Here is a 57504-nt window from a genome sequence, read left to right on the forward strand (position 1 = left end):
GGTGCCGGTGCAGAATTCTGCACCGGCACCTCGTGTGTTTCTTCAGCCCGAAACCGGGTCACAGTCCCAGCAGGAACTTGCCTCCCGGGATGGCGTCGAGAAGATCCTTCGTGTACTGCTCGCGGGGGCTGTCGAACACCTCGTCCGTTGTGGCCTGCTCAACCAGGCGGCCATCGCGCATAACAGCCACGTGGTCAGCAACCATCCGCACAACCGCGAGATCGTGGGTGATGAACATGTAGGTCAGACCAAGTTCACGCTGCAGCTGCGCCAGCAGGTCAAGCACCTGCCCCTGCACCAGAACGTCGAGGGCCGAAACGGCCTCGTCCAACACAAGAACCTCGGGCTTAAGAGCCAACGCGCGGGCAATCGCAATGCGCTGACGCTGACCACCGGACAGTTCGCCCGGATAGCGGTTGGCCGTGGCCTTCGGCAGCGACACCTGGTTCAGCAGCTCCTCGACCATGGCGTGCCGGGTGCGCGGATTGCCGATCTTGTGGGTGACAAGCGGCTCGGCAATCGACGTGCCGATCGAGCGCATGGGGTCCAGGGTTCCGTAGGGGTCCTGGAACACCGGCTGCACGCGACGGCGGAACTCCAGCAGACGACGTTTGGGCCAGGTGGCAACGTCCTCGCCGTCGAACATCATCGAACCGGACGTGATGTCCTCAAGTTTGAGGAACATCTTCGCGATCGTCGACTTGCCCGAACCGGACTCGCCCACAATCCCTAAGGTGCTGCCCTTGGGGATGGAGAAGCTGACGTCGTCAACGGCCTTGAAGTCCGTGGTCTTCAAGCCTTTCTGGCGGATCTTGTAGACCTTGGTGACGTTCTTGACCTCAATGAGCGGAGCGTCATCGCCGTCAGAAGCGGAGGCCTTTTCGCGTTCCAGCAGAGCCTGGTCGGCAGCCGAGGCCGCCTGCGAATCGCCTTCCATGACCGCCTGGATGCGGCGCGATGCCAGGGAGGGTGCCGCGCCCACGAGCCGCTTGGTGTACGGGTGCTGGGGGTCCTGCAGGATCTCCTGCGAATCGCCGTACTCGACCACCTGGCCCTTGTACATCACCACGAGCTTCTTAGCGCGCTCAGCAGCCAGGCCGAGGTCGTGGGTGATGAAGATGACCGAGGTGCCGTGCTCCTTGGTCAGGGTGTCAATGTGGTCGAGGATCTTCCGCTGGACCGTGACATCGAGCGCCGAGGTGGGTTCGTCTGCCACCAGCAGGTCCGGACGGGCCGCCATGCCGATGCCGATGAGCACACGCTGGCGCATACCGCCGGAGAACTGGTGCGGGAACTGCTTGAGTCGGCTGCCCGGGTCCGGCAGACCGGCCTCCTTGAGCGCCTCGATTGCCCGCGCCTCCGCTTCTTTGCCGCGCAGCTGAGTATTCGCCTCGATGGTTTCGCGCACCTGGAAGCCGATGCTCCACACCGGGTTGAGGTTCGACATCGGGTCCTGCGGGACGTAGCCGATCTCCTTACCGCGAACGTCTTCGATTTCCCGGCGCGACAGCTTCGTGAGGTCCTTGCCCTTGAACAGGGCGTGCCCGCCGGTGACCTTGCCGTTCTCGGCCAGCAGGCCGAGGATTGCGGTCACGGCGGTCGATTTTCCGGACCCGGATTCGCCGACGATCGCCAGGTTCTCGCCGCGGCCCAGTTCGAAGCTCACACCGCGGACGGCGTTGACCGGACCGGCAAGGGTCGAGAACGTGACTTCGAGGTCTTTCACGTCCAGCAGCGGGGCAGCATCCGCCGAGGTGCCGGCGGGTGTCGTTGTTTTCGCAGCTGCTGCTGCGGTCTTGTCTGTGTGCTGGTTGGCTTCCGTCATCGGCGGGTCCTCGCTTTCGGGTCGAGTGCGTCGCGGACGATGTCGCCCAGCAGCAGGAACGCAAGAACGGTCAGGGCAAGAGCCGTGGCCGGGTAGAACAGCAGGCCGGGCGCGGTGCGGATGACGTTCTGTGCGGTCGAAATGTCATAGCCCCACGAAATGACCGACGGCGGCAATCCGACACCGAGGAACGACAGGGTTGCTTCGGCCACGATGTACGTGCCGAGCGACACTGTCGCGATGACGATGACCGGCGCCAGCGAGTTCGGAATGACGTGGCGGATGAGGTTCGTGGTGCGTGAAACGCCGAGCGCGATTCCCGCTGTCACGAAGTCGGACTGCTTGACCGTGAGCACGGCACCGCGCATGATGCGGGCAACCTGCGGCCAGCCGAACACCGCGAGCGTCAGCGACAGCGTCCAGATGCCGCGGCCGAACGGGGCAACCTGCATCATGACGATAGCGCCGAGCACCGACGGGATGGCGAAGAAGATATCGCCGATGCGGGACACGACGGAGTCGAGCCAGCCGCCGAAGTAGCCGGCTGCCGCACCGATGATGCCGCCCAGCAGCGTTGCCAGTCCGGTCGACAGCAGGCCGACCGCCAGCGACGCGCGGGTGCCGTAGACCACGCGGGTGTAGACGTCACAGCCCTGACGGTCGAAGCCGAAGGGGTGGCCGGGCTCAGCCTTGTTGAGCGATTTGCCGAGGTCGCACGCCGCACCGGAGGGGTCGCCCGATGTGAGCAGCTGCGGGAAGAGCGCGGCGAACACCACGAGTCCGACGAGTGCCAGGCACACCCAGGTGAGCCAGCGTTTGCGCATATCGCGCCACGCGTCACCCCAGATGCTCGTGGGCTTCGTCGAAACGTCGACCTCGTCGACAGCTGCGAGAGGTGTTTCTTCAATGGGAGCTACATAGCGTTTCATGAGTCACTTCCCGTAGCGAATACGCGGGTCGAGGACAGCGTAGAGAATGTCGACCAGGAGGTTGGCCAACATGAAGATGATGACCATCACCGCGACGAACGACACGACGGTCGGACCTTCACCGCGGATCACGGCCTGGTAGACGGTGCCGCCGACGCCGGGGATGTTGAAGATGCCTTCTGTGACGATCGCACCGACCATCAGCGCGCCGAGGTCAATGCCCAGATAGGTCACAACCGGGATGAGCGAGTTGCGCAGAATGTGCACCCGGATGACGCGTCCGCGCGACAGGCCCTTGGCAGAAGCCGTGCGGACGAAGTCAGCGCCCATGTTTTCGGCAACGGATGAGCGGGTCAGGCGCAGAATGTTCGCGATCGACACTGATGCGAGAACAAACGCGGGTGCGATGTACGCCGAAATGCCCGCGTTGGCCGACACCGAAGTCGGAATCAGTCGCAGCTCAACACCGAAGATGTACTGGATGAGGAAGCCGACGACGAACGTCGGCACTGAGATGAGAAGCAGCGACACAATGAGCGATACCGTGTCGAACACACCGCCCTTGCGCAGACCGGCCACAAGGCCGACCGTGATGCCGATGATGGCTTCGAAGACAAGCGCCAGAATCGCCAGCTTCGCGGTCAGTGGGAAGGCGCGGGCCATGATTTCGCTGACTGCCTGGCCGTTGTAGGCGATGCCGAAGTCGCCGGTGAACACGCCGCCGACCCAGATGAGGTACTGGACGATGAACGGTTTGTCGAGGTTGTACTGCGCGCGGAGGGCATCGATAACAGCCGGCGGCGGTGTTTTGCCGCCGAAGAGCGCAGCGATTGGGTCGCCGGGGAGTGCGAACACCATGAGGTAGATCAGAAAGGTCGCTCCGAAGAAGACGGGAATCAGCTGGAGCAGCCTTCGGCCGATGTACCAGAGCATAGGAGCCTCTGTTCGTTTCGGTTTTCTAAAGCACCGCGGGCTTTCCGCGGCCGGGGATCAAGACCGAAGAATACCGCGGAGTGCATAAACTTGCACTCCGCGGTATTCAGTCAGTCATCTGTGATGGCGGTCAGCCCTTGGTGACCTGGTCGTACAGCGGGACGGAGTTCCAGCCGAACTTTACGTTCTGCACCTGGTCGTTCCACACGCCGTTGACGTTCTGGTACCACAGCGGCACAACCGGCAGGTCCTTCATGAGGATGCCCTGTGCTTCGGCGAACTTCTCAGCTGCCTTGTCAGCATCAGCTTCGGACGAACCGGCCTTGAGCGCCTCATCGAATTCCTTCGACGAGTAGCGACCGTAGTTCGATCCTGCGCCGGTCTGGTACAGCGGAGCGAGGAAGTTGGCCTGGGCCGGGAAGTCGGCCTGCCAGCCGGAGCGGAATGCACCGGTCATCTTGTCCTGCTCCTGATCGTCAAGCAGTTCAGCAAACGAGGGGTACGCCTGGCCTTCGGCCTTGATGCCGAGGGTCTTGGCGATCGAGTTCGCTGCAGCGGTGACCCACTCTTCGTGACCGCCGTCGTTGTTGTAGGCGATCGTGAAGGTGCCGTCGTACTTGCTGATTTCGTCAGCCTTCTTCCACAGTTCCTTGGCCTTTTCGGCGTTGAACTCGGTCACTTCGTTGCCTTCGACGTTCTGGCCCCAGTCGTCCCAGCCTTCGAGGGTGGGCGAGGTGAAGTCCTTGGCCGGGCTGCGGGTGCCCTGGAAGATCTTGTCGGTGATCTGGTCGCGGTCAAGGGCCATCGAGATGGCCTGGCGGCGCAGCTTGCCTTCCTCGTCCATCTTGAAGTGGTCGAGGTAGGTGGGGATCGTCATGGTCTGGACGATTGCGGCAGCCTGGTTGACGTGGGTTTCCGGGAAGTCACCCTCATAGGTCTGGAAGTTCGACGGGTCAACCTGGTCGAGGATGTCGAGGTTGCCGGACTGAACGTCAGAGTAGGCGGTCTTCTGCGATTCGTAGAACTTGATCTCCACGCCGCCGTTCTTGGCTTCGCGCGGACCGGAGTAGTCCTCGTTCTTGACCAGCTTGATGCCCTGTTTGTGGACCCAGGAGTCTTCGGCTTCCAGCTTGTAGGGGCCGTTGCCGACGGGTGATTCGCCGAACTTCTTGGTGTCTTCCAGAGCATCGTCGGTCATCGGCACGAATGCCGAGTAGCCGACGCGCTTGGCGAAGTCAGCTTCCGGGCTGTTGAGGGTGACGGTGAACTCGGTGTCCGACTTCTTTTCCAGACCGGTGAGCTCAGCACCGTCCTTGTCTGCCGAGTAGCCCTTGATGTTTTCGAAGAAGTACTGGCCGCCCTGCGCGTTTGCGGGGTCGGCGCCGTAGTTCCAGGCGTTGATGTAGGAGTCTGCGGTGACCGGGGTGCCATCGGTGAACTTCGCGTCTTCCTTAAGCTTGACGGTCCACACGGTGGCGTCGTCGTTCGGTTCGACCGATTCGGCCTGGTCCATGCGGACTTCGCCGTTTTCGTCGAACGAGGTCAGCCCGGAGAACACCAGGTCGATGATCTTGCCGCCGCCGACTTCGGTGGTGTTGGTGGGGATCAGCGGGTTCTGCGGTTCAGTTCCGTTGGTGGTGATGACTGCCGATGAGTCACCGCCGCCGGCGGCACCATTGTCGCCGCCACCGCCGCAGGCGGTGAGGCCCAGCGCGGCCGTGGTCACCAGCGACAGAGCCGCCAGCAGTTTCCGATTGCTCTTCAATTCAACCTCCGTGAGGGTCAGGTACAGGCTCAACCGCCGCATCCCGCGAGCGGAGTTCACAGGCGCGGATGAGCCTCCGGCGGCGCTGCCGAAATGTGATCAGCACCGCAATTCGGCCACAAGTATAGAGGAAGATGAACAGATGCTGAATATCAGCCGATTATTTGACCGAGATGATCCCCGGGAACCAGGTGGCGATCTCCGGAACAAAGATCATGACAACCATGAGGGCAAGCTCGATGAGCAGATACGGCACCGCACCTCGGATGATGTCCTGGATCGCCAACTGCGGCATCACTGATTTCATGGCGTACAGGTTCAGTCCCACCGGCGGGGGGATGACCGCGGTTTCGAGCACGACAACCAGAATGACGCCCAACCACAGCGGGTCGTAGCCCAGTGCCGTGAAGATCGGCAGCAGAATCGGGGTGGTCACCAGCAGCAGTGAAGCCGCATCGACCAGACAGCCCAGCCCCATCACGACCAGGAGCAGCAGAACGGCAACGACCCACGACGGGACAGTGAGCGCACCCGCCCACTCGGTAACGTGCTCGGCAAAGCGAACCAGCACCAGCATCTGCGAAAACACAAACGCCGCACCGACGATGATGAGCAGGCCGGCCGAAATCTGCGTGGTCTCGGCGAGGATCTTCTTGATGTTCGCCCACGACAGCTGGCGCTCAAAAACACCGACGACCACAATCGCGCCGATGACGCCGACCGCGGCGGCCTCCGTCGCCGTGGCGATGCCGGTGTAGATGGAGCCCAGAACCAGCACAATGAGCACGAGCGAGGGCAGGACCTTCTTCGTCGCCGCCAGCTTCTCCCCCAGCGCCACTTTGGCTTCCGTGCGCGGAGCAATATCCGGGCGGACCAGCGCGGTGATCATGACGTACAGAGCCATGAGAGTCGCCAAGAGAAAACCGGGCACAAGACCGCCCGCAAACAGCTCGCCGATGCCCACACCGGAAATCGACGAGTACAGAATGAACATCAGGCTGGGCGGTATGAGCATCGCCAGAGCACCCGAAGCGACAACCGACCCCGTCGCAAAGGACGGCCGGTAACCGCGCTCAAGCATTTCCGGCACGGCCATACGACCGACCACGGCAACCGAAGACAGGGACACGCCCGACATCGCACCGAAAACCGTCGACGAACCGACCGAAGCCACACCCAGACCGCCGGGCAGCCTGCCCAGCCACGCGTTGGCGAAGCGGAAGAACGCCCGCCCCAAACCGCCGACGGCCAGGATTTCCCCCATGAGGATGTACATGGGGGCAGCAACCAGCGAATAGCTTTCGAGCTGGGAGACAAAGGCGATCGGCACCTGCTCCAGACCGCGCGGGCCCTCCAACAGAAGCAGACCGATGATCCCCGACGCCGACAGCGCCACAAAGATCGGGGCGCGCAGCGCAATGAGAACTGCCAAGACGAGCAGCGCAAAACAGACGATGACAGCGTTCACCGGGCATCCACCTCGCGAGTCCGCAGGACGTACTGCAGAGGAATCGTGACGGCTGACGTGAGGAAGCCGAACGCAACGAGGAAGTAGTGAATCCACACCGGAATATTGAAATTGCCGGCCGTTTGGATCTGTGCACCGAAGAACGACGCGAACGTGTTCAGCGACACCACACCCGCTGTCAGACACACGGCGAAGGCGGCTGCAGCGACAACCGCATCGGCAATCTTCTGCACACGCGGGCTGAACTGGCGGTAGAAGAGATCCATCGCAATGTGCTCACCGCGAAGCGCGACGTCAGGGATTGCCAACATGATGATCGCAATGAGCCCCACCGAACTGATGGTGATCGACCAGTCCAAAGGCAGAGCGAAAACATAGCGCATAATGACGTCATAGCCGGTGATGAGCACCAACACCACAACAATGACACCGGCTAGCATGCGCAGGGCATGGGCGATCTTCGACAGCACTGTCACGGGTTCCTCACCTGCTTCAGCGCACGATCGGCAAGATCGTCATCGCCCACCTTGCTCCTCCACCAGTCCTCAACCCATTTCGTCGCATTGCGGAACTGACGAGTCTGACTCTTATCAAGCTCAATGAGCTCAATGCCCGAGCTTTCGAAAACCGGCATGTACTCGTCATCCTGCACGTCTTTGGCCAGCTTCGTGCCGTCAACCGAGAACACGCGACCAGAGTCGTGCACGGCCTCGCGCACCTCCTGCGGCACGCGGTTGAACCAGTCGAGGTTGGCGTAGGCATCATAGGTGTACGCACCGAAATGGCCGATCGTGGCATAGCGAAGAACATCCTGCAGTGACCGGGACACAACAGTTCCCGGATAGGACACCATCCCATCGACCGTGCCGCGCTCCAGCGCTTCGTAGACCTCGGCTGACGACAGGGCGACGGGAGCGGCGCCAAGGGCCTTGAGCATCGCACCCTCCACGTGGCCGGACACGCGAATGCGCAGACCCCGAATATCCTCCGGCTTCGTCACCGGACGGTTGACGGTGTAGATCCATTCGGTGGGACACATGATGGTGCCCACACTCATGACGCCCTTCTTGGCAAACTCCGCATTGAAGGTCTTGCGCAGGTCCGAATGCGGGCTCACAGCCTCTTTCAGCGTCGGATAGTCCGCACCGCTGAAGGGAAGTTCAATAGCCCCCAGAATCGGGAAGCTCGTCGACACAAAACTTGACGTCTGCATGGCAACATCCGCAACGGCACGCAGCAGACCATTGAGGGTCTGATCGGAGTTCAGCAGCGTGCCGGCGCCGTAGACATCAGCGGTTCCCTCCCCCAAGCGCGCGTCGACGTTCTTCGCGAACTGTGCAATGGACGGCTCAAGGTCCGTGTAGCTGGGCGTGAGGTAGTGCGACACCCGCACCGTGCCGTCGGGGCGCAGACCGCCGTCAGGAATCAGCGGAGAACAGCCGGCAAGACTGCCGCCGAGGCCCAAGGCGGCGAGCGCACCGGCGCCAAGGACAGCTCTGCGACTGACAGCAGGTCGTTCCACCGGACCCCTTCCCTTCACGTCGCCCCCGGCCATCGCAATTGCAGCGGCACGGTCAACAGACCCAATGATCCGAGCCTCAACTATACGGTTCCAACCAGTTGGATTCGGCCGCGCATGTCGCTGAATGCAATAAAACCCGCATGCAATAAAACCCGCTGCCGCGCCTGCGCCTGCAATCAAGCGCAGCAATTCGCGCAGGCAAAGCGTCACAGCAGCCAGAATTCGCTACAGTGACACCAGCCACAGACTTTCAGGAGAGATTATGAGCGAGGTTCTAACCGCCGTCGACGCCGGGGTGCTGACCATCACCATCAACCGCGAAGACAAAAAGAACGCGCTGACGAACGATATGTACACCGCGCTGGCCGACGCACTTGAAGCCGCAGTCGACAACAGCGATGTTCGCGTGGTCGTCGTCCAGGGCAGCGAACGCGTTTTCAGTGCGGGCAACGACCTCGGCGATTTCCAGAACACACCTGCCGAGGCGGGCCTTTCGCGGCCCGTGTTCCGCTTCCTCCACACTCTTGCCGTATTCCCCAAGCCGCTGGTCGCAGCCGTGTGCGGCCCGGCCGTCGGCATCGGCACCACCATGCTTCTGCACTGCGACCTGGTGTACGCCGGAACCAACGCGAAGCTCAGCCTGCCGTTCGTCAACCTGGGGCTGTGCCCGGAAGCCGCTTCGTCACTGCTGCTTCCCAAGGTCGTCGGGCATGCCCGCGCGGCTGAGCTGCTCATGCTGGGCGAACCGTTCTCTCCCCAACTGGCTTACGAGGCGGGGCTCGTCAACGCTGTCCTCGAACCTGACGAGGTGCTCCCGAAGGCGCAGGAAACCGCGGCGAAGCTTGCGGCCAAACCCGCAAAGTCGCTGCGCGTGACGAAGGAGCTGCTGCGACCGGAAGTGCTGCGCCAGCAGATCCTGGAGCGCATTGACGACGAAGCTCAGACTTTCAGCGCCATGCTCCACGAACCGGCCGCACGTGAAGCCTTTGCCGCGTTCATGGAAAAGCGCCGCCCGGACTTCAGCGGCATGTGAGCGCCGTGCCAGAGTCACGCGCAAATGCAGATTCACGCTTTAATGCGCCGCATTTGCGCGTGAATCTGCATTTAAGCGCAAATCTGGGGTATCCCGACGAACGCGCACAGCCGTCGGCACGGCGCATCCTTCAGTCAGCGACGACCTCCCTGCCTGCGCGGCCCAGCACGAAGCCGTCCCTGGCCGCCAGCACTGACACCGCGAACAGCACGGCGTACACGCACAGCAAAGCGATGATCGGCACGGTCCACCCTCCGCTGAAAGAGTGCAGGGCACCCATGCCAATCGGGCCGGCGGCTGCCAGAATGTAGCCGAAGCCCTGCGCCATCGTCGACACTTTCGCCGTCATCGGCACCGAAGGCGAGCGCCACACAATGAAGCTCAAGCTCAGTGCCAGCTGCGCACCCTGGGCAAAGCCCAGCAGCGTCATCCACACGTAGGGTGCGGCCAGCGGAGCAGTCAGCATCCCCACAAAGCTGCTCATACCCAGCCCGACCACAATCAGCATCGGCAGCCACGTGGGTCGAACCCGCTGGGCGAACACCGGCGCCAGCAGCGAAGTGACGGTTGCCGGGAACACGGTAAACGCCACCATCCACCCGGCTTTGTCCGCAGGCATTCCCGCGGCCATGAAGATCGAGGGCACCCACGTGAGCGACGCGTAGTACGTCATCGACTGAATGCCCATTGTCAGCGTCACCGCGATCGCAACCGGGTCGGTCAGCAGCTGGCGCATTCCCGCGCTCACCTTCACGGCGCGGGGGCCGCTGATGCGGCCCTCCCCCAGCCCCACCTCGTCTGCCGAGGTGCCGCCGGGTTTGGTTCCGGCACCTCGCCGGATTATCTGGGGAACCCAGGTCAGCAACGCGAATACGGCCAGACCGGCCCACGCGGCCAGCGCCCAGCGCCAGCTGCCACCGAAACTGTCCCGCAGCGGCACGGTCAGTCCCGCGCCGAGTGACGCGCCGATGCCGATGAATGTGGAGTACAGGCCCATCATGAGCCCGGACTTTGCGGCGAAATCACTTTTGATGACAGCCGGAATGACTACGTTGCCCACCGCGATGGCAGCACCTACGAGGCACGTGCCGAGGAACAGCAGGGCGAGCCCGGGCATGCTGCGCAGAAGAATGCCCGCGGCCAGGACCACCAGAACGAGGCCCAGGAGTCGGTGCATCCCCAAACGCTTCGACAGCCCGGGCACCGCAAAGGCGAAGATGCCGAAGGCGACGACGGGAATCGTGGTCAGAAGCGACGCGGCGGCAGCAGAAAAGCCAAGGTCAGCGCGGATGTCGTCAATCACCGGCCCAATTGAGGACACGGCGGCGCGCAGATTGAGTGAGATTGCCAGCAGACCCACCGCGGTCATCCACGCGGCGGCGGTGCGGGCAGGCCTTGGTCCAGTCATGGAAGCGACTGTATCCAATGCGCCGGCGGCAACCCGTCGCCGCTGGCGTCCACGTCGCCTCCTGTGCCAGCTCTTCGCCGTTGCAGCCCTTCGCTTCCAGACTCACGCTTTAATGCAGATTTGCGCTTTAATGCGGCGCATTAACGCGTGAAACTGCATTAAACCGCAAATCTGGCTTGGCCTGACGGCATGCCGAAGTGCACGCGCCGAAGTCAGCGCTCAGTCAGGAATCAGCCGCGGTGTGTGCGCGGAATCAGCCGCGGTGGGTGCGCGGGCCGTCAGCCGCGGTGTGTGCGAGGCCCGTCATCGGCAGTGCCAGACGCGACGCTCGCAGCTTCAGCCTCCGCGTCGTCACTCGCACCTTCATCAAGCTCGGCAATGTCATCGACCATGCTGAGCTCACCCGAAGCAGCAGAATCGGCCGAGTCACCGGAGCCATCGTCGGACTTCTTACGGCGCCCCACGAGCGCACCCAGCTTCTTGAGTGAACTCAGAATCTTCCGGTCTTCGCGCAGACTGGTGATCCGAGGGTCGGTTTCGGCGATGAAATCATCCGGCATGGCGCCGAAAGCGCTGGAAGCGCTTTTGATGACGACGTTCGCCATTGAGCGGTTCACCATAATGCCGACGGCAGCGCCCAGTCCGAACGGCAGGATCCGACCGATGGTCGAGCCGATCGTCTTCGTGCTGTAGCGCTTGATCATCTCGTCGCGCATCTTCTTGATGAGTGAGTTCAGGAGGTTCGACGGGATGGACTGCGTGACCATCGACGCCCATGCCCGTCCGGTGCGTTCGACGTTCGTCTGGCCGGCGACCCCGGCGTCTTCTGAGAATTGGCGCACCAGTTTCCGCCCGGCCTTGCCCAGCATGAGGCCCAGCACCAGAGCGTTGGCGCGGGGGCGGTCGACAATCGTCATTCCGTGCAGTTCGGCCATAGCCTGCGCGTACAGCGCAGACGCTTCGAGGAACCCGGCTGTTTCGGCAGCCGAAACCCCCAGGGCGGCGGTTGTGCCCAAACCGGGGAAAACGGCAACAGCGCCGACGGCAGCTCCGGAGCCCATGGCCACGTTGCGGTAGTGCTTGCCGATGATGTCGGCCAGTTCCTGCGGGGATGCGTCCGGATTGCGCCTGCGCATGGTCCGCAGATAGGCCAGCACCATGGGCCGTTGCACGCTCAGCAGTTTGCTCAGCGAGACTTCAACGGCCGGCTGGAGGGTTCCGTCGCGGCGCACGGCAAAGCCCGCGGCCTTCTGTGCGCCCTTGAGCGCTTTGTTTGTCTTAGACACGAACCCCACTGTAGCGACCGGTTCTGAACGGCTCCTTAGACTGGAATCCATGAGCTCCGAACGCCGGTTCCACAAACCCGTGCGCCGCCCCAACCTCGATGGCAGCGATTCGCGCCCCGGCCCGGCTGAGCAGTCCGAGCTTACTCACGAACTTGCGGGCATGGTGATCACCGATCCCTCCCGCACGCGGGATTCTGCCAGTACCGAGCGCTTTGTCCGCTTGGCTGACGAGCACGGCCTGGAGCAGATTGCGCAGCTGTGGGCGCGGTCCCCCGCGGTTTCTCTGCCGGGCGCGCTGTGGCGCCTGTACGTGCTGCGCACCTGGATCCGCCGCCGAGGTGCCGAGGCCTCCCGCTGGTACCGCACCGGTCTTGCCGACGGGGGTTCCACGGTGGCCGAGGTGATCGCGGGCACCCCTCCCATGCCCACCCCGGAAGAGCTGGCCGATGTTGTCGACGACATCATGCGCGGGGCGTTTCGCGGGGACTTCGCAATCGCGCTCGAACGTGCCGCGGCTTTTGTTGCGATTGTCACCCGCGGACGGGCCGCTGACGATGCCGACAACTCTGGTCTGCGTTCATTTGCGCAGATGAGCGACGACCTGCGCGCCTGTGCCGAAGAGTTCCGCCGCGGACGTTTGGTTTAGCGGCTCCGCACAGCTGGTCTTCGCTCCGCTGGGTCGCTTACAGTGGAGGTGTGCTCTTCGGAGCACCGGTGTCGGGCCGCTAGATGCCCCGGGCTCCAACATTTGCCGCTTCGAGCGGCCTTCCGCCGAGAGGCGCACTCGGCCCGACACCACCCCCTACGTGTTGAATAGACGAGGACAGGACATGCCCCGAAAGGCCGCGAGCGCAGTTTTCTTTGATCTGCTCGCCCAACTGTCTTCCGCCATGCAGGAAGCCAACCTCGTCCTGGCTGAACTTTCCGGCATTGACGCCCCACATCGTCGCGAAGCACAAGCACAGCTCGAAATCATCGCGGGCAAAGCCGACGATCACTTCGATGCGCTGACGCGCGCTCTGCGCGAGTCCTATCTCACGCCGATCGACCGCGCGCTGCTGTACCGGCTGGCCGCCGCTATGCGCGATTGCTGCTACGAACTGCGCTCGGTGGGCTTCGCCCTGACATCATCTGCTTTTGAAGAGCTCCCAGCGGGCGCACTGGAAATGCTTGCACTGCTGTCGAACTACGCGGACAACACCAAGCGCATGACGCAGCGGCTGCCGGCCAAATTCGACCAGTGGGAGTACACGGCGTCGGTGCACACCCTGTCCAAGCGCGCGCTGGCTCTGCGCCAGCAGCTGTCGGACACCGTGCCGGCTTCGCGCAAAGGATCCGTGTACCTCAGCGCCGCTATCCAGCTGAGTCTGACGTTCCGGGACACCTGCAATGCTTTCCAGGAGGTCGGCCGCATCGTGGCAGAGATTGCTCTGACGGAATCCTGACCGTGGACCCCCTGCTTCTGGCCGCCGGCCTTCTGTGCTTGGCTTTCGGTGTTTCCAACGGCTTCCACGACGCCGGTATGCAGGTGGGCAATGCGGTGGCCACGCGCACGCTGCGCCCCCGCCAGGCTCTCCTCATGTGTGCGGTATTCAACTTCATCGGCGCGCTGCTGGGGCAGGGGCTCCTTCTGGCGCTGACGGGTCACCTGCTCACCGTGGACACCCTGGGGCACGATCTTCTGCTCATCCTGATTCCGGGACTGTTCGCGGCTCTGGTTATCAACACCTCGACGTATTTTCTTGCGGTCCCGATTTCAGCCACGCACTGCCTTTTCGGCGGTCTGCTGGGAGCCGGTTTCATCTACGGTGCGCAGCCGCTCAACACGGACCTGGTCGTGGATTCGCTGTTCCGTCTGGCCATCAGTCCGATTGCCGCGCTTTTCATTGCGTGGCTTGCGCTCACCCTGCTGATGCCGTTTCTGCTCAACCGTTCACCGAAGCCCGTCTTCCGAGTGTTCCGTCAGGGTACAGCCGTGGGAACAGCCGCCCTGTCTGTCGCCCACGGTTCGCAGGACGCGCAGAAAATCGGCGCCGTCTTCATTGCCGCGTGGCTCTCTTCGCGCGGCGACACCAGCATGAACCAGCTGCCGGGCTACGTGCTGTGGATCATCATCGTGCTGAGCGCCCTGGCGATTGCCGGCGGCACGCTCCTGTCCGGGTGGCGTGTTGCAGACACCGTCTCACGGCGCCTGTCGACCCTCGACCCGGTCGGGACCGGCACCTCGACCATGGTCGCTGCCGTGCTGTCCTACCTGGCGTCTTTCGTACTCCGCGTGCCGATCTCCATGAGCTTCCTGGTGGTCGGCACCAATATCGGCGCGGGGCTGGCCTCACCGCACAGCAGGTTCGCCTGGCGCAGTCGGAATCGTCTGCGCACCCTGGTGTTCGTGATATCAGTCTGGCTTATGGGCATGCCCGCCAGCGCTCTGCTGGCGGCGGCATCAGCCGTCGTGTTCCGCGCAATCGCCGCCTGAGCGGTCAGCAGCCTGCGAGCCTGCCGCCGTCTCAGTATCCGGTGTAGCGGCCGGGCTTGTGGTTGACGGCGAGCACTATGTTGAGCACAACAACGCCGATGACGGAGACCAGCACCGTCTGCCACGGGCTGACGAAGAACGACGCCAACACGATGACGGCATCGAGCGCCATGAGGACCGAACCGGCGTTGAGACCCGCCCGCTCCTGCAGGATGAGCGCCAGAATATTGAATCCGCCCAAAGATGCTCCGTGGCGGAACAGAATGAGAATGCCGACACCCGCAATCACACTGCCGGTGGGCACCCCGTAGAGAATCGGGAGGTCGTGAAGGCCGAGCATCGCTTCGTTGAAGTCCGCCAGCACACCCACAACCGACACTGCCAGAAGGGTCCGCAGGGTGAATCCCCACCCCTTCTTCCAGATGGCCAGTGCGAAGAACGGCAGATTGACCAGCGGGAAAAGCACACCGATCGGCAGGTCGACAACATAGCTGACGAGCAGCGCCAGACCAGCCGTCCCGCCGGTGACCGCCTGCGCTGAGTGCAGAATGGCCAGACCGATCGACGTCAGGTAGCTGCCGGTGATGAATCCCAGGATGTTTTCGTACCAGCGGTGGCGCACCGGGGCGGGAAAAGCCGGCGGTGACACTGGGTTCTCAACAGAATTCGGCACTGAGCAATAATAACCAGCATGCCCCAGCAGCACTCGCGCGGAAGAATCATCGCGGCCATCACCGCTCTGGCGGTCGGCACCTTCGGCATTGGGACAACCGAATTCGCAACCATGGGCTTGCTTCCGAACATTGCGGAAGCGTTTTCGACGTCGATCACCCACGCCGGTTCCGCTGTCACCCTCTACGCGCTCGGTGTTGTCATCGGCGCCCCGGTCATCACAGCGCTCGGGGCGAAGCTCAACCGCAAAATGCTGCTGGTGGTCCTGGCCGCCATCTTCACGCTCGGCAATGTCGCAGTCGCGGCAGCTCCCACAATGCCGATCCTGCTGGCCGCCCGCTTCTTCACCGGCCTGCCGCACGGGGCGTACTTCGGCCTTGCCGCGGTCGCTGCCGCCGGAATCGTCCAGGAGGGAAGACGTGCCCGGGCCATGGCCGCTGTCGGTTTGGGGCTCACAGTTGCCGCAATCCTCGGCGTTCCCGCGGCAACTGCCGTCGGCTCTCACCTCGACTGGCGGCTCGCCTATCTGCTGATTGCCACGATTGGCGCAGTCACCGTCGTGGCGATCCTCGTCATCGTCCCCGCGGTGCAGCCGACGGTCCCGCCGTCGGTCCGGGGTGAGGTGCGCTCCCTGGCGAACCCGCAGGTCATCCTCACCCTGCTGGCCGGAGCAGTCGGATTCGGCGGCATGTTCGCCGTCTACACCTACATCGCACCCGTCGTCACAGACCTGGCCCACCTTCCCGGTTCGGCCGTGCCGTGGATCCTTGTGACATACGGGGCAGGCATGACGGTCGGCCAGATGGTTGCGGGGCCTTTGGCTGATGCCTCTATCGAACGAGGTGCCGTCACCGGGGCCTCTCTCATGGGGTCTTCCCTGGTTGTCTTCGCGTTCACGGCTCACCTTCCCGTGATGCTTTTCCTGTGCGTGTTCACACTGGGGATCTCCGGGTCTGTTTTCGTCACCGCCCTGCAGATGCGGCTGCTGCGCGACTCACACGATGCCCCGAACCTGTCGGCGGCCATGAACCACGCCGCGTTCAACACCGCCAACGCGGCGGGGGCATGGCTTGGCGGGATTGTTCTGGCCGCCGGGTACGGCCTGCGGGCCCCCGCTGTTGTCGGCATCGGCCTCAACGCGGTCGGCCTGGCGCTTCTGCTGACCGCCATTGCCCTGCATCGCAGATCACGCGCTTCACGCCAAGTCCTGTCGCTGTAATTCCGCTAGGCTGAAACTGTGAGCAGTGCCATGCCGCGCACTGCCGAATACGAGAGGAGCAGCCATGCGGATTGCCCTGTTCGCCACGTGCATTGTGGACGCGATGTACCCGGAGACGGCGAAAGCAACCGTCGCGATCCTGGAGCGTTTGGGCCACACCGTGATCTTTCCCCGCAAGCAGGCCTGCTGCGGGCAGATGCACATCAACTCCGGTGCTTTCGCCCAGGCCTACCCGGTCGTGAAGAACCACGTCGAAGCATTCGAATCAGAAGAATGGGACTGGGCGGTCGCCCCGTCGGGGTCTTGTGTCGCTTCGCTGGGCCACCAGCACGGGATGATCGCCGAATCGCAGAACGACGAATCCCTCAAGTCCCGTGCCGACGACATCGCCGGGCGCACCCTCGAGCTCGCCCAGTTCCTCACGGATGTTGCCGGGGTGAAGAATTCGGCTGAGGATCTCGGTTCGTATTTTCCGCACACCATTGGCTACCACCCGTCGTGCCACGGTATGCGCCTGCTGCGCTTGGGCGACCGTCAGGAGCGTCTGCTGTCAACCATTGAGGGTGCGACCGTCGTCGCACCGCAGAACCAGGACTCCTGCTGTGGGTTCGGCGGCACGTTCTCGGTGAAGAACCCGCAGGTGTCCACCGCGATGCTGCAGGACAAGGTCGAAGCTCTCGTCTCGACCGGCGCTTCGGTGTGCTCCGGCGGCGATGCCAGTTGCCTCATGCACATCGGGGGCGGCCTGCAGCGGCAGGAGGAGCTCATGCCGGCCATGGGCGAACCTCCCGCGACCGTGCACATGGCCCGCATTCTCGCCTCGACAAAGGACAATCCGCTCGTGCTAGACCGCAGCATGGTCACAGGAGGTTCCCTGCGATGACTCAGACATTCCTCGGCATCCCATCCGTTCCACCGCCGGGCAAGGGCTTCCTCACGGAGGCCACTCCGTTTCCGCAGGTGGCGGAACACGAACTGACGAACGCACAGCTGCGCGCGTCACTGACCAACGCCACCGGAACCATCCGCCACAAGCGGAACCTGCGGGTCAGCGAAATGCCGGACTGGGAAGCACTGCGCACCGCCGGCTCTGCCACAAAGGCCCACGTCATGAAGAACCTGCCGGAGCTGCTGCAGCAGTTCGAGGAAGCTTTCACCGCTGCCGGCGGCACGGTTCACTGGGCGCGCGATGCTGACGAAGCCAACAAGATCGTCGAAGATCTCGTTGTCGAAAACGCTCCCGTACTCGAAGACGGCCGTCGCGAGGTCATCAAGGTGAAGTCGATGGCCACGCAGGAAATCGGCCTCAACGAATATCTGGCCGAGCACGACATTGACGCTCTCGAAACTGACCTGGCCGAACTCATCGTCCAGTTGGGTGACGACCGACCCAGCCACATCCTCGTCCCGGCCATCCACCGCAACCGCAATGAAATCCGCGAGATCTTCAAGCGCGGCATGCCGGATGTTCCAGACGACCTGTCGAACAACCCGGAAGACCTCGCGGAAGCCGCGCGGAAGCACCTGCGCCGCAAGTTCCTCGAAACCAAGGTGGCCGTCTCCGGAGCAAACTTCGGCATTGCGGAAACCGGCACGCTTTCGGTTGTCGAATCCGAAGGCAACGGCCGCATGTGCCTGACCCTGCCGGAAACCCTCATCACGGTTATGGGAATTGAAAAGCTCCTGCCGACCTTCGACGATTTCAGCGTGTTCATGCAGCTGCTCCCCCGCTCTTCGACCGGCGAGCGCATGAACCCGTACTCGTCGCTGTGGACCGGCAGGGCTGACGGCGACGGCCCGCAGAATGTTCACGTGATCCTGCTGGACAACGGGCGGTCCCGCGTGCTGTCTGACGAAGCCAGCCGCGAAACCCTGCACTGCATCCGCTGTTCGGCCTGCATGAACGTCTGTCCCGTGTATGAACGCACCGGCGGTCACGCATACGGTTCGGTTTACCCCGGCCCGATCGGCTCAATCCTCACCCCACTGCTGACGGGAGTCGAGGAGGCTGCCAACGGCTCGCTGCCCTACGCATCGAGCCTGTGCGGCGCCTGCTACGACGCCTGCCCGGTGAAGATCAACATCCCCGAGCACCTGGTGCGCCTGCGCAATCAGGACGTCGAGGCAAAGGAAAAGAAGAAGCCCGTCAAGGTGCCCACCAACCAGCTCGATGCCGCTCTCAGCGCCGCCAGCTGGCTGATGAGTGACGGCGACCGCTTCGGCAAAGCGCAGAAGGCCCTGCCGCTGGCGAACCTCTTCTCGCCCAAGGCCGGAGTGAAGACGCTGCCCGGTGTTGCCGGCAAGTGGACGCACTCGCGCACCATTCCCACTCCACCCAAGCAGTCGTTCCGCGAATGGTGGAAAAAAGAGCGAGGAGACAACGCATGAACGCCAAGCACGCAATCCTTGACCGCCTGGCCTCAGCGCTGGGCAGGCCCGTCACGGAGGGCAACACCGAACTCGTCAGCAGCTCGGACATTCCGCGCGACTACCGGGTGACGGCAGAGACTGGCGAGGCTGAGCGCATTGAGCTCCTCACCGACCGGCTGATCGACTACGACGCGGGCGTCTACGAGGTGCCGGCAGAGCAGGTGCCCGATAAGGTCGCCGAACTGCTGGGGGATGCTGGCAGCATCGTCGTTCCGCACGATCTCGACTCGGGTTGGGCTGAGAAGACCGTTGCAAAGGTTTATCAGGACTCGCGGGACGAGCCGCTGTCGATTGACGAGCTCGACTCGGTCGATGCGGTAGTCACGGGTGCGACGGTCGCAATCGCCGACACCGGCACCATCTGCCTGGCTGGTGAGCACACCGGCCGCCGCGCAATCACGCTGGTGCCCGATCACCACATCATCGTGCTCAAGAAGAAAGACATCTGCACAATCGTCCCCGAGGGCGTTGCCGTGCTCGAAGAGCGAGGACTGACCACCTCCCCGCAGACGTGGGTTTCGGGTCCGTCCGCGAGTGTCGACATTGAATTCCAGCGCGTCGCGGGTGTGCACGGACCGCGCACTCTCGATGTGATCATCACCGACTGATACAGCGTTTCCGCCGATCAGGGCTGCAGAACCACTGGGTTCTGCAGCCCTGATCGCGTTGTGGTCACTCGCCGCGCACAGCCTTCCTGTGAGCGGCGGGTGAACTTGGCGTGAGCAGTCTGAGAGCTTAGGCTGAGGAGCCAATCTGTAGTCCGCGCCACACTCGGCGCTGCACACCGGGAGGCTCTGTGAGCACCACTCAGCCGTCAGGCGGCAGTATGCGAACCGCCGCAATTTCCTCAATGACACCGCAAGAACAGGAAAGGATGGCACGCAAGGCCGCCACCGCAGCCCTCGTCGGCACCGCGATGGAGTGGTACGACTTCTTCCTGTTCTCCACGGCCGCAGCCATTGTCTTCAACATCCACTTCTTCGCCTCCGACGACAAAGTCACCGCTCTGCTGGCCTCCTTCGGCACGATGGCGGTCGGCTTCATCGCCCGCCCCATCGGCGGCGTCATCTTCGGCCACCTTGCTGACAAGGCCGGCCGCAAACTCGTCCTCATCATCACCGTCACCGGCATCGGCGTGGCCACCGGGCTCATCGGCGTCCTGCCCACATTCGCCACGATCGGCGTGTGGGCACCGACCCTGCTGATCGTTCTGCGCATTGTTCAGGGACTCGCCGTCGGCGGTGAGTGGGGCTCAGCCGTCACGGCGGCAGTTGAATCCGCTCCACCGGAGAAACGCGCACGCTACGCGGTCATGCCGCAGGTCGGTTCGCCCATCGGCACAATCCTGTCCTCCGGCGCATTCTTCATCATCGGCGTGCTCCTGCCACCTGAAAGCTTTGACGCCTGGGGCTGGCGCATTCCGTTCATCGCCGCCATCCCGCTGCTGCTCGTAGCTCTCTTCATCCGCCGGCACCTGGATGAAACCCCTGAGTTCCAGAAGCTCATTGCCGAAGGCGAAAAGGAATCGGTTCCGTTCTTCAAGCTGCTGAAGGAAGCACCACTGGGCATCATCGTGGGCTTCATGACCACTCTGCTGGGTGTGGCGGGCTTCTTCGTCGTGACGACGTTCGCAGTGTCCTACGGCAAGAACTTCCTGGGGCTTCCGGCCAACCTCATGCTCGCAGCAACCATGATCGGCGCTGTCCTGCAGATCGTCGTCATGATCCTCTACGGCCGCGTGGGCGAGAAGATCGGCTCGGCACGCGCCTCGCTCATCGGCGGCCTGCTCACCATGGCCTTCGCCTTCCCCATGTTCTGGCTGATCGAAACCAAGATCTCCGTACTCGTCATCTGCGGTGTTGCCGCGGGCATCACGAGCGTGTCGCTGTCCTACGCGGTCAACGGCTCGGTCATCACGGCCCTGTTCAAACCGGAATACCGCACCTCGGGTGTTTCGCTCTGCTCGAACCTCGCCGCGATCGTGGCAGGCTTCATGCCGATGCTCGCAACACTGTTCCTCGGCATGGTCGACGGCGCATGGTGGCCGGCACCTCTTATGCTCATGACGCTGGCAGCCATCACCGCACTCGGCTCGATCTTCGCCCCGAAGGTCAGCCTGCAGATCGAGGGATACCGCCACTGAGCGGAATTTTCATACATCCGGTCAGCCACAGCTGACAGCGCGAAAAGCCGGGCCCCGCACTGCCGGGGTCCGACTTTTTGCTGTCCTGGCACCTCGACCCAGGTGTCGCAGAGAATTCGAGCCCCACACGGGGCGTGACCAGCACCTCACCCGCAATGAGTTATTATTCTTCTCAATGCATATTCATTAGTGGCGGCCCGGGCCACCCACCCGCACCACCACGGGCAGATTCCTGCCCCCGCACCCCTAGGAGCAGCCGTGAAGAAGGTCCTCACCGCACTGACCGCCGTGACCGCACTGACCTTGACCGCATGCGGAGGAGGCGACGCCGACGACAGCGGCCTGGTCCAAAGCGGCAAACTCACCGTCTGCGCAACCGTCCCCTACGAACCCTTTGAGTTCGTCAAAGACGGCAAGACCGTCGGCTTCGACATCGACCTGGCCGACAAGCTCGCCGAACGCCTCGACGTGGAAACCGAAGTTCTGAGCACCCCCTTCGAGGGAATCCAGTCGGGAACTTCGCTCGACACCGGCAAGTGCGACATCGCCATCTCCGGTATCTCCATCACCGATGAACGCAAGACGAAAATGGATTTCACCGACCCTTACCTCAACGACAACCTCGGGCTGGCCGCCGCCAAGTCGGACGGCTTTTCGAGCCTGAAGGACGTCAAGGACAAGAAGGTCGGCGTGCAGGCAGCAACCTCGGGCGAAACCTACGCGCAGGACGAGGGCATCAACCCAGTGCAGTACGAAAACGGCGGAATGCTCACGCAGGCCCTGATGGCCGGCAAAATCGACGCCGCAATCGGCAACATCTCGGTCATCTCAGCGGCAACCAAGGCTGACGACAAACTCGAACTCGTCGAAACCTACGCCAACGGAGAACAGCTGGGCGCGGCAGTCAAGAAAGACAACACGGAGCTCACCGAAGAGTTCAACGCAATGCTGAAGGAAATGACCGACAGCGGCGAATACACAGAGCTCATCAAGCAGTGGTTCGGCGAAGAAGTCGCAGACAGCCTCAGCGTGGCCAAGGATTCCTGACCGCGCGGCAGGTAACGATTTCGCACTGCGGAGAAATATCTGCCGAAGAATTCCCCAATGTGACCCGCGACACTGTATGGTCTGTTCCCATGGAGCGGCACGAATGGGCCTGCCGCGCTACTAAGGAGACATCGTGAAGAAAGCACTCTCGATCACCGCCTTCGCGGCGGCAGCATCCTTTGTCCTTGCCGGCTGCGGCGGTGGCGGTGACAGCACCGCAGAAGCCGGAGATCTCGACCTGGTGCAGAGCGGCAAGCTTACTGTCTGCTCTGACATTCCCTACGAACCTTTTGAGTTCGTCAAGGACGGCAAGACCGTCGGCTTCGACATCGACCTGGCAGACAAGCTGGCAGAGCGTCTGGAACTCGAAACCGAAGTGCTCACGACTCCGTTCGAAGGAATCCAGTCGGGAACTTCGCTCGACACCGGCAAGTGCGACATCGCCATCTCCGGTATTTCAATCACCGACGACCGCAAGACCAAGATGGAGTTCACCGACCCGTACCTCAACGACAACCTCGGTTTGGCCGCGGCGAAGTCGGACGGCTTCAAGAGCCTCGACGACGTCAAGGACAAGAAGGTCGGCGTGCAGGCTGCGACCACCGGCGAAACCTACGCCAAGGACAAGGGCATTTCGCCCGTGCAGTACGAAACCGGCGGCATGATGACCCAGGCCCTCATGGCCGGCAAGGTCGATGCCGCAGTCGGCAACATCTCGGTCATCTCGGCAGCAACCAAGGCTGACGACAAGCTCGAACTCGTCGAAACCTACGACACCGGGGAACAGCTTGGTGCAGCCGCTAAGAAGGACAACACCAAGCTGACCGAAGAGTTCAACGCCATGCTGAAGGAAATGCTGGAGAACGGCGAATACGACGAACTCGTCCAGCAGTGGTTCGGCGATGAAGTCGCCGAAAGCCTCAGCGTGGCCGAAGGCTCCGAAGGCTGACATTCCAACCGAGGGGTGCCGCTCACCACGGGTGAGCGGCACCCTTTACCGAGCAGATTCCCCTCTTCCATCCCTGACCAGGAGGCACCGTGGCTCTGAGCATGAAGCAGCGCCGGCGCACATCCCTGACGATCCAGTACGCGATTTTCTTCATCGTTGTCATCATTCTGGCCGTCACGATTGACTGGCCGAATATCGTCGACAAGTTCTTCAACTTCCGGATCATGGCCCAGCAGTTCCCGGACGTGATCACCACCGCGCTGAAGAACACAATCATCTACACGGCCCTGGGCTTTGTGTTCTCCATGGCGCTGGGCATCCTGCTGGCGCTCATGAAGCTGTCCTCGGTGGGCCCGTACCGCTGGGTCGCAACCGCGTACATCGAATTCTTCCGCGGTGTCCCCGCACTTCTTGTGTTCCTGGCCTTCGGCTTCGGCATCCCGACCGCATTCAAGGTCAACCTCGACAACTACCTCACGGTCATGCTGGCGCTGGGAATCGTCGGCTCTGCCTACATCGCCGAAACCCTGCGCGCTGGTCTGCAGGCTGTGCCGAAAGGACAGTACGAGGCGGCGCGTTCGCTGGGCATGAGCCACTCTCGGGCCATGATCTCGGTGGTCATTCCGCAGGCGTTCAAGATCATCCTGCCGCCGCTGACCAACGAAATCATCATCATGACGAAGGACTCGTCGCTGATCTACCTGCTGGGCCTGCTGCCCAGTCAGTTCGAACTGGCGCTGTTCGGCAAGAACGCCATCGCCGCACCGGAGGCCGGCCTGACGCCGCTCGTGGTAGCAGGTGCCTGCTACCTCGTCATCACACTGCCCCTGGGCTGGCTGGCCCGCAAGTTCGAATCCCGCCAGCAGAAAGCGAATGGAGCCTGACATGACTGCTGAACAGACCGCAGCCGTCACACCGGCTGTCAAAATCACCGATCTGCACAAGTCCTACGGCGACGTCGAAGTCCTCAAGGGCATCAACGTCGAGGTCCTGCCCGGCGAAGTCGTCTGCCTCATCGGCCCGTCCGGTTCCGGCAAGTCGACCCTTCTGCGCTGCATCAACGTGCTTGAACAGTCCAACAGCGGAACCATCGAGGTTGCCGGCTTCACCGCCACGGACCCCGACACCGACCTCAACGTCATGCGCCAGCACGTGGGAATGGTGTTCCAGAGCTTCAACCTGTTCTCCCACAAGACGGTTCTGGAGAACTGCACGATCGCGCAGATTCGGGTAGCCAAGCGTGCACCTGAAGAAGCGAAGAAGATCGCTCTGGAGAACCTCAAGATCGTCGGCCTGGACCACCTGGCCGACCGCTACCCGGACCAGCTGTCCGGCGGTCAGCAGCAGCGTGTGGCAATCGCGCGTGCGCTGTGCATGAATCCCGACCTCATGCTGTTCGACGAACCGACTTCGGCGCTCGACCCCGAAACCGTCGGCGATGTCCTCCAGGCCATGCGCCGCCTGGCAAGCCAGGGTATGACGATGGTCGTGGTCACCCACGAAATGAACTTCGCCCGCGAAGTCGCCGACAAGGTCGTCTTCATGGACGGCGGAGTCGTCGTCGAAATGGGTCCGCCGGAGGACGTCATCGGCAACCCGCAGCACAAACGCACGCAGAGCTTCCTCAAGCGCGTTCTCGACCCTGACCACATGGAATAGGAAACCGTCCGACGTAGTATCGAAGCATGCGCCTTGATCTGAGAATCGACAATGCCAATCTTCTGACGATGGAGCCCGCCGGCGACGCCGACCCTTACGGCACGCGCGCTCGGCTGGGCTCCATCGGCGTCATCGGGGACAGGATTGTGGCGGTGGGCGACGAAGCCCACGACGTCGCAGCCGATCGCGTTCTCGACGCCGACGGACGCTTCCTCGCTCCGGGCTTCAACGACGTCCACTGCCACACCGCCTGGTACGGCATGACCCTGTTGGACGTCAGCGTTGAAAAGCTCGGCACGATGGACGCCGTGTACGCGGCACTCGAAGCCGCCGCAAAGGAAAAGGCTCCCGGCGAATGGGTGACCGCCACCGGCTTTTCGCAGAACGACTACGACGGTCAGTACCCGGACATTCAGGTACTCGACCGGATTGCGGACGGCCGCCCCATGTTCATCCGCCAGGTGTCCGGCCACGCTGCCATCGCCAACACGGAAGCGCTCGAACGCGCAGGTGTTTTCCGCGATGATTTCGAAACTCCCGAGGGCGGCAAGGTTGTCCGCGACGAGCACGGCAAGCCCACCGGACTGATTGAAGAAACGGCACAGGCCCTCGTGCAGGACCTCATCCGCCCCTATTCGCGATCGCTTCTGGTTGACGCGATTGACGCGGCCACTGAGTCGTATGCCCAGCAGGGGCTGACCAGCTTCGGCGATGCGGGCATTGCCGCCGGCTGGATCGGGCACTCTCCCACCGAGCTCGGCGCCTACCAGGAAGCCCGGCAGAACGGCCGCCTGCACGCGCGCGGCCAGCTCATGCCGATGGCCGATGCTCTGCGCCCCCTGCACGCTCACGATGACGATCACAACGGGCTGGGGCTTGACCTGGGCGTCGTCAGCGGCTTCGGCGATCCCATGCTCCGCCTGGGCCCGATCAAGATCTTCATGGACGGCGCTATGAGCTCCGAAACCGCCGCCATGTACGAAAACTACGAAGGCTCAGACACGCCGGGCTACTTCCAGGACGCCCCCGAGGTGCTGCGCGCCCGGATCCTCGACACCTACCGGGCCGGGTGGTCGCTGGCGGTGCACGCGATCGGCGACAAGGCCGTCGCGAAGGCCATCGAGTTCATCTGCGAAGCCCAGGACACCTACGGCTTCCCCGCCCAGCGCCAGCCGGGACACACGATTCCCAACCGCATTGAACACGCTGCCATGGTCAGCGACTCCCAGCTGAAGACCCTGCGCGACTACGGCATTGTGGTCACACCGCAGGCGGCGTTTGCCGACGCAATCGGCGACGCCCAGAACGCGTCCCTGGGCGAGGCCCGCCGACCCCTGCTCTACCGGGCTAAGGCTTTCTTCGACAGCGGGGTGCTCCTTCCCGGTTCGTCCGACCGCCCGTGTGCTGACGGCACTCCCCTGCGCGGCATCCAGGCCTTTGTCGACCGCCGCACCCGCTCCGGCGATGTCATGGGCTCGGCTGATGAGCGCATCACGCCCCAGCAGGCGCTGGCCGCCTACACCTCGATCGCGGCGGAAGCCTCCGGCGACCTCGCCGACAAGGGCACAATCAGCCGCGGCAAACTGGCCGACATCGTCTTCCTCGACGAAAACCCGGTTGCGGTTGACCCCACCACGATCAAAGACATCAACATTGCGGCCACCATGCTCGGCGGCCGCTTCACGCACGGAAATCTCGACTGACCCCGTCGACAGCATGAAAGGAGCTGCAGTGTCCACAGACGCGCACGCCCAGGAATTCCTCACAGACTTCGCCACCATGAGCAGCTTCGGGCAGACCGCCCGCGGCGGTGTGGACCGGGAGGCAATGACCGAAGCCGACGTCGACCAGCGCAACTGGCTTGGCGGCTGGCTGAAAGAGCGCGGCTTCAGCGTTGAAGTCGACAGGGTCGGAAACCAGTTCGGCCTGTACCGCTTCACCCCTGATGCGCCGTTCGTCCTGTTCGGTTCGCACATGGACTCCCAGCCGACCGCCGGTCGCTTCGACGGCGCCTACGGTGTGCTTGCGGCAGCGCACGCCGCCCACCGCGTGGTTGAAGCCCACAAGGCTGCGGGAACCACCCCGAAGTACAACATCGGCGTGGTCAACTGGTTCAACGAAGAGGGCTCGCGCTTCGAACCGTCGATGATGGGCTCGGGCGTCTACACCGGCAAACTCGACGCCGACACCGTGCTCAAAACAGAAGACCTCGACGGAACGTCAGTCGAAGATGCCCTGCGCGCCGGCGGCTACCTCGGTACGGGCGACGGTCCGGAGGCCGCCGCCTACGGTGAGATCCACGTGGAGCAGGGCCGCCTCATGGAGGATGCCGGAAAGCAGATCGGGCTCGTGGAGGCCACGTGGGCCGCCCACAAGTACCACCTGATCGTCCACGGCGAGCAGGCCCACACCGGCTCAACTGTCATTGCCGACCGCCACGATGCCCTGCTGGGCGCGTCGCACCTGGTGATTGCGGCACGCGAAATCGCCGTTGAGTTCGGCATCCACTCCTCGGTCGGGCAGATGGTCGTCCTGCCGAACTCGCCGGTCGTGGTGCCCAGCGAGGTGCGCATGCACATGGACTTCCGCTCCCCCAGCCAGGAAAAGGTCGAACAGGCCGATGCCAAGCTCAAGGAGCGCATCAAACAGATCGAAGAGACCGCAGCGGTCCGCATTGAAGAGGGCACGGCGCACGCTTGGGATAAGCAGGCCTACCACGAATCCGGTGTCGAGCTCAGCCGTCAGGCAGCCGAAGACCTGGGCCTGTCGCACATGAACATCATGACCGTCGCCGGCCACGACTCAACGAACATGAAGGACATCGTGCCGACCGTCATGCTGTTCGTGCCCTCCGTTGAGGGCGTCAGCCACAACGAAGAGGAGTTCACCACCGACGAAGACATGGTCGCCGGTGTCGAACACTTCACCGAGGTTGTCCGTCGCATGGCCGACGGGGCTCTCGACTGAGCGTGAACGCTGAAGACTCTGCCGCACAGCTGCGGGAGGCTCTCGCGGAATTCCCCGTGGAAGCCTTCCGCACTGTTGCGGGTGCCGGCGAGGCGACGCTGGAGATCAAAAAGTCCGAGTTCATCGGCGTCATCGCCCCGGCAGCCACGGAAGAAGAGGCCCGGCGGATCATCGACGAACAGAAGCAGCTGCACCCGAAAGCCCGCCACTGGTGCACCGCCTACGTGCTGGGCCCGGACGCTCGCACGCAGCGCTCTAACGACGACGGCGAACCTGCGGGAACCGCGGGAGCACCGATCCTCGATGTTCTGAGCGGCAGCGGCCTGACGGATGTTGTTGCAGTTGTGACCCGCTATTTCGGCGGGGTTCTGCTGGGAGCGGGCGGGCTTGTCCGCGCATACGGTTCTGCCGCCTCTGAAGCTCTTGCGCAGGCAAAGATCATCACCCGCAGTCTCATTGTCCCGGTCAGCGCACGCTTGGACTATTCAACGGCAGACACCGTGCGAGCACGCGCAGAGCAGCGCGGGTGGAAGATCATCGATGCCGAATACGCAGCGGATGTCACGATGCACGCGGGAGTTCCTGCGGACGATGTCGATGACTACGCGCGCATGCTGGCTGACATCAGCGCCGGTTCTGCACAGCCGATCATCGGCACACCCCGCTACGTGTAGCGGACGGCGGGGCTGGGCCTAAAAGAAGCCGTCCCAGGATTTCAGTCAGTCGAGTGTTGCGATTCGGCCGATCTTGGCCTGGGTGAGCGACACGATGTCTTCGGGCTGCATTTCCACCTGCAGGCCGCGTTTGCCCGCAGAGACGAAAACCGTCGCATAATCGGAGATTGTCCTGTCGGCAATGACGGGGTGCTGACGGCGCTGCCCGAACGGGCTCACTCCCCCGGTGGTGAATCCGGTGCGGCGTTCAGTTTCCGCCACTCCCGCCAGCTGGGCTTTGCGACCGCCGGCTGCACTCGCCGCGGCTTTCAGGTCGAGCTGTCCCGATACCGGCACCAGTGCGATCACCGGTTTCCCGTCGACGAGGATCATCAGGGTTTTGAAAACCCTCCCGTATTCGACTCCCAGTTTGTCCGCCGCTTCTGTTCCGTAGCGGCGGGCCGCCGGATCGTGCTCGAATTCGTGCAGGGAGTAGGAAACTCCCTTGACGTTGAGCACTTTGAGTGCGGTTGTCGATGCGGTCTGGGTCTTCACGCGTCTTCCTCCTGCACGGCGGGCGTGCGGGCTCTTATCCGTTTGGTCTGCCGTCCACCATATGAAAACCCGCTCCCTCGTACCAATTCGCGATGATTCGCTCACTCCCGCTCTCCCCTGCCGTCAAACGCACGAGGTGGTGCGCACCCGGGTGCGCACCACCTCGTGAGCGTTGTGTATGGGAGGAGTCTGCGTTAGTTCTGCTCTTCTGCTTCGGCTTCTGCAATGGTGCGGCGGACTTCGTCCATGTCGAGGTCTTTGATCTGGCCGATGAGGTCGTCAAGGGCCGAACCGGGCAGGGCACCGGCCTGGCGGAACACGAGCACTCCGTCGCGGAAGGCCATGAGCGTGGGGATCGAGGTGATCCCAGCCTGCGCGGCCAGCTGCTGTTCTTCTTCCGTATTGACTTTTGCAAAGGTCACGTCGGTGTGCTTTTCCGAGGCTTTGTCGTAGACCGGCGCGAACTGGCGGCAGGGGCCGCACCAGGATGCCCAGAAGTCAAGAAGCACAATGCCGTCGGTCAGGACGGTCTCTTCGAACTTTTCTGCTGTCAGGTCGATGGTGGCCATGGCAGTCCTCCTTGTTATACGTCTCTGCTGTGGGTTTCTGCCTGCACAACGTACACACCGGGCCCGTTCATTCCAGGGTTGTTCCGGCCCACGCCAGTGGGCCCGAGCCGGGAAGTTCAGGCCCAGCCGAGTTCGTGCAGGCGATCGTCGTCGATTCCGAAGTGGTGGGCGATTTCGTGGATGACGGTGACGTAGATCTGGTCGCGCAGATCGTCGTCGTCCAAAGCAAAGTCGATGAGATTGTTCTTATACAGGCTGATGGTGTCCGGCGGAACGAAGCCATAAGCCGAGTCGCGCTCTGTGAGCGCTATGCCCTCGTAGAGCCCCAGCAGGTCAGGTTCGTCTTCCGGGGCGTCGTCCTCGATGAAGATGACGACGTTGTCCATGGCTTCGCGCAGCTCATCCGGAAGGTCGCTGAGCGCAAGTTCGACAACCTCGTTGAACTCGTCGTCCGAAATGCTCTTCTCCACGCTTCCCTCCACAATCCAGTCTAAGTCTGCACCGGGCGTCCGCCCAGGGCCGGGAAGACACGGATAAGCCACAGTGGCAAAGGTCACTCAGCAGATCTCCACTCGGTTTTGCATTCTCTCAGAGCGGCCTATATAGTTATCTCTGTTGCTCACCGCGAAAGCGGTCAGAAACACCAGGCCCCCATCGTCTAGCGGCCTAGGATTCCGCCCTTTCACGGCGGCGACACGGGTTCGAATCCCGTTGGGGGTACTCGAAACTTCAGTTTCGACCTAAAAGAATAAGGCCCTGTGGCGCAGTTGGTCAGCGCGCCGCCCTGTCACGGCGGAGGTCGCGGGTTCAAGTCCCGTCAGGGTCGCGGAGCACAAGGCTCTTCTGCTTCAGAAGAGCCTTTGTTCTATCAACTGCCTGACAGTTGATGGCTCTGTAGCTCAGTTGGTAGAGCGTTCGACTGAAAATCGAAAGGTCACCGGATCGACGCCGGTCGGAGCCACAACCACAAGAGGCCCTGCACCCCGTTTGGGGAGCAGGGCCTCTTCACGTTCCCCTGCCCGGTTCTCTCCCCTGCCAAGATGAGATTCCGCAGCGAACAGGGCGGCACCTCGTACCCGAACCTGGACCACCGGCTCGGTACGAGCACAGCACATCGAAACCGGACCGAAATCCGAATTGAGCGCGAGTTTCACTGTGACACGTTAAACTTCCTGAGAGAACTCTGTGTTGCCAATCACTGCTCTGACTCCTGTTGCAGTTCGCAAAGACGCGGCAAACCTGAGCCGGAAGGAACCCAATGTCTGAATTCACTCCGTGGACTCTCCTCATAGATGCGGGAATGATCGGAGCCCTCCTCGCCGTCGGCGTGCTCTTGCGCGCAATCATGAAGTCACTCCAATCACTCCTCATTCCAGCGTCATTCATTGCCGGCTTCCTCGGTTTGGCCCTGGGACCCAACGGGTTCGGCCTGCTGCCGTTCTCCGAAGAACTGGGCACCTACGCGTCCGTGCTGATCGTCGTCGTGTTTGCGTGTCTGGCCATGTCGGATGACTTCGACTTCCGCAAGATCAAGGGCCCCATCGTGAGCTTTTCGGCTTACGGAGTGCTCATCTACACCGCCCAGGTTGCGGTCGGCATTCTTGCCGTTGTTCTGCTTCTGGGCCCGCTTTTCGGCGCTGACCTGACAATCGGCACCCTGCTGTTCGCCGGCTGGGCCGGCGGCTTCGGCACCGCGGCCGCCCTCGGCGATGTGTACGCGAACGCCGGACACGAAGAGCTCCGCTCCTTGGCCTTCACCTCGGCCACCGTCGGCCTGCTCGCAGGCATCATCGGCGGCATCATCCAGGCGAAGATCGGTGCGATGCGCGGTCACGTCAAGGAATTCGCCGGCATGGAGTCCATTCCGGAAGACATGCGCACCGGTGTGCTGACCGGCGAAGATCGCCGCGCACCCATTGGCCAGCACCGCTTCTCCGGTTCGAGCATTGAGTCCCTGGGCTTCCAGGTGGGCATCATCCTCGCAATCGCAGGTGCTGCTTACGGTGTGACGACCCTGCTGGGCAACTGGTTCCCCGCTGTCAGCTTCCCCACCTTCACGGTCGCCTTCCTGGTGGGACTGCTTGTGCGAGGTCTGTTCAAGGCGACCCGCACCACCAAGTTCGTGGACCGTGACACGCTGAGCTCGATTTCCGGTTCCGCCACCGACATCCTCGTGGTCTGCGGTATTGCCTCCATTCAGCTGCAGGCTGTCGCCGACAACCTCCTGGTGATGTCGCTTCTGTTCGTCGTCGGCCTGGTGTTCTGCCTGGGTCTGGGTCTACTGGTCGCGCCCCGCACACTGCAGGACGGCTGGTTCGAAAAGCAGATCTTCACGTGGGGTTGGGCAACCGGTGCCGTCAACACGGCAATCGCTCTGCTGCGCATTGTCGACCCCAAGCTGAAATCAGGAACGCTGGAAGACTTCGCAATCGCCTACATTCCGGTGGTACCGGCCGAAATCACGGCTGTAACGTTCGTTCCCGCACTTGCCATGGCTGGTTTGGCCTGGCCGATTCTCGGCATTTGGGGCGGTATTGCCGCTGCAGCCGCCGTCGTCTTGGTGATAGTCACCGTGCGCAGCCGCTCAGCAACACCAGCCGCCGCATAGCTGAGCTCACTGCCGTATAGCCGCTGGAACGCGCCCGTCACCGATGGTGACGGGCGCGTTCTACTAGAACGGCCGCCGAGGTGCGGCTTTCGCAGTCGAGTTTCAGCAGGACTCGATTGAGGTGGGTTTTCACGGTTGATTCGCCAACATACATCGCCGCGGCGATTTCGCTGTTCGTCAACCCGGCGTGCAGGTGAAGCGCAACTTCGCGCTCCTTCTCGGTCAGCGTGTTCATCTTTTCCCACGCGTCTTTCTGTGCCGCGCGGTCTGGGTTTTCAACCGCCATGGACATCAGCCGCCGCACAGCCTGCGGGGAAAACACAGGCTGACCCAGATGCGCTCGGCGAACGGTGTCAATAAGCTCTTCCGGCCCGATGTCTTTGAGCAGAAAGCCCACGGCACCGGCTTCCAGAGACTGCAGCAGATAGTTTTCGGTGTCAAAGCCGGTGAGCGCCAACACCGTGGGCGGCCGCAGTCCGTTGCGCAGGCTACGGATCGCCTCAACACCGCCGATTCCCGGCATCGACAAGTCCATGAGGACAACATCGGGGAAATGCTTATGCGCCTTCTCGATCGCATCTTCGCCTGAACGTGCGGCTGCAACAACCTCAATATCACCGGGGGTGCTGAGAATACGGTCAAGACCCGTGAGGACCATGGCATCGTCGTCGACGATCATCACGCGGATCGGGGCAGCTGCAGACGGCATGCTCACACTCTATTCGGAGAGGTTTTCACGCTTCCGCAGCGGGCGGCAAAAAGGCATCCACGACGAACTCCCCGTCATGCACACCTGCCTCGCAGCTGCCGCCGACAGCTTCCGCCCGTGTGCGCATTCCCTCAATCCCTGCACCAGAGCCCGTCGGTGCTAGGGAGTCAGCTACTGCCGCACGAACAGCGTCTTCACCACCGTGCACGTCGAGATCGACGACACCGCGGGCATTGCGCTGCTGACGCTCCCCGCCGACAGCCTCCGGCAGCGTGTTGACGATCCGCAGTCGCACCCCCTCGTGGGCGGCAGACCGAACGCTCAGCCTGATGGGCTGCCCGGGGGCGTGCTTCATGGCGTTTGTCAGCGATTCCTGCACAATCCGATATGCAGCAAGCCCCGTCACGCGGGGAAAACTGTCGACGGCGCGCAGAACCACGTACGGAAAGACTGACACTCCGGCTTGCGCCGCTGAATCGATGAGGGCCGGAATTCCATCGAGGCCGGCTTCCGCCACCGAGGCGGCAGCCGGTTGAATGTCAACTGTTCGGACGCCTTCGATGACTCCGCGCAGATCTTCCAGAGCCGCGTGAGCCTGCGAGCGCAGCGCCTGTGCGCTCTGCTTGGCTTTGGGGTCGTCTCCGACTTCCAGCGCCCCAGCGTGCAGGGACAGAACCGACAGACGATTAGAAAGTGTGTCGTGCAGTTCGCGGGCCAGTGCCTGACGCTCTGATTGGCGGGCGACTTCGGCTGCCAGCAGGGCATTTTTGTCGCCTTCGACTTCAGCGCGGCTTTCGGCCCTTTGGGCACGCCGCATTTGGCGCACGAGCATGCCCCCACCGACGCTGAAGAAGAGACCCAGCGCAGTTGCTGCGCATGTCAGGATGATGATTTCCGCTGCGCGCTCGTCACTGACGAAGACATACTCCGATGTGTCGAGCAGGATGACTCCAAAGGGAGAAGAACGCGGATCCCCCAGACTGAGCCTCAGCGCCCCAGCGACCGTCAGACCTCCGCCGATTACGGCGGTTATGACCGCAATACGCCGCGGGCTGCGGCTGACCAGATGAAACACTGCCACAAGCAGAAGCACACAGTCAGCCCAGCCCAGAGCCAGAAGAGCTCCGGCGATGAAGGGAACGAGCGGCGCTCGGCGGCGGAAAAACACCGTCAGCCAGAAGACAGCAGCCACCATGCTCGCCACAGCTGCCGTTTCTGTGGGCTGGCCGTCCCGGGTTGCAAACGGAGCCGCGGATGATGCGATGAGCGAGAACAACACGCCGACGGCAAAAAGCACGAAAGACACGGCAACGTTGAGCACCAGGGAAACAGAGCGGGAGAGCATAAGGGAATCGTAATCGCGCATCTGGGCTCAGGGGATCCGCCGCCCAGCCGGCACCCCTCATCCTTTTGGTCAGGCAATCCACCCGGATGGGCGATGTGCACACCAGGGCGTCGTTCTTACTGTGAGCTTCACTGGCAATCACACTCGAAGGAATCACCATGTCAATGAACACACCTCCGCCACACGGGCAGGCCGGTCCCTACGGGCAGGCCGGACCGCAGGGGCCGACCGGTCCCTACGGGCAGGCCGGACCGCAGGGACCCCCGCCCAACGCGTATTCACAGCCTCCGATGCCAATGCCGATGCCTCCGGCACAGAAACCACCGCGCAAGTCGATTTTCAAACGCTGGTGGTTCTGGCTGATTATCGGTTTTGTCGTCGTGGTCGGCATCATGGCCGCCGCATCAGACGATGGGCAGGCGGGCACTGACGCACCTGCGGAGCAGAGCCAGAGCTCGGCGGACAAACCGGAGAAGTCAGAAGACAAACCGAAGAAGGAAGCAGAGGGAAGCTCCGCAAAGGACGACGACAAAGCTGACGACCCGGACGTTTCCCGTGAGTTCAAGGCAGCTCTCGCCAGTGCACAGACCTACGCCGACACACTGCACATGAGCAAAAAGGGAATCTACGATCAGCTCGTGAGTGAACACGGTGAGAGTTTCCCGAAGGACGCGGCTCAATACGCAATCGACAATGTTGAAGCAGACTGGAAAGAGAATGCGCTGAAGACAGCGGAGAACTACCAGGACACGATGAACATGTCGCGAGATGCTATTCGCGAACAGCTCGTCAGCGAATACGGTGAGCAGTTCACCGAAGAAGAAGCTGACTACGCAATGGAACACCTGCCGGAATAATCATTCGTCAGCGTGACTCAGGGCAAAGCCCGGCGGATATTCCGCCGGGCTTTCACACCCCTCTCCCCTATCCCATGAAGAGGCGGAGGACAGCTGCTCGTGCTTCTTCGGCTGTTCCTGCAACTGCGGTGCGGAACTGCGCGCCGACCTCAATCAGCGCAGCCGTTGCGGCCTCGGGGTCATCGCCCAGGTCGAGCACCGCTTTGGCCTCCGTGCACTGATCGGCCTCTTCGGCGGTTTCAACGAGAACCGCCTCGACGGCCGTCCCCTGCGGGGCACCCACGGCGAAGATGCGCGGGCGGGCAGCATCCGCCTCGGCAGCCGCAATGTGCTCCCACACCCGGCTGGCAAGGTGACCAACAGCGTCACCTGGCTGACCGGGTTCACCGAGCCGGTCGTCGATCTGCACCCACACTGCTCCATTGGCAGCCAGTTGGCGAAAAACTTCGGAGTAAGCGGAAGCCAATACATCCACCCACGCCTGCCCGGCTGCATCATCGGCAATTCCCGGGGCGAAAGCCCGGAGAACAGAGGCCGGACCGGCAAGAACCGGGCGGACGTCGAGGCCTTCTTCATCGTGCGCTTCGGCCCGCAGATCAAACAGCCGTCCCGGACGCACGGGCCCGGCAACAGGCGCCTCGGAACCGATCAGCCTCCCGGGTGCTTCAAAATCAAGCTCGGCCCGCAGGCTCACATGGGAACTCGAACCGCCCACTAGCCCCAGCACAATCGCGGTCGAGACCACCACCGAACCGTGGGCGAAGTCAGCCGGAATCGCATGCGGTTCATACAGCCCGTCATCCGCCAGCTGGCGGTAGGCCGACAGCCGGGCTGCGCGCATGTCGGATTCGTATTCTGCTTCGTCAATGCCGCCGGCACGGAGCGCTGCCACCCGCTCATCGCGAATGTCGGCAAGGAGCTCCCGCGGAACAGACAGTGTCGTCGCGGCGGGAAAAGCACGAGCGAAATCCACTTACATCCAGCCCTTTTTCTTGAACACCAGGTACAGAACCACGGCCAAGGCGACCATTGCGCCGATCGCCATGGGATAGCCCAACGGCCAGCTCAGCTCCGGCATGTTTGTGAAGTTCATGCCGTAGATCGCACCGATGAGCGTCGGTGCGAAGAGAATGGCGGCCCAGCCGGAGATCTTCTTCATGTCGTCGTTCTGACGCTGCGAAACGAGAGTCGAATTGACCTGCAGAATCTGGTTGAGCGCATCCCGCAGTTCGGAAATATCCGGAATGACGGTTGCGAGGTTGTCAGACACGTCTTCCAGATACGTCTGAAGCTCTTCGTCTTTTCCGTAGCCGTGGCGCGTGATGCCGATGAGCAGCCGGCGGATCACGCCCATCATCGATGACGACGCCTGCTGCAGTTCAATGACCTCGCGCGACAGGCGGTAGATGCGCTCGGCAACCGCCGGGTCACCGGAGAACACCTGACGCTCAATCTGTTCTTTGTCCAGTTCCAGTCCCCGCAGAACCGGAGGATAATCATCGACGAGGGAGTCCAGGAGAGCGTGAATGACCGCCTCTGGCCCATGGTCCAAGAGGCTGTCCTGTTCGGACCAGCGCTCAATGAACCGGGCCGAACGGCTGTGCCACGCTTCGGCTGCCGCCTGGTTCTGGCACAGGATCGCTACCTGATTGCCCCGCATGAGCACGTGGATTTCGCCGATGTCGATGTCTTCTTTTGAGTCCCGGTAGACAACCGAGTTGACCACGACGAACAGAACATCGCCGTAGCGTTCGACCTTGGCACGCTGTTCTTTCGCTTCGAGGTCTTCCACCAGCAGAGGGTGCAGGTCCCACACGTCCTCGAGTTCGCTCAGCTGTGCCGGGGTGGGACGGTCAACGGCGAAGGTGACCACGCGGTCTTCATGCTTGTGCGCAAGCTTGTCGATCGCCGTGATCTCGTGCTCCATGTCGATCGAGCGCAGACCGAACTTGTCGAACGACACTCCCCGGATGTTGTGCCGCACGGGTGTGGGCGCAACCGGTTTCTCACGGCCGCGCCCCGCAACGCGGGGAAACAGAAGCCGACGGCCGGGGCTGGAGTTGTGAGCAGGAGCCATGCTCTTATTCTCACACGCACGGGCCGCCGACCCGCTTCAGCTCAGATGGCTGTCGTCCGCGTGTGATCAAACATGCGCCGCAACAGCCTCACCAGCGCTCTCTCGTCTGCTCAGCAGAGCGGCACGGGCGTGCACCAGATTGCGCAGCGACGCCTCGGTCTCTCGGTAGCCGCGGGTCTTCAGACCGCAGTCCGGATTGACCCACAGGCGGTCCGGGCCAATCGACTTCAATGCCGCTCCCAGCAGGTCCTCCAGTTCGGCCATCGACGGCACGCGCGGCGAGTGGATGTCCCACACTCCCGGACCGATTTCAGCGTGGAATCCCTCGTCAAGAGCATCCAGCAGCTCCATGCGGGAACGTGCTGCCTCGATCGAGGTGACATCGGCATCGAGAGCCTGAATTGCGGTGATCACCTGTCCGAACTCGGAATAGCACAGGTGAGTGTGGATCTGCGTGTCCACGCGAGCGTCCACGGCACACAGGCGGAAGGCGCGCACAGCCCACCGGAGGTATTCGGCGCGGCGATCTTCACGCAGCGGCAGAAGTTCGCGCAGAGCGGGTTCGTCAATCTGGATGATCGGGATGCCCGCGTCTTCAAGGTCGCTGACTTCATCGGCCAGGGCGAGCGCAATCTGGTCGGCGGGGACGCTGAGCGGTTCGTCGTCGCGCACAAACGACCACGCAAGAATCGTCACCGGCCCGGTGAGCATGCCCTTGACGGGTTTGTCGGTCAGGCTTGCCGCATAGGTGGACCACGGGACGGTGATCGGCTCGGCGCGGCTGACATCGCCGAACAGGATCGGCGGGCGGGTACAGCGGCTGCCGTAGGACTGGACCCAGCCGTTGGCGGTTGTGGCGAAGCCTTCGAGGTTTTCCGCGAAGTACTGGACCATGTCGTTGCGTTCGGGTTCACCGTGGACAATGACGTCCAAGCCGATGTCTTCCTGCAGGTCGACAACACGTTTGATTTCGGCCCGCATGGTGTCGGTGTATTCAGCCTCGTCAATCCTGCCGGCACGGAAAGCCGCACGAGCTTTGCGGACGTCGTCGGTCTGCGGGAAGGAGCCGATTGTGGTTGTGGGCAGATCAGGCAGACCCAGGCGGGCTTTCTGCGCGGCACGGCGCTCATCAACATCGCCGCGGCTGACTTCAGCCGGCAAGGCTGCCGTGCGCTTGCGCACCTCAGCACTGTGGGTGCGGCCGGATTCGGCGCGGGTGCGCTGTGCTCGTGCAGCACGCGCGAAAGCAACTTCACGGCTCTGCGTGTTGCCTGTCGCGAGCGCTTCCGCGAGCGCTTCGACTTCCGTGACCTTCTCCTCTGCAAAGGACAGCCATCCGGCGACGTCGACGGGGAGGTTCACTTCGCCCTCAAGCGTGTAGGGCACGTGCAGCAGCGATGTCGAGGTGCTCACGGATACCGGCCGGTCGAAGCCGCGCAGGGTTTCCAGCTGCGACGTCAAGTCTGCCGCCCAGATGTTGCGGCCGTCGATGATGCCGGCCACCAGGTGCGTCTGCTGGGGCACGGCTGCCGTGATCCGGCTGATGTAGTCCGGGTCCGCCTCCAGGGTCGGCTTGGAGATGTCGACGGTGAGGGCCTCGGGAGCAGCTGAGGCGAGCGCGTCGAGGCCGGCCCGCAGCGAACCGTACGAGGCGGTGACTGCGATCTGCGGGCGCTTCTCGCCGACCGCTGCACTGAGCAAGGTGCGGTAGGCCGATTGGGCGAGACCCGCCAGTTCGGCATCATCAGCGGCGTCGAAGTCGGCAACAAGGGCCGGTTCATCCAGCTGCACCCACTCGACCCCGGCTTCTGCCAGGGCAGCGAGCACCGCAGCATAGTTCTTCACCAGGTCGTCCAACCGATTCAGGGGCTGGAAGTTCGGGTGGTCTTCAGCGGCCTTCGACAGGGCCAGCAGTGTCACCGGCCCCACCAGCACGGGCCGGACAGTGTGGCCTGCCGAAGCGGCTTCTTCCACGAGCGCCGTCACACGCTGCGGGCGGGGAGTGAAAACGGTGTCGGGACCGATTTCCGGAACAAGGTAGTGGTAGTTCGTGTCGAACCACTTGGTCATTTCAAGGGCCGGGCGGTCATCGGTGCCGCGGGCAAGGGCGAAGTACTCTTCCCAGTCGAGGTCTTCAGCGCTGCTGCCGAGAACTCCGACGGCCGCGGCAGTTTCAAGAACCTGATCGTAGGCGGCGAAGTCGGCTGGCAGAGCGTAGGGCTGGTTCAGGCCCAGCTCTGCCAGCCGTCGGTAGGTTTCCAACCGCAGGGAGCGCGCTGCCGTTTCAAATTCACCAGCCGAGATCTTCCCGGACCACAGGGCTTCCAGGGCTCTCTTGAGTTCGCGGTTCGGGCCGATTCGCGGGTAGCCGGTGACGGTCGCTGCGGGATATGCGGCGCGGGCGGTTTCAGTGTCAGACATGCGCGTCCTCTCGTTGCTGTAGCGGAAGCCAAGGTCCGACTTCCTTCGCTTTCGACGCTAAAGACGATCAGCCTGCCGGTTCCCGCGTAATGTCATCTGGCGGTCACGGGACATCACAGTCCGTCACACGGCTTCACACAGCTTCATGACCGACCGCACTGGCAGCCATCGCGTCGATGCCCAGACGGTCCAGCACCTCGACCGTTGTCCGCGGGTCGTTGAAGGTGTAGAAGTGCAGGCCGGGGGCTCCCGCATCGAGGACCCGCTGGGCGAGTTCCACAGTGGCGGTCAGGCCGATGTCGCGGGCATGTTCGGGACAGCGGGCGTCTTCCAGCTGCTCCCCCAGCCACTGCGGCGGTACCAGGCCGGACAGGTGGGCCATTCTCTCCAGCCGGGCGGACGAGGTGATCGGCAGGATCCCGGGAATGATCGGCATAGTGACGCCGGCAAGGCGGGCCGCGCGCACCAGCCGACTGTAGGCCGAGGTGTCGAAGAACAGCTGGGTGATCGCGAAGTCCGCGCCAGCCCGCTGTTTCGCGGCGAGAACGTCGAGATCTTCATCTGGCCCGCTCGACTCGGGGTGGCCCGACGGATAGGCGGCAACTCCGAGGGACAGTCCGCCGCCGCAGAAGCGGGCGGCGCTTCGCCTTTCCAGCTGGCGCACGCGAGCAACAAGAGCATCCGCGTGCGGCAGGTGGCCTGCGGGCGGGCTGGCCTGCCCGGGTGCTAAATCCCCGCGGACAGCGAGGAAGCCGCGCACGCCGGCGTCGATGAACCGCTCCACCCATTCCAGCAGCTCCACCGTGGGAGCGGCCGTACACGCCAGGTGTGCCAGAGGCCGAAGACGGGTGGTTGCTGACAGTTCGCGCACAAAGTCCGCTGTCCCCTGTGCCCAACCGGATTTCGCTGACGATGTGATCGCCACGTAATCGGGACCGTAGGACTCGAGGGTGTCGATCAGCTCCGGCAACACCTGACGTGCCTGCCGCGTGCGCGGGGGCATCACCTCGAAAGACAGCGCGGGCCGCACGGGACGCGGGAACCGCTGCTCGGCCGCATAGTCTTCGGCCAGTGCGGGCGCGGATGCAGATTGTCGGCTTCTGTGTGCGTGTTCCATACGGACACGGTAGAAATCTGACCGCGGCGGCGTTCATTGATCGTCACGAAAGCGCCGCGAACAGTCAGAAACCGTCACACGCCGAGGTTGCCGCGCCGAGCGCGGGGGCCTCAGCTGGAACGTGAGAACAGGCCCAGCTTCTCCCAGGCCTCCGTGTACAGGTTGAACGCCGCGACCGCGCTGTCGTAGTCGTCCGAATCAAGCGCGTCGACCCACGAATCGACGTAGTCCTGCGCCTGCACGGGATCGAGCACACCCGTCATGCCGCCCAGGTCGAGTTCAAGAACCGCATTCGGATCAAAGGTCTCCAGCCACGTGCCGAACTGTGCTGTGGATTCGACAACGGCACGCAGCCGCGACTTCTCGCGGATCACGGCCAAAGCCCAGTCCACGCGAGCAGAGGCAGCCACAATGTCCGTCCTGATGAAGGTGCGCTGGGAGCCGTCTTCCGCCTCGTCAATCCTGATCCGATCAGCATCAAGATCGAAGGCGAGCCACCACACCGGGGAAACCTCCCAGGCGGCGGTGCGGGTGAACACCCGCTCATCAGGATCGTCTTGCATCCACTCAACCCGTTTGGCGGCAGCGCGCCTGCGCGCCGACTTCGGCACGAGCATGTCGAGCTCATCGCGCGACACGTTCTCCGCCAGAGCCTCCACAGCGTGCCACGAGCGAATATCGTCCTGCACGGGACAGATCCGAGTGATCCCGTCACCCCACTCTTCGGCAGTGAGGAAAATCGGGGTGCCGCGGTAGGAGTCTGCAACCGGGTCGGGAGGAAAGCTGATCAGCCGCGCGTCGGCATCGACGGCAACGAGCTCCTCGATCATGGAGCGGTTGTCCGACACGGGGTAGTCATCGAGTTCCGGATGTGCGTCAAGCGGTTCGAAAACCCGCAGACAAACCTGATACCTGCGCTCATAAGCCATACCGTCTACCCTAGCCGCACACGGGTCCCACGATCGTCTTATGGGCCGTCTCAAATGGCAAAGTGCATAGGGGTCCGATAGAATGACGCCGAACTGAAGCACACAAACTCAAACCGGGGCCTATCTTGGGTGCCCTGGATCGACGAAGAGGGGGTCGACGCCTGTGGGTCGCGGCCGCGCTAAGGCAAAGCAGATCAAGGTAGCCCGGAAACTCAAGTACTACAGCCCCGAAACAGACCTTTCCGCTCTTCAGCGGGAGCTTTCCGGCAAATCAGGATCGGACGACTACGACCAGTACGACGACGATCCTGACTACTCCGAATACGCAGAGAAGTACGCAGACTACGATTCCGACGACGACTGACGGACTCTGAGTCTGCACAGACAGAGGGGGCAACCAGCTTGGCCTGGCTGCCCCCTCTGTCTGTTCTTGCTGGCCTGTTTCGGCTGCTGCCGAGGTGCCGCCCAGGTCAGGCGGCACCGGTCCGAGCCGTATCAGTCCAGGAGGATGGCCGCACCACCGTCAACGCCCTTGGCGCCGGTGACGTAATAGCTGTCAGATGAGTGCTCACCGTTGTCTTCGGCGACTTCACCCAGAACCCACGAACCGCTGAAGGAGCCCAGGACGTCGTCCACGCGGTCGGCATCGACGACGAGCACCATTCCCACGCCCATGTTCCAGGTGCGCTCGCGGTCAGCCTGCGGCACACCGCCCAGGTCGCCCAGCACATTGAACACCGGGGGAACTTCCCACGTGCCGCGGCGCATGATGCCGATCGAACCGGTCGGCAGGACGCGGGCCATGTTCGCGGACAGGCCGCCGCCGGTCACGTGCGACATGGCGTGCACGGCACCGGGCTGTTTGTCCAGCAGTTCGAGCAGCTGACCGGTGTAGACGCGGGTGGGCACCAGGAGTTCTTCGCCGAGGGTGCGGCCGAATTCGTCAACGCGCGAATGCAGGTCCCAGCCGGCGTCTTCGATGATGCGGCGCACGAGCGAGTACCCGTTGGAGTGCAGGCCGGAAGCGGGAAGGCCGATGAGGACGTCACCGGTTTGGACCTTCTGCGCGCCGAGCATGTCGGCGGCGTCAACGACACCGGTTGCAGCACCGGCCACATCGTATTCGTCTTCACCCAGCAGGCCCGGGTGTTCGGCGGTTTCGCCGCCGACCAGGGCAACATCCGCTTCGCGGCACGCTTCGGCAATGCCGCGGACGATATCGGCGATCCGTTCGGGAACGAGTTTGCCGCATGCAATGTAGTCGGTCATGAACAGCGGCTTGGCACCGCCCACGATGATGTCGTCGACCACCATGCCCACGAGGTCCCAGCCGATCGTGTCGTGAATGTTCATCTGCTGGGCAATCGCGACCTTGGTGCCCACACCGTCAGTTGACGAGGCCAGCAGCGGACGTTCGTAGTCCTTGAGGAAAGAAGCGTCGAACATGCCGGCAAAGCCGCCGACGCCTCCGACGACGTTCGCGTTGTGGGTTGCCGACACGGCCGACTTCATGAGTTCGACCGCGCGGTCGCCGGCCTCGACGTCAACACCGGCAGAAGCGTAGGTGGTTTCGGGCCGTTCGGTCAGACGGTGGCCGTCTTCGTCCGCCCGGCCTGCGGAGGCAGCCGGTCCGTGCAGAGGGCCAGTCGCGGAGTTGGGCGGAGTCATGTCAGCTGTCCTTTGTTCCAGATGTTCCAGAGAGTTCTTTGTCAGAAAGATCGGCTTCCGGCGGCACCGGAATCTTGTAGTCACCGGAGAAGCAGGCCGTGCACAGCTGACTGCTGTTCTGCTCGGTTGCCTCGATCATGCCGTCCAGGCTGATGTAGCCGAGCGAATCTGCTCCGAGGGAGCGGCAGATTTCGTCCGTGTCGAGTCCGTTGGCAATGAGTTCGGCACGCGTGGCGAAGTCGATGCCGAAGAAGCACGGCCATTTGACCGGCGGTGCGGAGATGCGCACGTGGATTTCCTTGGCACCCGCTTCGCGGAGCATGCGGATGAGTGCACGCTGCGTGTTGCCGCGGACAATCGAGTCGTCTACGACCACCAGGCGCTTGCCCTCGATGTTCTCCTTCACCGGGTTGAGTTTGAGGCGAATGCCCAGCTGGCGGATGGTCTGGGAGGGCTGAATGAACGTGCGGCCGACGTAGGCGTTCTTCATGAGCCCCTGGCCGAACGGAATTCCGGACTCTTCCGCATAGCCGACCGCGGCTGGCGTACCGGAATCCGGCGTGGCGATCACGAGGTCGGCGTCAACTGCGTGCTCACGGGCCAGGCGGCGGCCCATTTCGACGCGCGAACTGTGCACTGTCTTGCCGTTGATGACGCTGTCGGGGCGGGCCAGGTAGACGTACTCGAAGACGCACCGGGCTGCCTTTTCTTCGGCAAAGCGGTGGCTGCGCAGGCCGTCTTCGTCGATTGCGATGAGTTCACCCGGCTGGATTTCGCGGACGAAGGAAGCACCCACGATGTCGAGCGCGGCAGTTTCTGATGCCACAACCCAGCCGCGGTCGATTTTGCCCAGAGCCAGCGGACGCACACCGTGGCGGTCGCGTGCGGCATACAGGGTGTTTTCGTCCATGAAGACGAGGCTGAAAGCGCCCTTGATCTGCGGCAGGAGGCCCAGCGCTGCATCCGTCAGGTTGTCGGCGTCAGAGGATGCGAGCAGTTCGGTGATGAGCGATGTGTCCGACGACGAATCACGGTGTGCGCGCGTGCGGCGGCGCTTCTGCTTGTGGGCCGCGACGACTTCGCGGTGCTTGTCCAGCCGCTCGTCGGCGAGCGCCTGGAGTTCGTCGAAGTTCGTCAGGTTGCCGTTGTGGCACAGCGCGACGGATCCGTAGCCCGTGGGTCCCAGGGTGGGTTGGGCGTTTTCCCAGGCGTGCGCGCCGGTTGTTGAGTAGCGGGTGTGGCCAATGGCCATGTGCCCTGGAAGGGTTTCGAGGTCGTTTTCGTCAAACACCTGGGAGACGAGTCCCATGTCGCGGAAAACGAGGATCTGCTCGCCGTTCGAGGCGGCGATGCCAGCTGATTGTGTCCCTCGGTGCTGCAGGGCGTAGAGGCCGAAATAGCTGAGCTTTGCAACTTCTTCGCCGGGCGCCCACACGCCGAAGACGCCGCATTCGTCTTGGCCTTTGTCGGCGGGGTCAACAACAGCTGTCAGGTGTCCATCTGCACGTGCCACGTTCGCTATTGTTCCACACGCCGAGCCGGGCTCAGGCTTCGCCGTCTTCGCGGGCCTGTTCGGCCTCGGTTTGGGCCTGCTGCTCTTCCGGGCTGACTTCGAGCGAGGTGCCGCCGGCTTCGTCTGCTGCTTCGTCTTCTGCAGCGGGGGCTGCTTCTGCCGGGCTGGCTTCTGCCGAGTCGGCCTCTTCCCCGCCCTGCTCTTCGTAGTGGCCGGTGACCTCAACGGTGCGAGCCTTGCGGCGCAGAACCGCGTCCATGACGAGTGCGACACCAGCACCGAGCACGGCTCCGGTGATGGCCAGCAGAACAACGCCCATGCCGACGACGGCACCGCGGCTGTATTCCTGGCTCAGATCTCCCATGTTGAGCGGAAGGAAAGCCAGCACTCCGGCGATGATGACTCCGACGAGCGCGCCGACGGCGGCAAAGGCACCGTACTTCGGGGCGCGGCGGACCGAAACGAGGGCGGATTTCTTCATCGGGTTCTCTCCAGACGGCTGAGCTTCAGCGGTTTGCTGATCGGCAGACGATTCTAGAGCACGCCGCCAAGCGGCAGGTGCTCGCTCAGGTCAGAGCGGGTGCCGGAGGCGTCCACCCGGCCGGCCTCCACCTCGTCAGCGAAGTCAGCCTCACCCGTGACCAACAGGAGCCAGGTCTCGGGCTGAACCTCGACGACGTTCGGGGGTGTTCCGCGGGAATGCTTGGGGCCTTCGATGGCCTGGGCTGCGGCAAAAGGCGGGATGCGGATTTCGACCGCACCGCCGGGGTGGCGCTCAGCGAATTCCTCGACGGTGTAGCGCACGGCGGTGGCAAGGGTTCCCCTGTCAACGTCACCGCTTTGGTGTTTGCGCCACTCCTGCCAGATTTCGAGTGCTTGGCGGCCCTCTGCGGGGTTGATGCGACGGCGGATGCTCATGATGCTCCTCAGTGCTGTTCGGCTGTGTCTGCCTGGGTCGTTGTCTGGTTGTCTGACGAGGTGCCGGCCGGGTTCTCGGGGCGGACTGCGGTCAGTGCTGACTCGGCTGCGAGCAGACCGGCGCCGGGCAGGATCTCACCGGCGTCGAGTGCGCGGCCGTGTTCGTCAGCTCCGCCGGTGACGCGCGGCGCGATATCGGACAGAACCCCAAGCGCTGCTTCCATGTTGACGGCGCCGGCGGCTGCGAGCAGGCGCAGGGCGACGAGTGAGGCTGGGCGGGATGATCCGTCGAGCACTTTCACCGCGGCGGCCCAGCCGTCCGGTGTTGCCATGACGGACACTCCTTCGGCGCCCTTTTTGGCGAGGATGCCCAGCCGTTCGATGACGACCGAGTTTTCACGGCCGTGGCCTTCAATCGCCCACGGGCTGGCCAGGACAGCCGACATAAGCTGCTGGGCGCTTTCGGTTTTGCCGGAGGCCGCTGCGGCGATTCCGCGGGCCAGGCCCGGCAGGCTGAGCGCGTATACGGGGGCGCCGCAGCCGTCGATGCCAGCGGCCGCGGGGGCTTCGCCGCAGAATTCTTCAACTGTCTTCCGGACCTGTTTCTGCACGAGCGAATCGGGGCGCAGGTAGTCTTCCGGCCGTCCTCCGGCGATCTTCTGCGCCATGAGGAAGGCAGCGTGCTTGCCGGAGCAGTTGAAGAACAGGCGCGATTCGGCCATGCCGCTCATGCGCATGGCCGCACGGTTGTCGGCGTCAGCCGGTGCGCAGGAAGGGCACTGGAGGTCGTCTTCGCTGAGGTTGACCGAGGACAGCATGTTCTTCACGACCGACACGTGGTCGGATTCTGCCCGGTGGCTGGCACTTGCCACAACGGCGGCGTCGCCGGACAAAGGCACACCCAGCTCCATGCACGCAATTGCCTGGAGCGGTTTGAGGCATGACCGGACGAACACGGACTCTTCCGGTGCGCCAATCGAGGCGACGACGGCCCCGCTGGGGTCCACAATGACCGCCGAGCCGATGTGCCGCGATTCGACGAAGTCGGAACGGGATACGACGGCGAGCTCTTCGGCGCTGTCTGCGGTGAAGGTCTGCATGCGCTCCACCCTAAGCGCAGGCCAGCGCGAGGTCACGTCTGAGTTCGTGTGGCGCAGGCCGTTAAACTGCCGGTGTGAAGGTCTTGGTTTTGGGTTCGGGCGCCCGCGAACACGCCCTTGTCACTGGTTTGGCCGCCGATCCGGGAGTGGACGCGCTCTACGCGGCACCCGGCAACCCGGGGATGGCACAGGAATGCGAAGTTCGCAGTGTCGCGATGACCGATCCCGAGGCGGTCGTGGCTCTCGCACGGGAACTTGCTGTTGATCTTGTGGTCATCGGCCCCGAAGCGCCCCTGGTCGCCGGTGTTGGCAATGCTCTGCGGGAAGCTGGGGTCGCTGTTTTCGGCCCCGACGCTGCCGCCGCGGAGCTCGAAGGTTCGAAGGCCTTTGCCAAGGAGATCATGGACGCCGCCGGGGTTCCCACATCGCAGTCGGTCGCCGCGACGTCCCTGGCCGAGTGCGAAGAGGCCTTTGACCGTTTCGGCGCCCCACACGTCGTCAAGGCCGACGGTCTGGCCGCCGGCAAGGGCGTTGTCGTCACGTCTGATCGCGACGAGGCTCTGGCACACGCCCGCGCCTGCCTGGCTGAGGCCGACCGGGTTGTCATTGAGGACTTCCTCGACGGTCCCGAGGTGTCGCTGTTCGTTCTGTGCGACGGCACCACGACGGTCCCGCTGGCTCCCGCGCAGGACTTCAAGCGCGCACTCAACGGCGACGAGGGCCCCAATACGGGCGGCATGGGCGCTTACACTCCCCTGCCCTGGGCTCCCGAGGGCCTGGTCGAGGATGTCATTGCGCAGGTCGCGCAGCCGGTCGTCGATGAAATGGCTCGCCGCGGAACCCCGTTCGTGGGGCTGCTGTACTGCGGTCTGGCGCTGACGAAGAACGGCATTGAGGTCATCGAGTTCAACGCCCGCTTCGGCGATCCCGAAACCCAGGCTGTTCTGCAGCGTCTGACCAGCCCGCTTGGCACTGTCCTGCACGCCGCTGCAACCGGCGAACTGGCGCAGCTGCCACCGCTGGAGTGGGCAGACAAATCGGCCGTCACGGTCGTCATGGCCGCGGAGAACTACCCGGCCAGCCCCGCCAAGGGCGATGTCATCACCGGCATCGACCAGGCGAACGCCCTGGAAGACGTGCACGTGTTCCACGCCGGCACCTCGACCGCAGAGGACGGAGAGCTGACCACCAGCGGTGGTCGCGTGCTGTCCGTCACCGCACTTGGCGCGGACCTTGCTGATGCCCGCGCCCGCGCTTATGAGGCCGTGGGCCTCATCCAGTGGCGCGGTGAGCACCACCGCACCGACATTGCCCAGCTGGCAGAAGAAAACCGCATCACAATCCCGCAGGGAGGAAGCCGATGACAGGCCACCAGGTTGAGGCCACCGTCGTTCCCGGATGGAAGCACGTCTATTCCGGCAAAGTCCGCGACCTCTACGTACCCGAAAGCGCTGAATCGCTTGCGGATGCCCCATCGCTGCTCATGGTTGCCTCCGATCGGATCTCCGCGTACGACTTCGTTCTGGAATCCGAAATCCCCCACAAGGGCGCAGTCCTCACCGGATTGTCCACGTGGTGGTTCGACCAGCTGAAGGACATTGTCGGCAACCACGTGGTGACCGCCGATGTGCCCGCTGAGGTTGCCGGGCGCGGACTCATCTGCGAACCGCTGACCATGTTCCCCATCGAGTGTGTGGCCCGCGGCTACCTGACCGGTTCGGGGCTGGCCGATTACAAGCAGACCGGCGCGGTCTGCGGTGTCGAGCTGCCCGATGGGCTCGGCGAGTCCGATCGCCTGGACGCACCCATTTATACGCCGGCGGCCAAGGCCGAAGTCGGCGAGCACGACGAGAACATCACCTTTGAAAAGTCCGCCGACATGATCGGCGAAGACGACGCTGAGGCTCTGCGGCAGCTCACGCTCAAGGTGTACGCGCGGGCAGAGGAAATCGCCCGCGAGCGCGGAATCATCCTGGCCGACACGAAGTTCGAGTTCGGCCGCAATGACGCGGGTGACATCGTGCTGGGCGACGAGGTGCTCACCCCGGACTCTTCGCGGTTTTGGGACGCACACGCCTACCAGCCCGGAAAGTCGCAGGCGAGCTTTGACAAGCAGTTCGTGCGCGACTGGCTCACAAGCCCCGCCTCGGGCTGGGACAAGAACAGCGGTCAGCAGCCCCCGCAGCTGCCCCAGGACATCATCGAGAAGACCTCGGCACGCTACATCGAGGCCTTCGAAAGGATCACGGGAGACACCTTCCCCGCACAGTCAGCCGGCGCCTGATTGGGAGACCCTGTTCGTTGCTAAGATGATGGCGCCGTCATCACCGGAGAACACCAAGGAGCGCAGGTGGCACGTTACATCGTCGAGGTCATGCCGAAACCCGAAATCCTCGATCCCCAGGGCAAGGCCATCGGAGCCGGACTCGACCGTCTGGGATTCTCCGGTTTCGCTGTCCGTCAGGGCAAGCGCTTTGAGCTTGAACACGACGGCGAACCCACGCCCGAAGTCCTCGAACAGGTGAAGAAGGCCGCCGAAACGCTGCTGGCCAACACCATCATCGAAGACGTCGTCGGCGTCTACCCCGCTGAGGACGGCACCAAGTGACCGCCACCCGCACCGCCTACACCAACGGCGGCCCGCTCATCGGAGCGCAGCGCTCAACCACCACGCTCGAAGGCGCCGAAAACGTGCGCATCGGCATTGTCACGTTTCCCGGAACGCTCGACGACCGTGACGCCGCTCGTGCCGTCACGCTGTCCGGGGCGCAGGCCGTGAGTCTGTGGCACGCGGATGCAGACCTCAAGAACGTCGACGCCGTCATCCTGCCCGGCGGCTTCAGCTACGGCGACTACCTGCGCTGCGGTGCCATTGCCCGCTTCGCACCCGTCATGGACTCCGTCATCGCCGCGGCAGAAGACGGCATGCCGGTCCTGGGCATCTGCAACGGCTTCCAGGTTCTGTGTGAAGCAGGCCTGCTGCCCGGCGCGCTGGTGCGCAACTCCGCCCAGCAGTTCATCTGCAAGGACCAGGAACTTGAAATAGTCAACGCGGACACAGCGTGGACCCGCGACTACGAAGCCGGCGAAAAGATCACCATCCCGTTGAAGAACGGCGAGGGCTCCTTCCAGGCTCCCGCTGAGACCATCCGGGAACTCGAAGACAACGGCCAAGTGCTCGCCCGCTACGTGGGCGCGAACCCCAATGGCTCAATCGACCTGATCGCAGGTGTGACGAACAAGCGCGGCAACGTCGCTGGACTCATGCCGCACCCCGAGCACGCCGTCGAAGCAGGGTTCGGCCCGGATTCTGCAGTCGGCATGCGCCAGGGTGTCGACGGTCAGGGATTCTTCACGTCGGTACTGCGGACCGTCCTGGAGAAATGAGCTTATGAGTGAACTGACCACCCTGCTGCAGCAGGCCGCTTTCGGATCGATCGAAGCCCAGAGGACCTTTGAAGCGCTGCTGGCGCAGACCAACGGCGAATGGGAAGTCGACCTGCAGCGCGGACACATTGTCTTCGGCGACCAGCTGCACGCCGACGTTCACCTTCTGGGCTCCACCGACACCGTTTCCGGAACCTGGCGGTGGGCGTGGTCAGAGCTTTCCGATTTCTCCGGCCCCGTTGTCGAACTCGCGAAAGCCGTGCGTGATTACGGTCAGCGCGAGGGCATCAACAACCTCACGCTCGATGAGTTCAAAGCCGGTGACGACGACGCTCTCAGCCTGGTGATCGCGGCCAAGCGGATCACCGGCCACTGGGTGCACTACCCGCTGAAGACCGGCACGATGACCGTCTGGACCCTGCTCGACGTGCAGGGCTTCAGCGACATCGAGCCGACCATCCGCTCCGTCGTCAAGGCGCTGGCCGCCGGGGTGAAGTCCGGAGGCATCACGGACCACAGGCGGGCGCTTCTGGACTACGCGGCCCTGCGCGGTTTTGCCACCGCTCCCCTAGAAGGGTCCAGCCTGCGGATTCTGCTGGCCGACGGTTCGGCTGACACCGACTTCGACGAGCAGTCCCGCCTGACCAACTGCCAGGTGCACGCGCCTCTGGAAGGCGAAGCGCAGGAACAGTTCGCTGCTGCACAGCCGGTCACGGCGCAGTCCGTGCCGATCGAAGTCGACTTCAGCGTCGCCGCACAGCCTGCCGAAGAGCCGAGCACCGAAAAGCCCGCGCCTGCACTCGGCGAGCACTACACGGGCGCCGGCGAAGTCGACGAGCCGACGCCTGAACGCCCTGCAGCAGAAAAGCCTGCCGCAGCAGCCGAAGAAACCGAAAAGGCTCCGGTTGTCGAACAGCCGGAGGCACCTCGGGAACCGGCAGAAGACAAGCCGGCTGCCCAGCAGCAGGCACCGGAGCAGACCCCTGTCGAGGAACAGCCCAAGAAGAAGAAAAAGGGATTCTTCGGAAAGCTCTTCGGTCGATGACGCGGGTGGCGGCCTGAGCGGTCGCTGCCGCTATTGCTGCTCTGCTGAGCTGAGGTTTTCTATACGCGGACCCCTATGTGTCCGGGGTCACTTTGCGTCGGTAGGGTATCGGCATGACCGAAGAAGTTCACTCCCCCGCATACGTCCCCACCCTCACGTCACTTCTCGATGCGCCGCGCACCGGAGGGCTGACCTGCCGCCGCGACGGAGGCCCGCTGTTGGCCTCGGTGCAGTCGCTGGACGGAAACGGCCAGTCCTACGCCACACACCTGGTTGAACTCGCCGCCGATGCGAACACCGACTACCCGTCGCCACGGCGTTTGACCCGCGGAGCAGCCTCGATCGGAGCGACCGCGATCGCCGAAGACGGCTCCGTCTTCTTCACCGCCAAACGTGCCGGCGACGACGGCGACGAAGCCGATGACGCCGCCCTGTTCCTATTGCCGACCCGCGGTGAAGCACGCCGCATTGCCACACGCCCCGGCGGTTTCGGCGGCCTCACTCTTCGACCCGGTGTGCTCGTGGCACAGCTGGCGGTGCATTCTCAGGCGGGCAGCGAAGAAGAACACGCTGAGCTTGTAAAGAAGCGCTCAGACGCCAAAGTCTCCGGCATCCTGCACACCGAGTTCCCCACCCGCCGGTGGGATGCCGACCTCGGGCCGCACGTCAATCGCCTGGCCGTGGCACAGCTGCCGCAGGATCTGAGCCAGCTGAGCTCCACCTCGGACGACTTTGCCCACAAGCGCGACGGCGACGAACTCCCACCCCTGCTTGAGTTCACCTACCCGCAGATGCCGGAAGGCTCGCTGGTCGGCTGGGAAGCATCCGCTGACGGCACGTGGGCGCTCGTATCGGTGCGACGCACACTCATGGACCACATCGACCAGGTGAGCATCCACCGGGTCGACCTCACGGGCAAGCAGGCACCCCAACAGCTGCTGACATCGCAGCCAACGGATTCACGCTGGCTGGGTGCTCTCAGCCCGGATGATGCGCGCGTGGTCATTGAACACGTCGATGAGTGGATGCCGGACCAGGACCTCCACCCGCACCCCCACGTGCACACGATCGACGGTGACGGCGGTTTGAGCGGCGAGCAGCCCCTGTGGCCGGAGTTCGACCAGTGGTTCGACGCTGTGTGGCTCGATGACAGCACACTCGTGGCGGCCTCCGACGACCACGGCCGCGGTTCCGTGTGGATTGGCGGGCTCAACGATGCCGCCCCGCGCAGGCTGGCCGGTGGGCCCGAACAGAAGTACGTGTTTTCCGCAGTCGCCGTGCACGACGGCCGCGTGGTTGCCCTGCGCTCCTCCATTGACACTCCGCCGCAGCCGGTTGCCATCGACCCTGCCAGCGGCGAGGTGACCGAGCTTGCCAATCCGACAGGAGCGGTCGAGGTGCCGGGGCGGCTTGACGAGGTCACGGCGACTGCTGAGGACGGCACCGAGATTCGCGCCTGGCTGTCACTGCCGGAAGGCGATGGTCCGCACCCGCTCGTTGTGTTTGCCCACGGCGGGCCGTGGGGATCGTGGAACGCGTGGACCTACAGGTGGAACCCCGCCCCGTTTGTGGCTTCCGGCTTTGCCGTGCTGCTGCCGGACCCCGCGATTTCCACCGGCTACGGCCAGAACATGATTGCCCGCGGTCAGCAGCAGCTGGGCGGCACACCGTTCACCGACATCATGGCTTTGACCGATGCGGCCGAAAAGCGTGCTGACATCGACTCTGAGCGCACAGCTTTTGCCGGTGGGTCCTACGGCGGCTATATGACCAACTGGGTGGCCGGGCACACGGGTTCGCGCTTTAAGTGCGCTGTCACTCACGCATCCCTGTGGAACACCGAATCCATGGGCCGGACAACCGACAATTCTTCGTGGAACGATGCGATGGCCGGTCAGTCGAAGGAGTACTCACCGCACCTGTACGCGGCTGATATCGAAATCCCGATGCTTGTCATCCACGGCGACAAGGACTACCGCGTGCCGATCGGCCAGGGGCAGGAACTGTGGTTTGACCTGCTGCGCAAATCGAAGACCCCGGCTGGGCCGGACGGGCTGACCCAGCACCGCTTCCTGTACTTCCCCGATGAAGGTCACTGGATTTTGGGCCGCGGCAATGCCGAAGTCTGGTACCGCACGTTCATCGACTTCCTGCGCCACCACGTGCTGGGCGAAGAAACCCAGACGGCAGCTGAACTCGGCTGAGGGCCCCCGACTCACAACGTCATTTTCACTTCACGGCCCGTCATACATACGTCATGTATGACGGGCCGTGAAACTGTGTGACCTCTTAAGCCCCTCACCACGTTCAGCTCTGGAAGCGTCGCAGCTATGACTGGACTGCACACACCTCTTTCGCCGCTGAGCTTCCTTGAGCGCAGCGCCCGCGTCTACCCCAACCGCACAGCCGTCATCGACGGCGAAACTACGCGCACTTTCGCCGAGCTCGCCGCAGATGCGCAGCACCGAGCCCAGCTGCTCGCCGACCTCGGCATCCGTCCGGGCGACCGGGTGGCCTACATGGCGCCGAACACCCTCGAAATGGCGCTCGCGCAGTTCTCGGTGCCGCTGGCAGGTGCCGTCCTCGTACCGCTGAACATCCGCCTGACCAGCGCAGAAATCCGGTTCATCCTCGAACACTCCGGTGCGCGGGTCTTCGTCATCGACGCCGAATACATCCCGGTTGTCCAACCGCTCATCGGCGGACTCACCACCGTGGCGACCATCGCCGTCGACCGCACTGCAGACCCCTCCGCACATCTGCCCGAAGGCTTCACCGACCTCGCAGACCTCCTGACCCAGACCCAGCAGCCGTGGACAGACCCGACCGGGCAGGCGCCTCGTGAGTTCCAGTGGGCTCCCCACAGCGAACTCGACCCGCTGGTGATCAACTACACCTCCGGCACAACGGGCAATCCCAAGGGTGTCGTAGTCACCCACCGTCAGGCGTACACAAACGCGATCAACCAGGTGCTGCACTCCCGCTTCGACACTGACAGCGTCTACCTGTGGACCCTGCCGATCTTCCACTGCAACGGCTGGTGCGGAGTATGGGCGCTCACGGCCGCCGGCAGCACCCAGGTGTGCCTGCGCGCAGTGCGCGGGCCCAAGATCTGGGAACTCATCGACCGCCACCGAGTCACACACTTCAACGGCGCACCGACCGTCGTGCGCACTGTGCTGGGAACCGAAGAAGCCCACCCGCTGAACTACACGCTGCGCGTCACGTGCGGCGGGGCGCCACTGGACCCGCGCACACTGGCCGAGGTCGAGGCACTCGGATTCTCCGTCACCCACTCCTTCGGCATGACTGAAACCGCCGGCCCCTACACGGTCGCCTACGAACAAGACGAGTGGAAGAACCTGCCGGCCGACACCCGTGCCGCACTGCTGGCACGGCAGGGTGTGGGGCAGATCGGTTCGAGCGAACTGCGCGTTGTCGAGCGCGAAACCGACAGCGACGGGCTTCTGGTCGATGTGCCCGCCGACGGGGCGACGATCGGCGAGGTCGTGGTGCGCGGCAACACCGTCATGGCCGGCTACTACCGCAACCCCGAAGCCACAGCAAAGGCCTTTGCCGGCGGCTGGCTGCACACCGGCGACCTCGGTGTCATGCACGCCGACGGCTACGTCGAACTGAAGGATCGCGCGAAGGACATCATCATCTCCGGCGGCGAGAACATCTCGACCATCGAAGTTGAGCACGCCATCGGTTCGCACCCCCTGGTGGCCGAAGCCGCAGTCGTCGGCGTGCCAGATGAGCGGTGGGGCGAGCGCCCGCGCGCCTACGTCGTCACCCGCGACGGGGCAGAGCTTGAAGACGAGGTGCTCACGGCACACGTGCGGGCACGCCTTGCCGGGTTCAAGGTTCCGCGCGAGTTCCGCTACGTGGCTGAACTGCCCAAAACATCAACGGGCAAGATCAGCAAGGTCCAGCTGAGGGAGGGGTGAAGCGAAGCGCCGCCGTCTGCACGGCAGGCTCAGCGGCAGCACCCTCACATGCCGACTGACACGCAGCTGCCGCACGTGGGGTGCAGGCCGGCGCGGGTGCAGTCTTCACAGCGCAGGAACTGCTGGCGGCAGCTTTCATTGGCGCAGTTGACGAACTTCGGCGTGCGCTTGCCGCACTCCAGGCACGAGCCCAGCGACTCAGCACCAGAGCCGAACTCCATGTGCATACGCTTGTCGAACACGTACAGCGAACCGTCCCACAGCCCTGAATTGCCGTAGGTTTCGCCGTAGCGGACGATCCCACCGTCCAGCTGGTAGACCTCGTTGAAGCCGCGGTTCTTCATGAGCACCGACAGCACTTCGCAGCGGATGCCGCCGGTGCAGTAGGTCACGACCGGGCGGTCTTTGTATTCGTCGTATTTGCCGGATTCGATTTCGTCGATGAAATCCCGCGTGGTTTCGACATCCGGCACGATTGCACCGCGGAACCGCCCGATCTCGGCTTCCATTGCGTTGCGTCCGTCAAAGAACACAACGTCGTCGCCGCGTTCTTCGATGAGCTTGTGCAGGGCGCCCGGCTTGAGGTGCTCTCCCCCGCCGATCACACCGTCAGCATCGACCTTGATTTCATCCGGCGTTGTAAATGTGACAAGCTCCGGCCGGACTTTGACTGACAGGCGCGGGAAGTCGTCGCCCTGACCGGTGGACCATTTGATGTCGGCCTTTTTGAACGGTTCGTAGCTCTTGGTGATGCGCACGTACTTTTTGACGTCGTCAATGTCCCCGCCGAGCGTTGCGTTGATGCCGTCTTTGGAGATGATGACGCGCCCCTTGAGCCCGCACCCTTCGGCGAGCGCGTGCTGCCACAGCCGCACGGCTTCTGGGTCAGCTAGAGGGGTGAATACGTAGAAGAGGACGATTTTCTGCACCGACATAGCCTCAATTGTATTGAGCGCCCCAACTGCCGAGGCGCCGGTCACCACCCGCCGGGCGCACTCCCGAGGGCCGGGCCTCACCAGGTCCCGTCAGCCGCCCCCACGTATGAGACACGTGCCACAATGCGCGTATGGACGTTTTCTTCGAGCGCAACGGCGCGCACAGCTTCACGGCCACGCAGCACACCTCGGGAGCGTGGAACCCGGAAGAGCAGCACATTTCGCCCACGCTGGGCCTCATCACCCACATCATCGAATCTGATGCGCAGGCTCGCGGTCACGACCACCTGCAGGTTTCTCGGATCAGCTTTGACATCTACGGTGTGGTGCCGATTGCGACGTATGACTACAGCGTCGAGGTGCTGCGGCCGGGACGGACCATCGAACTGGTCGAAGTGCTGCTCACCTATGGCGGGCGGGTCATTGTGCGGGCTCGCGCCTGGCTGACTCTCGAGGTGGAGACCGCTTCTCTTGCCGCCTCGCCTTTCCCTGCGCTCACCCCGCTGGAGGACATGGAAGAGTTCGCTGGTTCGAGCGTGTGGCCAGGTGACTACATCACCACTCTGCGGGCGTACCGGCACCAGTTCGAGCCGGGGCGGGCGCACTTCTGGCTGGCATCCTCAGCCGATCTTGCCGATGAACCGACCTCGCAGTTCGCCAAGTCTGCTGCACTGTTCGACACCGCCAACGGCATGTCCGTCCGCGAAGATCCGCGGAAGGTCGCGTACCCCAATGTCGAACTGACCGTCACGTACATCCGCAAACCCCACACTCCCGTACCGGGAATCACGCCGCAGCCGGTCCCCCAGGACCCCGTCGGCCTGCCCTGGCAGGCCGGGGATGTCAGTGTCAGCTTCGGCCCCACCGGCCTGGGCACAACCCACACCGTCTGGCACGACGCCTACGGCCCCTTTGCCGTCGTCACACAGTCCCTGACAATCCGCCCGCTCAGCTGAGCGGCACCTCGTGAGCTTTGCGGAGCACCCCGGTGCGACGCCCATCGACCGCGTGCCGCAGGCGGGTACGCGCGCGGTAGGATGACCACGGAATCCCCCGTCATCCCCGCGCACCCGGATACGCGCGTGGAGCGCACCAACGAGAGGACCTCGACAGGCATGTCATCCACGAACCCCTCTGCCGACAAAAAGGTCAAGGAGACCGTCGAATACGCGGCCGCCAACCCGGATGTCGAGCAGGACTGGGCGTCACTCGGCCTGAAGGAAAACGAGTACGACGCAATCCGCGAAGTGCTCGGGCGTCGTCCCACCTCGGCAGAGCTGGCCATGTACTCCGTCATGTGGTCGGAGCACTGCTCCTACAAGTCCTCCAAGGTGCACCTGCGCAAGTTCGGCGAATACCTGACCGAAGACATGAAGAAGCACATGCTCGTGCCCATCGGCGAAAACGCCGGTGTTGT

54 protein-coding genes and 3 tRNA genes (1 of these 57 only partly in view) are annotated in these 57504 nt (G+C 63.4%); 31 read left to right on the forward strand and 26 right to left on the reverse strand.

What is annotated here, in order from left to right; translation table 11 throughout:
* Nucleotides 1-58: 58 nt before the first annotated feature.
* The 7 genes from HMPREF3092_RS06170 to HMPREF3092_RS06200 all read right to left on the reverse strand — a co-directional run bounded on the left by HMPREF3092_RS06170 (nt 59) and on the right by HMPREF3092_RS06200 (nt 8442).
* Nucleotides 59-1825, reverse strand: a complete 1767-nt coding sequence (locus HMPREF3092_RS06170; protein WP_070424215.1) for a dipeptide ABC transporter ATP-binding protein — start codon at nt 1823-1825, stop codon at nt 59-61.
* Nucleotides 1822-2754, reverse strand: a complete 933-nt coding sequence (locus HMPREF3092_RS06175; protein WP_070424216.1) for an ABC transporter permease — start codon at nt 2752-2754, stop codon at nt 1822-1824. Before HMPREF3092_RS06175 ends, HMPREF3092_RS06170 begins: the two co-directional genes overlap by 4 nt.
* A gap of 3 nt (nt 2755-2757) precedes the next feature.
* Nucleotides 2758-3687, reverse strand: coding sequence for an ABC transporter permease (locus tag HMPREF3092_RS06180; RefSeq protein ID WP_061941671.1), 930 nt, complete (start codon nt 3685-3687; stop codon nt 2758-2760).
* Between the two features lie 130 nt (nt 3688-3817).
* On the reverse strand, nt 3818-5452 hold the full coding sequence (locus tag HMPREF3092_RS06185; RefSeq protein ID WP_070424249.1) for a peptide ABC transporter substrate-binding protein: 1635 nt from the start codon (nt 5450-5452) through the stop codon (nt 3818-3820).
* Between the two features lie 160 nt (nt 5453-5612).
* Nucleotides 5613-6920 carry a TRAP transporter large permease gene (locus HMPREF3092_RS06190; protein WP_070424217.1) on the reverse strand — a complete coding sequence of 436 codons (1308 nt, stop codon included), beginning with the start codon at nt 6918-6920 and terminating at the stop codon, nt 5613-5615.
* On the reverse strand, nt 6917-7396 hold the full coding sequence (locus HMPREF3092_RS06195) for a TRAP transporter small permease (protein ID WP_062020632.1): 480 nt from the start codon (nt 7394-7396) through the stop codon (nt 6917-6919). Before HMPREF3092_RS06195 ends, HMPREF3092_RS06190 begins: the two co-directional genes overlap by 4 nt.
* Nucleotides 7393-8442, reverse strand: a complete 1050-nt coding sequence (locus tag HMPREF3092_RS06200; protein WP_070424218.1) for a TRAP transporter substrate-binding protein — start codon at nt 8440-8442, stop codon at nt 7393-7395. The genes HMPREF3092_RS06195 and HMPREF3092_RS06200 overlap by 4 nt, the downstream gene beginning before the upstream one ends.
* Nucleotides 8443-8704: 262 nt before the next feature.
* Between HMPREF3092_RS06200 and HMPREF3092_RS06205 the strand changes: the two genes are divergently transcribed.
* On the forward strand, nt 8705-9475 hold the full coding sequence (locus HMPREF3092_RS06205; protein WP_062020638.1) for an enoyl-CoA hydratase: 771 nt from the start codon (nt 8705-8707) through the stop codon (nt 9473-9475).
* 130 nt (nt 9476-9605) lie between these two features.
* Here HMPREF3092_RS06205 and HMPREF3092_RS06210 read toward each other — a convergent pair whose 3' ends face one another.
* Entirely contained in the window at nt 9606-10883 is a 1278-nt protein-coding gene (locus tag HMPREF3092_RS06210) for an MFS transporter (protein ID WP_070424219.1), read from the reverse strand.
* A gap of 278 nt (nt 10884-11161) precedes the next feature.
* Entirely contained in the window at nt 11162-12169 is a 1008-nt protein-coding gene (locus HMPREF3092_RS06215) for a hypothetical protein (protein WP_070424250.1), read from the reverse strand.
* A gap of 49 nt (nt 12170-12218) precedes the next feature.
* Here HMPREF3092_RS06215 and HMPREF3092_RS06220 point away from each other — a divergent pair, with 49 nt between their 5' ends.
* The 3 genes from HMPREF3092_RS06220 to HMPREF3092_RS06230 all read left to right on the forward strand — a co-directional run bounded on the left by HMPREF3092_RS06220 (nt 12219) and on the right by HMPREF3092_RS06230 (nt 14645).
* Nucleotides 12219-12815 carry a hypothetical protein gene (locus tag HMPREF3092_RS06220; RefSeq protein WP_070424220.1) on the forward strand — a complete coding sequence of 199 codons (597 nt, stop codon included), beginning with the start codon at nt 12219-12221 and terminating at the stop codon, nt 12813-12815.
* 184 nt (nt 12816-12999) lie between these two features.
* A complete protein-coding gene (locus tag HMPREF3092_RS06225; protein WP_061941657.1) occupies nt 13000-13614 on the forward strand; it encodes a hypothetical protein in 615 nt (204 codons plus the stop codon).
* 2 nt (nt 13615-13616) lie between these two features.
* Entirely contained in the window at nt 13617-14645 is a 1029-nt protein-coding gene (locus HMPREF3092_RS06230) for an inorganic phosphate transporter (RefSeq protein ID WP_083274288.1), read from the forward strand.
* 31 nt (nt 14646-14676) lie between these two features.
* On the opposite strand, the gene HMPREF3092_RS06235 is transcribed toward HMPREF3092_RS06230, so the two are convergent.
* Entirely contained in the window at nt 14677-15318 is a 642-nt protein-coding gene (locus tag HMPREF3092_RS06235; RefSeq protein ID WP_141737978.1) for a YitT family protein, read from the reverse strand.
* An 18-nt stretch (nt 15319-15336) separates the two neighbouring features.
* Between HMPREF3092_RS06235 and HMPREF3092_RS06240 the strand changes: the two genes are divergently transcribed.
* The 12 genes from HMPREF3092_RS06240 to HMPREF3092_RS06295 all read left to right on the forward strand — a co-directional run bounded on the left by HMPREF3092_RS06240 (nt 15337) and on the right by HMPREF3092_RS06295 (nt 28405).
* Complete coding sequence (locus HMPREF3092_RS06240; protein WP_070424221.1) at nt 15337-16536, forward strand: MFS transporter; 1200 nt, start codon at nt 15337-15339, stop codon at nt 16534-16536.
* 64 nt (nt 16537-16600) lie between these two features.
* Nucleotides 16601-17419, forward strand: coding sequence for a (Fe-S)-binding protein (locus HMPREF3092_RS06245; protein ID WP_070424222.1), 819 nt, complete (start codon nt 16601-16603; stop codon nt 17417-17419).
* The gene (locus tag HMPREF3092_RS06250) at nt 17416-18924 is read left to right on the forward strand and encodes a lactate utilization protein B (RefSeq protein WP_070424223.1); all 1509 of its coding nucleotides are present in this window, start codon (nt 17416-17418) and stop codon (nt 18922-18924) included. The genes HMPREF3092_RS06245 and HMPREF3092_RS06250 overlap by 4 nt, the downstream gene beginning before the upstream one ends.
* Nucleotides 18921-19574 (forward strand): LutC/YkgG family protein, encoded by a 654-nt coding sequence (locus HMPREF3092_RS06255; protein ID WP_070424224.1) that lies wholly within the window; start codon nt 18921-18923, stop codon nt 19572-19574. The genes HMPREF3092_RS06250 and HMPREF3092_RS06255 overlap by 4 nt, the downstream gene beginning before the upstream one ends.
* Before the next feature lie 266 nt (nt 19575-19840).
* Nucleotides 19841-21109, forward strand: a complete 1269-nt coding sequence (locus HMPREF3092_RS06260; RefSeq protein WP_256174391.1) for an MFS transporter — start codon at nt 19841-19843, stop codon at nt 21107-21109.
* A 258-nt stretch (nt 21110-21367) separates the two neighbouring features.
* Complete coding sequence (locus tag HMPREF3092_RS06265; RefSeq protein ID WP_070424226.1) at nt 21368-22156, forward strand: ABC transporter substrate-binding protein; 789 nt, start codon at nt 21368-21370, stop codon at nt 22154-22156.
* 133 nt (nt 22157-22289) lie between these two features.
* Nucleotides 22290-23105 carry an ABC transporter substrate-binding protein gene (locus HMPREF3092_RS06270; protein ID WP_070424227.1) on the forward strand — a complete coding sequence of 272 codons (816 nt, stop codon included), beginning with the start codon at nt 22290-22292 and terminating at the stop codon, nt 23103-23105.
* A gap of 89 nt (nt 23106-23194) precedes the next feature.
* The gene (locus HMPREF3092_RS06275; protein ID WP_019175859.1) at nt 23195-23989 is read left to right on the forward strand and encodes an amino acid ABC transporter permease; all 795 of its coding nucleotides are present in this window, start codon (nt 23195-23197) and stop codon (nt 23987-23989) included.
* A gap of 1 nt (nt 23990) precedes the next feature.
* Nucleotides 23991-24764, forward strand: a complete 774-nt coding sequence (locus HMPREF3092_RS06280) for an amino acid ABC transporter ATP-binding protein (RefSeq protein WP_070424252.1) — start codon at nt 23991-23993, stop codon at nt 24762-24764.
* Between the two features lie 26 nt (nt 24765-24790).
* The gene (locus tag HMPREF3092_RS06285; RefSeq protein WP_070424228.1) at nt 24791-26467 is read left to right on the forward strand and encodes an amidohydrolase; all 1677 of its coding nucleotides are present in this window, start codon (nt 24791-24793) and stop codon (nt 26465-26467) included.
* A gap of 28 nt (nt 26468-26495) precedes the next feature.
* The gene (locus HMPREF3092_RS06290) at nt 26496-27731 is read left to right on the forward strand and encodes a M20 family metallo-hydrolase (RefSeq protein WP_083274290.1); all 1236 of its coding nucleotides are present in this window, start codon (nt 26496-26498) and stop codon (nt 27729-27731) included.
* Between the two features lie 2 nt (nt 27732-27733).
* Nucleotides 27734-28405, forward strand: a complete 672-nt coding sequence (locus HMPREF3092_RS06295; RefSeq protein WP_083274291.1) for a YigZ family protein — start codon at nt 27734-27736, stop codon at nt 28403-28405.
* A gap of 45 nt (nt 28406-28450) precedes the next feature.
* On the opposite strand, the gene ybaK is transcribed toward HMPREF3092_RS06295, so the two are convergent.
* The 3 genes from ybaK to HMPREF3092_RS06310 all read right to left on the reverse strand — a co-directional run bounded on the left by ybaK (nt 28451) and on the right by HMPREF3092_RS06310 (nt 29978).
* Nucleotides 28451-28939, reverse strand: a complete 489-nt coding sequence (gene ybaK, locus HMPREF3092_RS06300; RefSeq protein ID WP_061941627.1) for a Cys-tRNA(Pro) deacylase — start codon at nt 28937-28939, stop codon at nt 28451-28453.
* A 194-nt stretch (nt 28940-29133) separates the two neighbouring features.
* Nucleotides 29134-29508, reverse strand: a complete 375-nt coding sequence (trxA, locus tag HMPREF3092_RS06305; RefSeq protein ID WP_070424230.1) for a thioredoxin — start codon at nt 29506-29508, stop codon at nt 29134-29136.
* 116 nt (nt 29509-29624) lie between these two features.
* Nucleotides 29625-29978: a metallopeptidase family protein gene (locus HMPREF3092_RS06310; protein ID WP_019175866.1), complete on the reverse strand. Its 354-nt coding sequence runs from the start codon at nt 29976-29978 to the stop codon at nt 29625-29627.
* 177 nt (nt 29979-30155) lie between these two features.
* Here HMPREF3092_RS06310 and HMPREF3092_RS06315 point away from each other — a divergent pair.
* The 4 genes from HMPREF3092_RS06315 to HMPREF3092_RS06330 all read left to right on the forward strand — a co-directional run bounded on the left by HMPREF3092_RS06315 (nt 30156) and on the right by HMPREF3092_RS06330 (nt 32116).
* Nucleotides 30156-30228 (forward strand) — tRNA-Glu (locus HMPREF3092_RS06315).
* Nucleotides 30229-30260: 32 nt separating this feature from the next.
* Nucleotides 30261-30334, forward strand: a tRNA-Asp gene (locus tag HMPREF3092_RS06320).
* A 62-nt stretch (nt 30335-30396) separates the two neighbouring features.
* Nucleotides 30397-30469, forward strand: a tRNA-Phe gene (locus tag HMPREF3092_RS06325).
* 297 nt (nt 30470-30766) lie between these two features.
* Entirely contained in the window at nt 30767-32116 is a 1350-nt protein-coding gene (locus tag HMPREF3092_RS06330) for a sodium/glutamate symporter (RefSeq protein WP_070424231.1), read from the forward strand.
* Between the two features lie 37 nt (nt 32117-32153).
* Here the strand turns inward: HMPREF3092_RS06330 and HMPREF3092_RS06335 are convergent, their stop codons facing one another.
* A complete protein-coding gene (locus tag HMPREF3092_RS06335) occupies nt 32154-32825 on the reverse strand; it encodes a response regulator transcription factor (protein ID WP_019175868.1) in 672 nt (223 codons plus the stop codon).
* A 25-nt stretch (nt 32826-32850) separates the two neighbouring features.
* Entirely contained in the window at nt 32851-34170 is a 1320-nt protein-coding gene (locus tag HMPREF3092_RS06340) for a sensor histidine kinase (protein WP_176744994.1), read from the reverse strand.
* 158 nt (nt 34171-34328) lie between these two features.
* On the opposite strand from HMPREF3092_RS06340, the gene HMPREF3092_RS06345 reads away from it, so the two are divergent.
* Complete coding sequence (locus HMPREF3092_RS06345; RefSeq protein ID WP_256174392.1) at nt 34329-35027, forward strand: Ltp family lipoprotein; 699 nt, start codon at nt 34329-34331, stop codon at nt 35025-35027.
* 67 nt (nt 35028-35094) lie between these two features.
* Here the strand turns inward: HMPREF3092_RS06345 and HMPREF3092_RS06350 are convergent, their stop codons facing one another.
* The 5 genes from HMPREF3092_RS06350 to HMPREF3092_RS06370 form a co-directional block, all read right to left on the reverse strand.
* Nucleotides 35095-36000, reverse strand: a complete 906-nt coding sequence (locus tag HMPREF3092_RS06350) for a uroporphyrinogen decarboxylase/cobalamine-independent methonine synthase family protein (protein ID WP_070424232.1) — start codon at nt 35998-36000, stop codon at nt 35095-35097.
* Nucleotides 36001-37104, reverse strand: coding sequence for a magnesium and cobalt transport protein CorA (locus HMPREF3092_RS06355; RefSeq protein WP_070424233.1), 1104 nt, complete (start codon nt 37102-37104; stop codon nt 36001-36003).
* A 66-nt stretch (nt 37105-37170) separates the two neighbouring features.
* Nucleotides 37171-39525, reverse strand: a complete 2355-nt coding sequence (metE, locus tag HMPREF3092_RS06360; protein ID WP_070424234.1) for a 5-methyltetrahydropteroyltriglutamate--homocysteine S-methyltransferase — start codon at nt 39523-39525, stop codon at nt 37171-37173.
* Between the two features lie 133 nt (nt 39526-39658).
* Nucleotides 39659-40642: a methylenetetrahydrofolate reductase gene (locus HMPREF3092_RS06365; protein WP_019175874.1), complete on the reverse strand. Its 984-nt coding sequence runs from the start codon at nt 40640-40642 to the stop codon at nt 39659-39661.
* A 110-nt stretch (nt 40643-40752) separates the two neighbouring features.
* A complete protein-coding gene (locus HMPREF3092_RS06370) occupies nt 40753-41571 on the reverse strand; it encodes a DUF8083 family protein (RefSeq protein WP_070424235.1) in 819 nt (272 codons plus the stop codon).
* Nucleotides 41572-41734: 163 nt separating this feature from the next.
* Here HMPREF3092_RS06370 and HMPREF3092_RS06375 point away from each other — a divergent pair, with 163 nt between their 5' ends.
* Complete coding sequence (locus HMPREF3092_RS06375; protein ID WP_019175876.1) at nt 41735-41935, forward strand: DUF3073 domain-containing protein; 201 nt, start codon at nt 41735-41737, stop codon at nt 41933-41935.
* Between the two features lie 131 nt (nt 41936-42066).
* Here HMPREF3092_RS06375 and purM read toward each other — a convergent pair whose 3' ends face one another.
* The 5 genes from purM to HMPREF3092_RS06400 are packed head-to-tail and all read right to left on the reverse strand — an operon-like array spanning nt 42067 to nt 46770.
* Nucleotides 42067-43239: a phosphoribosylformylglycinamidine cyclo-ligase gene (gene purM / locus HMPREF3092_RS06380; protein WP_256174393.1), complete on the reverse strand. Its 1173-nt coding sequence runs from the start codon at nt 43237-43239 to the stop codon at nt 42067-42069.
* Between the two features lies 1 nt (nt 43240).
* On the reverse strand, nt 43241-44752 hold the full coding sequence (gene purF / locus HMPREF3092_RS06385) for an amidophosphoribosyltransferase (protein WP_070424236.1): 1512 nt from the start codon (nt 44750-44752) through the stop codon (nt 43241-43243).
* Nucleotides 44753-44783: 31 nt separating this feature from the next.
* Complete coding sequence (locus HMPREF3092_RS11340) at nt 44784-45233, reverse strand: hypothetical protein (RefSeq protein ID WP_070424237.1); 450 nt, start codon at nt 45231-45233, stop codon at nt 44784-44786.
* Between the two features lie 53 nt (nt 45234-45286).
* On the reverse strand, nt 45287-45670 hold the full coding sequence (locus HMPREF3092_RS06395; protein WP_070424238.1) for a sterol carrier family protein: 384 nt from the start codon (nt 45668-45670) through the stop codon (nt 45287-45289).
* 8 nt (nt 45671-45678) lie between these two features.
* Complete coding sequence (locus tag HMPREF3092_RS06400; RefSeq protein ID WP_070424239.1) at nt 45679-46770, reverse strand: asparaginase; 1092 nt, start codon at nt 46768-46770, stop codon at nt 45679-45681.
* A gap of 74 nt (nt 46771-46844) precedes the next feature.
* Here HMPREF3092_RS06400 and purD point away from each other — a divergent pair, with 74 nt between their 5' ends.
* The 7 genes from purD (at nt 46845) to HMPREF3092_RS06435 (ending at nt 55152) form a co-directional block, all read left to right on the forward strand.
* A complete protein-coding gene (purD, locus tag HMPREF3092_RS06405; RefSeq protein ID WP_070424240.1) occupies nt 46845-48134 on the forward strand; it encodes a phosphoribosylamine--glycine ligase in 1290 nt (429 codons plus the stop codon).
* Nucleotides 48131-49054 carry a phosphoribosylaminoimidazolesuccinocarboxamide synthase gene (locus HMPREF3092_RS06410; RefSeq protein ID WP_070424241.1) on the forward strand — a complete coding sequence of 308 codons (924 nt, stop codon included), beginning with the start codon at nt 48131-48133 and terminating at the stop codon, nt 49052-49054. Before purD ends, HMPREF3092_RS06410 begins: the two co-directional genes overlap by 4 nt.
* A 66-nt stretch (nt 49055-49120) precedes the next feature.
* On the forward strand, nt 49121-49378 hold the full coding sequence (gene purS, locus HMPREF3092_RS06415) for a phosphoribosylformylglycinamidine synthase subunit PurS (RefSeq protein ID WP_019175884.1): 258 nt from the start codon (nt 49121-49123) through the stop codon (nt 49376-49378).
* A 38-nt stretch (nt 49379-49416) separates the two neighbouring features.
* Nucleotides 49417-50157 (forward strand): phosphoribosylformylglycinamidine synthase subunit PurQ, encoded by a 741-nt coding sequence (gene purQ, locus HMPREF3092_RS06420; RefSeq protein ID WP_070424256.1) that lies wholly within the window; start codon nt 49417-49419, stop codon nt 50155-50157.
* Between the two features lie 4 nt (nt 50158-50161).
* Nucleotides 50162-51202 carry a DUF6882 domain-containing protein gene (locus tag HMPREF3092_RS06425; protein ID WP_070424242.1) on the forward strand — a complete coding sequence of 347 codons (1041 nt, stop codon included), beginning with the start codon at nt 50162-50164 and terminating at the stop codon, nt 51200-51202.
* Nucleotides 51203-51315: 113 nt separating this feature from the next.
* Nucleotides 51316-53406: a S9 family peptidase gene (locus HMPREF3092_RS06430; RefSeq protein WP_070424243.1), complete on the forward strand. Its 2091-nt coding sequence runs from the start codon at nt 51316-51318 to the stop codon at nt 53404-53406.
* 126 nt (nt 53407-53532) lie between these two features.
* Entirely contained in the window at nt 53533-55152 is a 1620-nt protein-coding gene (locus tag HMPREF3092_RS06435; protein WP_070424244.1) for a long-chain-fatty-acid--CoA ligase, read from the forward strand.
* Nucleotides 55153-55196: 44 nt separating this feature from the next.
* Here the strand turns inward: HMPREF3092_RS06435 and HMPREF3092_RS06440 are convergent, their stop codons facing one another.
* Nucleotides 55197-56087 carry an oxygen-dependent tRNA uridine(34) hydroxylase TrhO gene (locus HMPREF3092_RS06440; protein WP_061941579.1) on the reverse strand — a complete coding sequence of 297 codons (891 nt, stop codon included), beginning with the start codon at nt 56085-56087 and terminating at the stop codon, nt 55197-55199.
* 131 nt (nt 56088-56218) lie between these two features.
* On the opposite strand from HMPREF3092_RS06440, the gene HMPREF3092_RS06445 reads away from it, so the two are divergent.
* Together HMPREF3092_RS06445 and purL are read left to right on the forward strand one after the other, a co-directional pair.
* Entirely contained in the window at nt 56219-57043 is an 825-nt protein-coding gene (locus HMPREF3092_RS06445; protein WP_070424245.1) for an acyl-CoA thioesterase domain-containing protein, read from the forward strand.
* A gap of 159 nt (nt 57044-57202) precedes the next feature.
* A protein-coding gene (purL, locus tag HMPREF3092_RS06450; RefSeq protein ID WP_070424257.1) for a phosphoribosylformylglycinamidine synthase subunit PurL crosses the window boundary here: on the forward strand, nt 57203-57504 show its 5' end (the start). Its footprint extends 2020 nt past the window's final position; the window shows 302 of its 2322 coding nt (coding positions 1-302); the start codon lies at nt 57203-57205; its stop codon lies off the right edge, out of view.

Source organism: Brevibacterium sp. HMSC24B04, from assembly GCF_001806835.1.
GTDB classification, from domain to species: domain Bacteria; phylum Actinomycetota; class Actinomycetes; order Actinomycetales; family Brevibacteriaceae; genus Brevibacterium; species Brevibacterium ravenspurgense.

Coding starts and splice junctions, on each gene's coding strand:
- HMPREF3092_RS06170 (WP_070424215.1), bottom strand. CDS start 1,825: ATGACGGAAGCCAACCAGCACACAGACAAGACCGCAGCAGCAGCTGCG.
- HMPREF3092_RS06175 (WP_070424216.1), bottom strand. CDS start 2,754: ATGAAACGCTATGTAGCTCCCATTGAAGAAACACCTCTCGCAGCTGTC.
- HMPREF3092_RS06180 (WP_061941671.1), bottom strand. CDS start 3,687: ATGCTCTGGTACATCGGCCGAAGGCTGCTCCAGCTGATTCCCGTCTTC.
- HMPREF3092_RS06205 (WP_062020638.1), top strand. CDS start 8,705: ATGAGCGAGGTTCTAACCGCCGTCGACGCCGGGGTGCTGACCATCACC.
- HMPREF3092_RS06210 (WP_070424219.1), bottom strand. CDS start 10,883: ATGACTGGACCAAGGCCTGCCCGCACCGCCGCCGCGTGGATGACCGCG.
- HMPREF3092_RS06220 (WP_070424220.1), top strand. CDS start 12,219: ATGAGCTCCGAACGCCGGTTCCACAAACCCGTGCGCCGCCCCAACCTC.
- HMPREF3092_RS06225 (WP_061941657.1), top strand. CDS start 13,000: ATGCCCCGAAAGGCCGCGAGCGCAGTTTTCTTTGATCTGCTCGCCCAA.
- HMPREF3092_RS06240 (WP_070424221.1), top strand. CDS start 15,337: ATGCCCCAGCAGCACTCGCGCGGAAGAATCATCGCGGCCATCACCGCT.
- HMPREF3092_RS06245 (WP_070424222.1), top strand. CDS start 16,601: ATGCGGATTGCCCTGTTCGCCACGTGCATTGTGGACGCGATGTACCCG.
- HMPREF3092_RS06250 (WP_070424223.1), top strand. CDS start 17,416: ATGACTCAGACATTCCTCGGCATCCCATCCGTTCCACCGCCGGGCAAG.
- HMPREF3092_RS06255 (WP_070424224.1), top strand. CDS start 18,921: ATGAACGCCAAGCACGCAATCCTTGACCGCCTGGCCTCAGCGCTGGGC.
- HMPREF3092_RS06260 (WP_256174391.1), top strand. CDS start 19,841: ATGGCACGCAAGGCCGCCACCGCAGCCCTCGTCGGCACCGCGATGGAG.
- HMPREF3092_RS06280 (WP_070424252.1), top strand. CDS start 23,991: ATGACTGCTGAACAGACCGCAGCCGTCACACCGGCTGTCAAAATCACC.
- HMPREF3092_RS06285 (WP_070424228.1), top strand. CDS start 24,791: ATGCGCCTTGATCTGAGAATCGACAATGCCAATCTTCTGACGATGGAG.
- trxA (WP_070424230.1), bottom strand. CDS start 29,508: ATGGCCACCATCGACCTGACAGCAGAAAAGTTCGAAGAGACCGTCCTG.
- HMPREF3092_RS06330 (WP_070424231.1), top strand. CDS start 30,767: ATGTCTGAATTCACTCCGTGGACTCTCCTCATAGATGCGGGAATGATC.
- HMPREF3092_RS06335 (WP_019175868.1), bottom strand. CDS start 32,825: ATGCCGTCTGCAGCTGCCCCGATCCGCGTGATGATCGTCGACGACGAT.
- HMPREF3092_RS06340 (WP_176744994.1), bottom strand. CDS start 34,170: ATGCTCTCCCGCTCTGTTTCCCTGGTGCTCAACGTTGCCGTGTCTTTC.
- HMPREF3092_RS06345 (WP_256174392.1), top strand. CDS start 34,329: ATGTCAATGAACACACCTCCGCCACACGGGCAGGCCGGTCCCTACGGG.
- HMPREF3092_RS06355 (WP_070424233.1), bottom strand. CDS start 37,104: ATGGCTCCTGCTCACAACTCCAGCCCCGGCCGTCGGCTTCTGTTTCCC.
- metE (WP_070424234.1), bottom strand. CDS start 39,525: ATGTCTGACACTGAAACCGCCCGCGCCGCATATCCCGCAGCGACCGTC.
- HMPREF3092_RS06365 (WP_019175874.1), bottom strand. CDS start 40,642: ATGGAACACGCACACAGAAGCCGACAATCTGCATCCGCGCCCGCACTG.
- HMPREF3092_RS06370 (WP_070424235.1), bottom strand. CDS start 41,571: ATGGCTTATGAGCGCAGGTATCAGGTTTGTCTGCGGGTTTTCGAACCG.
- purM (WP_256174393.1), bottom strand. CDS start 43,239: ATGACTCCGCCCAACTCCGCGACTGGCCCTCTGCACGGACCGGCTGCC.
- HMPREF3092_RS11340 (WP_070424237.1), bottom strand. CDS start 45,233: ATGAAGAAATCCGCCCTCGTTTCGGTCCGCCGCGCCCCGAAGTACGGT.
- HMPREF3092_RS06395 (WP_070424238.1), bottom strand. CDS start 45,670: ATGAGCATCCGCCGTCGCATCAACCCCGCAGAGGGCCGCCAAGCACTC.
- HMPREF3092_RS06400 (WP_070424239.1), bottom strand. CDS start 46,770: ATGCAGACCTTCACCGCAGACAGCGCCGAAGAGCTCGCCGTCGTATCC.
- HMPREF3092_RS06410 (WP_070424241.1), top strand. CDS start 48,131: ATGACAGGCCACCAGGTTGAGGCCACCGTCGTTCCCGGATGGAAGCAC.
- HMPREF3092_RS06425 (WP_070424242.1), top strand. CDS start 50,162: ATGAGTGAACTGACCACCCTGCTGCAGCAGGCCGCTTTCGGATCGATC.
- HMPREF3092_RS06430 (WP_070424243.1), top strand. CDS start 51,316: ATGACCGAAGAAGTTCACTCCCCCGCATACGTCCCCACCCTCACGTCA.
- HMPREF3092_RS06435 (WP_070424244.1), top strand. CDS start 53,533: ATGACTGGACTGCACACACCTCTTTCGCCGCTGAGCTTCCTTGAGCGC.
- HMPREF3092_RS06440 (WP_061941579.1), bottom strand. CDS start 56,087: ATGTCGGTGCAGAAAATCGTCCTCTTCTACGTATTCACCCCTCTAGCT.
- HMPREF3092_RS06445 (WP_070424245.1), top strand. CDS start 56,219: ATGGACGTTTTCTTCGAGCGCAACGGCGCGCACAGCTTCACGGCCACG.